At 45.2% G+C, this 57,671-nt stretch carries 48 protein-coding genes, 1 tRNA gene and 1 pseudogene (2 of these 50 running past the window's edge); 31 read left to right on the top strand and 19 right to left on the bottom strand.

Translation table 11 applies throughout. The features are described from left to right. The 4 genes from aroB to NQ546_RS05675 form a co-directional block, all read left to right on the top strand. Window positions 1-33: the 3' portion of a 3-dehydroquinate synthase gene (gene aroB / locus NQ546_RS05690; protein ID WP_004289071.1), read on the top strand. It extends 1,029 nt beyond the left edge of the window; only the last 33 of its 1,062 coding nucleotides appear in the window; the start codon falls outside the window, past its left edge; it ends in the stop codon at window positions 31-33. 108 nt (window positions 34-141) lie between these two features. Continuing rightward, window positions 142-216, top strand: a tRNA-Pro gene (locus tag NQ546_RS05685). Window positions 217-431: 215 nt separating this feature from the next. Beyond that, a complete protein-coding gene (locus NQ546_RS05680; protein WP_004289070.1) occupies window positions 432-1,217 on the top strand; it encodes a TerB family tellurite resistance protein in 786 nt (261 codons plus the stop codon). A gap of 67 nt (window positions 1,218-1,284) precedes the next feature. After that, window positions 1,285-4,554 (top strand): S41 family peptidase, encoded by a 3,270-nt coding sequence (locus NQ546_RS05675; protein WP_004289069.1) that lies wholly within the window; start codon window positions 1,285-1,287, stop codon window positions 4,552-4,554. 121 nt (window positions 4,555-4,675) lie between these two features. On the opposite strand, the gene NQ546_RS05670 is transcribed toward NQ546_RS05675, so the two are convergent. Further along, window positions 4,676-5,065, bottom strand: coding sequence for a DUF2721 domain-containing protein (locus NQ546_RS05670; protein WP_004289068.1), 390 nt, complete (start codon window positions 5,063-5,065; stop codon window positions 4,676-4,678). 109 nt (window positions 5,066-5,174) lie between these two features. Between NQ546_RS05670 and NQ546_RS05665 the strand changes: the two genes are divergently transcribed. The 6 genes from NQ546_RS05665 to NQ546_RS05640 all read left to right on the top strand — a co-directional run bounded on the left by NQ546_RS05665 (window position 5,175) and on the right by NQ546_RS05640 (window position 11,161). Next, window positions 5,175-6,770, top strand: coding sequence for an aspartate:alanine exchanger family transporter (locus tag NQ546_RS05665; protein ID WP_004289067.1), 1,596 nt, complete (start codon window positions 5,175-5,177; stop codon window positions 6,768-6,770). Window positions 6,771-6,774: 4 nt separating this feature from the next. Then, window positions 6,775-7,758 carry an aminodeoxychorismate synthase component I gene (locus NQ546_RS05660; protein WP_004289066.1) on the top strand — a complete coding sequence of 328 codons (984 nt, stop codon included), beginning with the start codon at window positions 6,775-6,777 and terminating at the stop codon, window positions 7,756-7,758. Continuing rightward, window positions 7,742-8,368 carry an aminotransferase class IV family protein gene (locus NQ546_RS05655; protein WP_004289065.1) on the top strand — a complete coding sequence of 209 codons (627 nt, stop codon included), beginning with the start codon at window positions 7,742-7,744 and terminating at the stop codon, window positions 8,366-8,368. The genes NQ546_RS05660 and NQ546_RS05655 overlap by 17 nt, the downstream gene beginning before the upstream one ends. 107 nt (window positions 8,369-8,475) lie before the next feature. Further along, on the top strand, window positions 8,476-9,750 hold the full coding sequence (locus NQ546_RS05650; RefSeq protein ID WP_004289063.1) for a 3-phosphoshikimate 1-carboxyvinyltransferase: 1,275 nt from the start codon (window positions 8,476-8,478) through the stop codon (window positions 9,748-9,750). Window positions 9,751-9,906: 156 nt separating this feature from the next. Further along, window positions 9,907-10,329, top strand: a complete 423-nt coding sequence (locus tag NQ546_RS05645; protein WP_004289062.1) for a hypothetical protein — start codon at window positions 9,907-9,909, stop codon at window positions 10,327-10,329. A 4-nt stretch (window positions 10,330-10,333) separates the two neighbouring features. Beyond that, the gene (locus NQ546_RS05640) at window positions 10,334-11,161 is read left to right on the top strand and encodes a metal ABC transporter permease (protein ID WP_004289061.1); all 828 of its coding nucleotides are present in this window, start codon (window positions 10,334-10,336) and stop codon (window positions 11,159-11,161) included. A 126-nt stretch (window positions 11,162-11,287) separates the two neighbouring features. On the opposite strand, the gene NQ546_RS05635 is transcribed toward NQ546_RS05640, so the two are convergent. The 4 genes from NQ546_RS05635 to NQ546_RS05620 form a co-directional block, all read right to left on the bottom strand. Next, complete coding sequence (locus tag NQ546_RS05635) at window positions 11,288-11,692, bottom strand: HEPN domain-containing protein (protein WP_004289060.1); 405 nt, start codon at window positions 11,690-11,692, stop codon at window positions 11,288-11,290. Further along, a complete protein-coding gene (locus NQ546_RS05630; RefSeq protein ID WP_004293736.1) occupies window positions 11,689-12,003 on the bottom strand; it encodes a nucleotidyltransferase domain-containing protein in 315 nt (104 codons plus the stop codon). The genes NQ546_RS05635 and NQ546_RS05630 overlap by 4 nt, the downstream gene beginning before the upstream one ends. Before the next feature lie 204 nt (window positions 12,004-12,207). Continuing rightward, complete coding sequence (locus NQ546_RS05625; protein WP_004289057.1) at window positions 12,208-12,429, bottom strand: hypothetical protein; 222 nt, start codon at window positions 12,427-12,429, stop codon at window positions 12,208-12,210. 12 nt (window positions 12,430-12,441) lie between these two features. Then, the gene (locus tag NQ546_RS05620; protein WP_004289056.1) at window positions 12,442-13,602 is read right to left on the bottom strand and encodes a PDDEXK-like family protein; all 1,161 of its coding nucleotides are present in this window, start codon (window positions 13,600-13,602) and stop codon (window positions 12,442-12,444) included. A 265-nt stretch (window positions 13,603-13,867) separates the two neighbouring features. On the opposite strand from NQ546_RS05620, the gene tsaE reads away from it, so the two are divergent. Together tsaE and NQ546_RS05610 are read left to right on the top strand one after the other, a co-directional pair. After that, window positions 13,868-14,293, top strand: coding sequence for a tRNA (adenosine(37)-N6)-threonylcarbamoyltransferase complex ATPase subunit type 1 TsaE (gene tsaE / locus NQ546_RS05615; RefSeq protein ID WP_004289054.1), 426 nt, complete (start codon window positions 13,868-13,870; stop codon window positions 14,291-14,293). 38 nt (window positions 14,294-14,331) lie between these two features. After that, window positions 14,332-14,547: an immunity 17 family protein gene (locus NQ546_RS05610; RefSeq protein ID WP_004289052.1), complete on the top strand. Its 216-nt coding sequence runs from the start codon at window positions 14,332-14,334 to the stop codon at window positions 14,545-14,547. 763 nt (window positions 14,548-15,310) lie between these two features. Here NQ546_RS05610 and NQ546_RS05605 read toward each other — a convergent pair. From NQ546_RS05605 to dnaE, 3 genes are all read right to left on the bottom strand, one after another. Continuing rightward, on the bottom strand, window positions 15,311-15,643 hold the full coding sequence (locus tag NQ546_RS05605) for a hypothetical protein (RefSeq protein WP_004289051.1): 333 nt from the start codon (window positions 15,641-15,643) through the stop codon (window positions 15,311-15,313). A gap of 55 nt (window positions 15,644-15,698) precedes the next feature. Then, complete coding sequence (trxA, locus tag NQ546_RS05600) at window positions 15,699-16,013, bottom strand: thioredoxin (RefSeq protein ID WP_004289050.1); 315 nt, start codon at window positions 16,011-16,013, stop codon at window positions 15,699-15,701. 83 nt (window positions 16,014-16,096) lie between these two features. Further along, window positions 16,097-19,894, bottom strand: coding sequence for a DNA polymerase III subunit alpha (gene dnaE / locus NQ546_RS05595; RefSeq protein WP_004289049.1), 3,798 nt, complete (start codon window positions 19,892-19,894; stop codon window positions 16,097-16,099). A gap of 172 nt (window positions 19,895-20,066) precedes the next feature. Here dnaE and NQ546_RS05590 point away from each other — a divergent pair, with 172 nt between their 5' ends. From NQ546_RS05590 to NQ546_RS05580, 3 genes are all read left to right on the top strand, one after another. After that, window positions 20,067-20,756 (top strand): phosphatidylserine decarboxylase family protein, encoded by a 690-nt coding sequence (locus tag NQ546_RS05590; protein WP_004289047.1) that lies wholly within the window; start codon window positions 20,067-20,069, stop codon window positions 20,754-20,756. A gap of 2 nt (window positions 20,757-20,758) precedes the next feature. Then, entirely contained in the window at window positions 20,759-21,466 is a 708-nt protein-coding gene (gene pssA / locus NQ546_RS05585; protein WP_004293733.1) for a CDP-diacylglycerol--serine O-phosphatidyltransferase, read from the top strand. A gap of 67 nt (window positions 21,467-21,533) precedes the next feature. Further along, on the top strand, window positions 21,534-21,842 hold the full coding sequence (locus tag NQ546_RS05580) for a DUF4834 family protein (protein ID WP_004289045.1): 309 nt from the start codon (window positions 21,534-21,536) through the stop codon (window positions 21,840-21,842). Here NQ546_RS05580 and NQ546_RS05575 read toward each other — a convergent pair. Further along, window positions 21,839-22,273 carry a nucleoside deaminase gene (locus NQ546_RS05575; RefSeq protein WP_004293732.1) on the bottom strand — a complete coding sequence of 145 codons (435 nt, stop codon included), beginning with the start codon at window positions 22,271-22,273 and terminating at the stop codon, window positions 21,839-21,841. The two genes, NQ546_RS05580 and NQ546_RS05575, sit on opposite strands and share 4 nt — an antisense overlap. A 48-nt stretch (window positions 22,274-22,321) precedes the next feature. Beyond that, the gene (locus NQ546_RS05570) at window positions 22,322-22,555 is read right to left on the bottom strand and encodes a hypothetical protein (RefSeq protein ID WP_004293731.1); all 234 of its coding nucleotides are present in this window, start codon (window positions 22,553-22,555) and stop codon (window positions 22,322-22,324) included. An 83-nt stretch (window positions 22,556-22,638) separates the two neighbouring features. Here NQ546_RS05570 and NQ546_RS05565 point away from each other — a divergent pair, with 83 nt between their 5' ends. The 4 genes from NQ546_RS05565 (at window position 22,639) to NQ546_RS05550 (ending at window position 25,509) form a co-directional block, all read left to right on the top strand. Then, on the top strand, window positions 22,639-23,004 hold the full coding sequence (locus NQ546_RS05565; RefSeq protein WP_004289042.1) for a YraN family protein: 366 nt from the start codon (window positions 22,639-22,641) through the stop codon (window positions 23,002-23,004). Window positions 23,005-23,026: 22 nt separating this feature from the next. Beyond that, entirely contained in the window at window positions 23,027-23,383 is a 357-nt protein-coding gene (locus NQ546_RS05560) for an MmcQ/YjbR family DNA-binding protein (RefSeq protein ID WP_004289041.1), read from the top strand. Continuing rightward, window positions 23,367-24,140 carry a biotin--[acetyl-CoA-carboxylase] ligase gene (locus NQ546_RS05555; RefSeq protein ID WP_021940857.1) on the top strand — a complete coding sequence of 258 codons (774 nt, stop codon included), beginning with the start codon at window positions 23,367-23,369 and terminating at the stop codon, window positions 24,138-24,140. The genes NQ546_RS05560 and NQ546_RS05555 overlap by 17 nt, the downstream gene beginning before the upstream one ends. A gap of 73 nt (window positions 24,141-24,213) precedes the next feature. Further along, window positions 24,214-25,509, top strand: coding sequence for a zinc-dependent metalloproteinase lipoprotein (locus tag NQ546_RS05550; protein WP_004289039.1), 1,296 nt, complete (start codon window positions 24,214-24,216; stop codon window positions 25,507-25,509). Window positions 25,510-25,543: 34 nt separating this feature from the next. Here the strand turns inward: NQ546_RS05550 and NQ546_RS05545 are convergent, their stop codons facing one another. Beyond that, window positions 25,544-26,224 carry a tetratricopeptide repeat protein gene (locus NQ546_RS05545; RefSeq protein WP_039953191.1) on the bottom strand — a complete coding sequence of 227 codons (681 nt, stop codon included), beginning with the start codon at window positions 26,222-26,224 and terminating at the stop codon, window positions 25,544-25,546. Window positions 26,225-26,398: 174 nt separating this feature from the next. Between NQ546_RS05545 and NQ546_RS05540 the strand changes: the two genes are divergently transcribed. The 9 genes from NQ546_RS05540 (at window position 26,399) to pelA (ending at window position 39,715) form a co-directional block, all read left to right on the top strand. Further along, the gene (locus NQ546_RS05540; protein WP_004289037.1) at window positions 26,399-27,712 is read left to right on the top strand and encodes an MATE family efflux transporter; all 1,314 of its coding nucleotides are present in this window, start codon (window positions 26,399-26,401) and stop codon (window positions 27,710-27,712) included. 180 nt (window positions 27,713-27,892) lie between these two features. Then, window positions 27,893-30,391: a heavy metal translocating P-type ATPase gene (locus NQ546_RS05535; protein ID WP_004289036.1), complete on the top strand. Its 2,499-nt coding sequence runs from the start codon at window positions 27,893-27,895 to the stop codon at window positions 30,389-30,391. 70 nt (window positions 30,392-30,461) lie between these two features. Beyond that, window positions 30,462-31,172 (top strand): UMP kinase, encoded by a 711-nt coding sequence (gene pyrH, locus NQ546_RS05530; RefSeq protein ID WP_004289035.1) that lies wholly within the window; start codon window positions 30,462-30,464, stop codon window positions 31,170-31,172. A 152-nt stretch (window positions 31,173-31,324) separates the two neighbouring features. Next, window positions 31,325-31,885, top strand: coding sequence for a ribosome recycling factor (gene frr / locus NQ546_RS05525; protein WP_004293724.1), 561 nt, complete (start codon window positions 31,325-31,327; stop codon window positions 31,883-31,885). A gap of 67 nt (window positions 31,886-31,952) precedes the next feature. After that, window positions 31,953-32,885 (top strand): ribosome small subunit-dependent GTPase A, encoded by a 933-nt coding sequence (gene rsgA, locus NQ546_RS05520; protein ID WP_004289033.1) that lies wholly within the window; start codon window positions 31,953-31,955, stop codon window positions 32,883-32,885. Between the two features lie 90 nt (window positions 32,886-32,975). Then, complete coding sequence (locus NQ546_RS05515) at window positions 32,976-34,058, top strand: efflux RND transporter periplasmic adaptor subunit (RefSeq protein WP_004289032.1); 1,083 nt, start codon at window positions 32,976-32,978, stop codon at window positions 34,056-34,058. Window positions 34,059-34,142: 84 nt separating this feature from the next. Next, window positions 34,143-37,175: an efflux RND transporter permease subunit gene (locus NQ546_RS05510; RefSeq protein WP_004289031.1), complete on the top strand. Its 3,033-nt coding sequence runs from the start codon at window positions 34,143-34,145 to the stop codon at window positions 37,173-37,175. Then, window positions 37,172-38,497 (top strand): TolC family protein, encoded by a 1,326-nt coding sequence (locus NQ546_RS05505; RefSeq protein ID WP_004293721.1) that lies wholly within the window; start codon window positions 37,172-37,174, stop codon window positions 38,495-38,497. Before NQ546_RS05510 ends, NQ546_RS05505 begins: the two co-directional genes overlap by 4 nt. Window positions 38,498-38,608: 111 nt before the next feature. Then, window positions 38,609-39,715, top strand: coding sequence for a pectate lyase (gene pelA / locus NQ546_RS05500; RefSeq protein ID WP_004289028.1), 1,107 nt, complete (start codon window positions 38,609-38,611; stop codon window positions 39,713-39,715). 263 nt (window positions 39,716-39,978) lie between these two features. Here pelA and NQ546_RS05495 read toward each other — a convergent pair whose 3' ends face one another. The 8 genes and pseudogenes from NQ546_RS05495 to NQ546_RS05460 form a co-directional block, all read right to left on the bottom strand. After that, window positions 39,979-41,619 (bottom strand): fumarate hydratase, encoded by a 1,641-nt coding sequence (locus tag NQ546_RS05495; RefSeq protein WP_004289027.1) that lies wholly within the window; start codon window positions 41,617-41,619, stop codon window positions 39,979-39,981. A gap of 188 nt (window positions 41,620-41,807) precedes the next feature. After that, window positions 41,808-43,793, bottom strand: a complete 1,986-nt coding sequence (locus NQ546_RS05490; protein WP_004289026.1) for a DUF4954 family protein — start codon at window positions 43,791-43,793, stop codon at window positions 41,808-41,810. 44 nt (window positions 43,794-43,837) lie between these two features. Further along, on the bottom strand, window positions 43,838-45,094 hold the full coding sequence (gene hflX, locus NQ546_RS05485) for a GTPase HflX (RefSeq protein ID WP_004289025.1): 1,257 nt from the start codon (window positions 45,092-45,094) through the stop codon (window positions 43,838-43,840). A gap of 113 nt (window positions 45,095-45,207) precedes the next feature. Continuing rightward, entirely contained in the window at window positions 45,208-45,711 is a 504-nt protein-coding gene (locus NQ546_RS05480) for a lipid-binding protein (RefSeq protein WP_004289024.1), read from the bottom strand. Between the two features lie 11 nt (window positions 45,712-45,722). After that, window positions 45,723-46,406 carry a DUF5011 domain-containing protein gene (locus tag NQ546_RS05475; protein ID WP_004289023.1) on the bottom strand — a complete coding sequence of 228 codons (684 nt, stop codon included), beginning with the start codon at window positions 46,404-46,406 and terminating at the stop codon, window positions 45,723-45,725. Window positions 46,407-46,435: 29 nt separating this feature from the next. After that, window positions 46,436-47,911 carry a SusD/RagB family nutrient-binding outer membrane lipoprotein gene (locus tag NQ546_RS05470; RefSeq protein WP_029429313.1) on the bottom strand — a complete coding sequence of 492 codons (1,476 nt, stop codon included), beginning with the start codon at window positions 47,909-47,911 and terminating at the stop codon, window positions 46,436-46,438. Window positions 47,912-47,924: 13 nt separating this feature from the next. Beyond that, window positions 47,925-50,927: pseudogene (locus NQ546_RS05465) on the bottom strand (SusC/RagA family TonB-linked outer membrane protein); the annotation flags it as partial. A gap of 602 nt (window positions 50,928-51,529) precedes the next feature. Beyond that, window positions 51,530-52,687 carry a site-specific integrase gene (locus tag NQ546_RS05460; RefSeq protein WP_004289019.1) on the bottom strand — a complete coding sequence of 386 codons (1,158 nt, stop codon included), beginning with the start codon at window positions 52,685-52,687 and terminating at the stop codon, window positions 51,530-51,532. 453 nt (window positions 52,688-53,140) lie between these two features. On the opposite strand from NQ546_RS05460, the gene NQ546_RS05455 reads away from it, so the two are divergent. The 3 genes from NQ546_RS05455 to NQ546_RS05445 form a co-directional block, all read left to right on the top strand. After that, window positions 53,141-56,194: a SusC/RagA family TonB-linked outer membrane protein gene (locus NQ546_RS05455; protein WP_259812402.1), complete on the top strand. Its 3,054-nt coding sequence runs from the start codon at window positions 53,141-53,143 to the stop codon at window positions 56,192-56,194. An 18-nt stretch (window positions 56,195-56,212) separates the two neighbouring features. Then, complete coding sequence (locus NQ546_RS05450; protein WP_081446751.1) at window positions 56,213-57,421, top strand: RagB/SusD family nutrient uptake outer membrane protein; 1,209 nt, start codon at window positions 56,213-56,215, stop codon at window positions 57,419-57,421. Window positions 57,422-57,572: 151 nt separating this feature from the next. Beyond that, window positions 57,573-57,671, top strand: partial view of an IS256 family transposase gene (locus NQ546_RS05445; RefSeq protein ID WP_004292403.1) — the 5' end (the start) only. Its footprint extends 1,116 nt past the window's final position; only the first 99 of its 1,215 coding nucleotides appear in the window; its start codon is at window positions 57,573-57,575; the stop codon falls past the right edge of the window.

Below are 57,671 nucleotides of genomic sequence, written 5' to 3'. Positions count from 1 at the left end.
TTAGACTTTTATCGGGAATGTATGGGTATATAAGTACCTTGATTAGTGTAAAGAGTATAAAGAAGTTGCAAAATAAAGAAACAAAAAACCACAGAAATATTTGCTATTTAAAAATAAAGCACTACTTTTGCATCCGCAATTCGGGGTGTAGCTCAGCCCGGTTAGAGTACGCGTCTGGGGGGCGTGTGGTCGCTGGTTCGAATCCAGTCACCCCGACTGGTGAATATCAAGGAGTTAAGTCATTGGCTTAACTCCTTTTCATTTATGGCGATTACTTTTCTATCACACTTTTAGCTCTTATTCCCATACCCTTGCCAATAAACAATGGGAAGCGAAAATGAGAAATACAAACCGTTTATCAAACATAAATCCATATATCAGTATCTTATTTAGGTAAGAATAGTTACTTTTGCAAAGTAAAAAACTAAATTATGGGAGCAGGAAAGTGGATTGGTGGTATCATCGGTTTTATGGCAGGTGGACCACTCGGCGCATTAGCCGGATATGCATTGGGTTCGCTGATAGACTTCGGCAGTAACCCTGCAAATGATACGACAGCCTACGGCAACGAACATACAAAAGAAGATGTGTTTGCCGGCCAGCGGAATAGTTTTCTTTTCTCAATGTTGGTAATGGCGTCGTATATCATACGGGCGGACGGACGCATTATGCATAGTGAAATGGAGTACGTCCGCAATTTCTTACGGACAAACTTCGGCGTTGCGGCAGTCGGTGAGGGCGAACGGATACTGCTCAACCTCTTTGAGCAGCGTAAACGCATGGACATGCAGAACCCTCTTACATTCAAGAATACAATCCGCGATTGCGGCATGCAGATTGCAGCTAATCTGACATACGAGGAACGCTTGCAACTACTGGGATTTCTTGCCAACATAGCCCGGAGCGACAACAATGTCTGCCGCGAAGAAATTGAAGCGCTGAAAGAAGTGGCAGCCTATATGGGATTGTCCGAAAAAGAAGTGGAATCGATGCTCAACTTAGGTGGCAACTCATTAGACGCAGCCTACAAAGTACTGGAAATAGACCCCACTGCCACTGATGAAGAAGTGCGTGCCACATATCGCAAATTAGTATTGAAGCACCACCCCGACCGGGTAGCCACATTGGGAGAAGACATCAAGCGTGCTGCCGAAGAGAAATTACAAAGCATCAACAATGCCAAAGAAATTATCTATAAAGCAAGAGGAATGAAATAATTATCATAAAAACTCTTCCAAACAATATCCTAATTATAAACCCAAAGCTCAATAGAACCACACCTTTATGAAGAAGATATTCGTCTACCTCACATTGGGTTTCACCACCCTTACCAGCTATGCGGCAACTCCTCTTTGGATGCGCGACATACAAATCTCTCCTGACGGTACAGAAATAGCTTTCTGTTACAAAGGAGATATCTACAAAGTTCCGGCAAAAGGCGGTGCCGCCACGCAGCTCACGACACAGGATTCCTATGAGTCCAACCCCATCTGGTCACCCGACGGCAGACAGATAGCATTTGCCAGCGACCGATATGGCAATTTCGACGTATTCGTAATGCCCGCTAACGGTGGAGCCGCCCAGCGTCTGACTACCAACTCCACAGGAGAAACCCCGTCCGCATTTACACCGGACGGTAAATATATCCTTTTCTCGGCAGCCATTCAAGATCCTGTTGAAAGCGCTTTATTTCCTCGTTCTGCCATGACCGAACTCTACAAAGTTCCTGTAACCGGCGGCCGCACCGAACAAGTCTTGGGTACACCCGCCGAAGCAATCTGTTTTGACAAATCGGGTAACCTTTTCTTCTACCAAGACCAAAAAGGATTTGAAGACCAATGGAGGAAACACCACACATCATCCATAACCCGCGACATATGGACGTATGACACCCGTACAGGCAAACACAGTAATCTCACCCGGCACGCTGGTGAAGACCGCAACCCCATTCTTGCGCCGGACGGACAAACGTTGTACTTTCTGAGCGAACGTAATGGCGGTTCATTCAATGTATATGCCTTTCCGCTTGCCCAACCGGAATCCGTAAAGGCAGTAACGGATTTCAAAACCCACCCCGTCCGTTTCCTCTCCATGAGCAATAACGGAACCTTATGTTATGGCTATGACGGCGAAATATATACGCAGCAAGGTGGTTCGGCTCCACAAAAAGTTCAAATTGAAATCACTCGTGATGATCCGTCGCAAGTGGAATATCTGAATTATACCAACGGAGCAACCTCAGCCACCGTTTCACCGGATGGCAAACAGATAGGATTCATCATACGTGGCGAGGTATTCGTTACCTCTGCAGACTATGCCACTACCAAGCAAATCACCCGTACCCCCGCCAACGAAAGCGGCTTGTCTTTTGCTCCGGACAACCGTACTCTGGCTTATGCCAGCGAGCGTAACGGTAACTGGCAGTTGTACCTTGCCAAAATAGCCCGCAAGGAAGATCCCAATTTTCCCAACGCCACTATCATTAAAGAAGAGGTGCTGCTGCCTTCTACCACCGTTGAGCGCGCCTGCCCCCAGTTCTCACCGGACGGCAAGGAACTTGCCTTCATCGAAGACCGCATCCGGCTGATGGTACTCAATCTCGAAACAAAGAAAGTACGCCAAATAACCGACGGCTCCACCTGGTACAGTACAAATGGCGAGTTCAGCTATGCGTGGTCGCCGGACAGCAAATGGTTCACTCTCGAATTTATCGGCAACAAACATGACCCTTACTCCGACATAGGACTTGTCAGCGCACAAGGCAACAGTCCCATCATTAACCTGACCAACAGCGGTTACATGAGTGGTTCGCCTCGCTTTGCGCTTGACGGCAATGCAATCCTGTTCAAAACAGAGCGTTACGGTATGCGTGCCCATGCCTCATGGGGATCACAAGACGATGCTATGCTTATTTTCCTCAATCAAGATGCTTACGACAAATATTGCTTGAGTAAAGAAGACTATGAGCTACGCAAGGAATTGGAAGCCGAACAGAAAAAAGCACAAGGTAAGGATGCCGGAAAAGACAAGAAAAAGAGTCAGAAAGATACAGGAAAAGATAAAGCCGATGATGATTCTCCTCAAGTGAAAGATATCATTGTGGAACTGAAAAACCTTGAAGACCGCATCGTACGCCTCACCCCTAACTCTTCGGATATGGGAAGCGTCATTATCTCCAAAGATGGTGAAACCCTCTATTACCTTGCCGCCTTTGAAGACGGATACGACCTTTGGAAAATGGACCTTCGCAAGAAAGAAACCCGGTTGCTCCACAAAATGGATGCCGGTTGGGCTTCTATGGAAATGGACAAAAGCGGCAAGAATCTCTTCCTGTTAGGCGGCAAAGCCATGCAGAAAATGGATGTGGCGTCCAATGAATTAAAGCCGGTCAACTATCAGGCACAAGTAAAAATGGATCTGGCAGCAGAGCGTGAATACATGTTCGACCATGTATATAAACAGCAACAGAAACGTTTCTACAACACCAATATGCACAACGTGGATTGGGACTCCATGAGTGCCGCTTACCGTAAATTCCTGCCTCACATCAACAACAATTACGATTTTGCCGAATTACTGAGCGAGTGGCTGGGCGAATTGAACGTATCACATACCGGCGGCCGCTACTACCCGACGGGACAAAGCGAACCGACAGCCAGTCTGGGACTGCTTTTTGACTGGAACTACCGGGGCAAAGGCATGCGCATCGCCGAGGTTCTCGAAAAAGGCCCGTTCGATAATGCCAATACAAAAGCGGCAACAGGCATTGTCATCGAAAAGATTGACGGTACGGAAATTACTCCAGAAATGGATTACTACACATTGTTGAACGACAAGGCCAAGAAGAAAACCCTCGTTTCACTGTACAATCCGCAGACCAAAGAACGCTGGGAAGAAGTTGTAATCCCGATAAGCAACAGCATGCTCAGCACCCTGCTCTATACCCGCTGGGTGAAACAGCGTGCGGCCGATGTAGATAAATGGTCCAACGGCCGTCTCGGATATGTCCACATAGAGTCGATGGGCGACGATAGTTTCCGTTCCGTCTACTCGGACATATTGGGCAAATACAACAATCGCGAGGGAATTATCATCGACACCCGCTTCAACGGGGGTGGCCGCCTGCACGAAGATATTGAGATTTTATTCAGCGGCAAGAAATACTTTACACAAGTAATCCGCGGTCGCGAGGCTTGCGATATGCCCAGCCGCCGCTGGAACAAGCCATCTATCATGCTGACATGCGAAGCCAACTATTCCAATGCACATGGCACACCATGGGTATATCGCCACCGGAATATCGGCAAACTGGTAGGCATGCCGGTTCCGGGCACGATGACCAGCGTATCATGGGAACGTCTGCAAGATCCCTCCCTCGTTTTCGGTATCCCTGTTGTAGGCTACCGTTTGCCAGACAACAGCTATTTGGAAAACAGCCAGTTAGAGCCAGACATCAAAGTTGCCAATTCACCCGAAACGATTGTAAAAGGTGAAGACACCCAACTAAAGGTTGCTGTGGAGGAACTGCTGAAAGAGCTGGAATCTGTTTTGTGAGAGCAAAGCCTTCCCCCTACGCAGAACAAAAAATCATCTCACGAGAGGAAATAAAGAATCTCGTGAGATGAAATAATTCGTTCCGCAAATTCATTCCGTAAAAAGGAGAAAAGTATTCCTGTTAATCGTCCATATCATTCAGATGTATCTCTAACGCTTTCACCGAGATATAAATCTCATACACCGAAATAGCAAGCGAAATGATCAGCAATATCAGTGCAAAGCCGAAAATATAGACCGATGCAAGATAAAGCTGAATATAGATGAAGAACATGCTGACTACACACAGCAACAAGCTTGCTATGCCCGTCACCTGCATGGCACGCGTCAAATACAGCCGTTTACGCAAGTTGGCGATCTGTGCGGCGGTCACAGACGAATGGCTTTTCTGGTGCTGTTCCTTCAAAGCACGCACAAGGCCTGCATACGACAGGAAGCGATTGGTATACGCCAACATAATCAAAGATATTGCCGAAAACAGCAAAGCGGGGGTAGTCAAATCTATTTCCATAAGGCTAATTCCTTTAAATCTTTAGTAACTGCAAAGATAAATAATACTTTCTCTATCTAACTTTTTTCCATTACCTTTGTTCCCTCAAAAAGACTAATTCATCAAGCTTATGTTTACTGACCTTCTTAATTCCTCCTATTTCGCCCTTTTCCTTATCGTGGCATTGGGCTTCATGCTGGGAAGAATCAAAATCAAAGGACTATCCCTCGATGTTTCCGCAGTAATCTTCATCGCCCTGCTTTTCGGGCATTTCGGTGTAATCATCCCTAAGGAGCTGGGCAACTTCGGACTCGTATTATTCATATTCACCATCGGCATACAAGCAGGTCCCGGTTTCTTCGACTCTTTCCGGAGCAAAGGGAAAACACTCATAATCATTACCCTGCTGATAATCTGTTCCGCCTCTTTGACGGCAATAGGGCTGAAATATGCTTTCGACATTGATACGCCGAGCGTGGTAGGGCTGATAGCCGGCGCTCTCACCAGTACGCCGGGACTCGCTGTTGCCATCGACAGCACCCATTCACCGCTGGCATCCATAGCCTACGGCATCGCTTACCCATTCGGAGTGATCGGCGTCATCTTGTTTGTAAAGCTGTTGCCCCGCATCATGCACATCGACCTTGAACAGGAAGCCCGCCGTCTGGAAAAAGAACGCCGCGGGCAGTACCCCGAACTGACCACCTGTATCTATCGTGTCACCAACCCCGTCGTCTTCGGCCGCACTTTAATGCAAATCAATGCCCGGGCCATGACCGGTGCAGTAATCTCCCGCCACAAACACGAAGGGCAAATCTCCATCCCAACTGCACATACCGTACTCCACGAAAACGACTATATACAGGCTGTCGGCAGTGACGAAGCCCTGACCCAGCTTGCCACTCTGGTTGGCGAACGCGAAGAAGGCGAACTTCCACTGAGCCATACTCAAGAGATAGAATCTTTGCTCCTAACCAAGAAAGATATGATAAACAAGCAGTTGGGCGATCTGAATCTGATGAAGAACTTCGGCTGTACCGTAACCCGCATCCGCCGAAGCGGCATCGACCTTTCGCCCTCACCCGACCTCGCACTGAAATTCGGAGACAAGTTAATGGTGGTCGGTGAGAAAGAAGGCCTGAAAGGCCTTGCACGCCTGTTGGGCAACAATGCCAAGAAGCTATCCGATACAGATTTCTTCCCGATTGCAATGGGCATTGTGCTTGGGGTATTGTTCGGCAAACTGAATATATCTTTCCCCGGCGGTTTGTCGTTCTCGCCGGGCCTAACGGGCGGCATACTGATAGTCGCCTTGTTTCTCAGCGCCGTTGGCAAAACAGGGCCTGTCATCTGGTCTATGTCAGGGCCCGCCAACCAACTGCTGCGGCAACTGGGACTCCTGCTTTTCCTTGCCGAAGTGGGTACATCCGCCGGAAAGAATCTGGTAGCCACTTTTCAGGAGAGCGGTTGGCTCTTGTTTGGAGTAGGCGCAGCCATTACATTGCTCCCCATGTTGATAGCAGTGGTCGTGGGCAGGTTGGTCTTCAAAATCAGTATTCTCGACTTGCTGGGAACCATTACCGGTGGCATGACGAGTACTCCCGGCTTGGCAGCCGCAGACTCCATGACAGACAGCAATATTCCAAGCGTGGCCTATGCAACGGTCTACCCCATTGCAATGGTCTTCCTCATACTGTCCATTCAAATTATTGCAACGGTGATTTAGGGCGATGAAAGCGTTGGACAAAGAAACAGCCATCGCCCGGATGAACACATTCGGGCGTAAAGACATTCCTTTTTTGTTTATCATTGACTATACGCAAGAATGTTCCTACGTTGAAGCTCTTGACAAGATAGACGCCTCCGCCTGCCTTTACCAATTCAGAGGTACGGGCAATGCCCCCATTGCGGACACCCGATATGCCGGGCCGACGAACTGGGAATTCACTCCCCCGTCACCTGCCGCTTACCGCCATTCTTTCGACATCGTAAAGCAGAACTTGCTGGCCGGCAACAGCTACCTGACCAATCTGACATGCAAAGTGCCTCTCCGTACCAACCTTGCGCTAAAGGACATTTTCCTATATTCCCATGCCCTGTACAAACTATGGCTGAAAGACAGCTTCGTCTGCTTCTCACCCGAAATATTCGTCCGCATGGAAGAAGGGAAAATCAAGTCCTTCCCCATGAAAGGGACAATTGACGCCACACTGCCGCATGCCGAAGCAATACTGCTGGACGATGCCAAAGAAGCCGCCGAACACGCTACGATCGTCGACCTGATACGCAACGACCTCAGCATGGTTTCCGAACATGTCACCGTTACGTCCTATCGCTACATAGACCGTCTGCAAACCAACAAGGGGCCTATTCTGCAAACAAGTTCCGAAATCTGCGGTAACCTTCCCCATGATTATACAAAGCGGCTCGGCGACATCCTTTTCAAGCTATTGCCGGCCGGCTCCATAACCGGCGCTCCCAAACCGCGCACCATGCAAATCATTGCCGAAGCGGAAGGCTACGAACGAGGTTTCTACACCGGGGTCATGGGCTGCTATGCCGGCGGACGGCTGGACAGCGCCGTTATGATACGCTTCATCGAACAGGAGAACGGTCAACTCTATTTCAAAGCCGGCGGCGGTATCACCGCCCAAAGCCGTTGGGAAAGCGAATACAATGAAGTAAAACAGAAAATATATGTGCCAATTTATTGAAACAATACGCATAGACAGCGGTGAAGCCCGTAATCTGACCTACCACGAACAAAGGCTGAATGACACCCGCAACCACTTCTGGCCCGGCAGCCATGCGCTGCAACTGGCGGACTTCCTGCCCCCCGTTCCCGAAAGCGGCATACACAAGTTACGTATCGTCTACGGTCAAGACGGCATCGAAGATGTGACCTGCACGCCCTATCTCCTCCGCCCCATCCGTTCACTGGCATTGATACAGGCAGACGACATCAGCTACACCTACAAAAGCACCGACCGCCAAGTCCTCGACCGATTGTTTGCACAGCGCGGCTCTTGCGACGACATACTGATTGTCCGCCGGCATCTGCTCACCGACACCAGCATTGCCAACATCGCCCTTTTTGACGGCAAACACTGGCACACTCCCCAATCTCCCCTGCTGAAAGGGACTAAACGTGCAGAACTGTTAGACAAAGGAATCCTCTCTGAAAGGAAAATACACGTAGAAGACATCCCGTCCTACTCCACCGTCCGTCTCTTCAATGCGATGATAGATTGGGGTGAACTGGAGCTTCCTGCCGTTTGCCTTCATTCAGCATTCCGGACACCCCATTCCCCGTTGCAGAAATAGGTTGCCGGGGGAAATGTAGGACGAACAACTTCCATTTCCCAAAGATTTGTTTTACTTTTGCACCGGAATATGAAATTCCTTACCACCATAATTTAACGAATACAACTATGCGTTACACCGTTTCCGCTCCCGATGCCCCGCTGCATGCCGGTATCCAACTCCCGGCATCCAAAAGTATCAGTAACCGCGCACTTATCCTGCACGCTCTTGCCCATGGCAAACAAACGCTCCACAACCTGAGCGATTGCGACGACACCCGCGTCATGGTACGTGCACTGCAAGGCAGTCCGGAGCATATAGACATTATGGCAGCCGGGACAGCCATGCGCTTCCTCACCGCCTATCTTAGTGTAACCCCCGGCGCTCGTGTCATCACCGGCACGCAACGTATGCAGCAACGCCCCATCCGCATTTTGGTAGATGCCCTGCGCCAACTCGGCGCAGACATCAAATACACAGCCAATGAAGGTTTCCCGCCTCTGCACATCACAGGCTCGGAATTGCAAGGCAATGAAATATCCCTCGCCGGAAACGTCAGTTCACAATATATCTCCGCCCTGCTGATGATAGGTGCAGTCCTTCCCAAAGGCCTGCACCTGCATCTTACAGGCAACATCATTTCACGCCCCTATATCAACCTCACCCTCCAACTGATACATGACTTTGGAGGAGATGCCCAATGGAGCGCCGAAAACACCATTACTGTCCATCCGGGCGGCTACCAAGATGTTCCTTTTACCGTAGAGAGTGATTGGAGCGCCGCATCTTACTGGTACCAGATACTGGCGCTGAGGGGAAATGAAAAACGAAGAATGAAGAATGAAGAATCTCTGAAGAGTTATGAAGAGGAAACGATAGAGCTGTCCGGGCTGTTCCCACACAGTTATCAGGGTGACAGCCGCGGTGCGGAGATTTTCTCCCGGCTCGGTGTGCATACCGAATATACGGAGAGAGGCGTACGGCTGACTCTCACAGGCACCCCCGTTACCCGTCTCGAAGAAGATATGGTAGACATTCCCGACCTTGCACAAACCTTTGTCGTGACCTGCTGCCTGATGAATATCCCTTTCCGTTTCACCGGTTTGCAAAGTCTCAAAATAAAGGAGACCGACCGTATCACCGCCCTCATCACCGAACTGCACAAATTAGGCTATGCGGTGCGTTCCGAACAGGACAGCATCCTGCTATGGAATGGAGAACGCTGTCCGGCAGAGAGCGCTCCCCTTATCGCTACCTACGAAGACCACCGCATGGCAATGGCGTTTGCTCCTGCCTGCATCACATTGCCGCAGCTAATGATTGATGAACCTCAGGTGGTATCCAAATCCTATCCGGGCTATTGGGAAGATTTAAAGAAAGCGGGCTTTACTGTCTGTCATTAGTATCGTCCAAAACGCCTCTTTATTTCTTTCATTAAGACATGGCCAAAGGACACCGCGCCAAAGAATCTCCTTTCTGCATGACGGCAGATACGAAAACAATATGTATCTTTGTCCGTTCTATTTTATAAGGACAGTTTTTTCAAGGAAAGAGAACATATGTGGATACTGATTATTAGCCTGATTGCCCTTGCCGTCATAGCCGCCATAGCGGGAATAGTACGCAACCGCAAACTTCAAAAGAAGATTGATAATGGCGAACTGGACGCCATGCCCGAAGTGCAGGAAGTAGACATTGAATGTTGCGGCCAGCACGAAGTATGCGAGAAAGAAAGCCTGCTCGCCGCTGTCAGCAAGAAAATAGAATATTATGACGACGAGGAACTTGACAAGTACATCGGAACCGCTGCCGACCGGTACACTCCCGAACAAGAAGAAGAATTCCGCGATGTCTTCTACACCATGCAGTCCGAAGATGTAGCGGGCTGGGTACGCAGCCTGCAACTGCGCGGCATCGCACTGCCGGACAACATAAAGGATGAAGTATTCCTGATAGTAGGAGAAAGACGGGAAAATCACTAAACACATGGAACTTTTACAATATACTTTCTTTCAACATGCCCTGATCGGCAGCCTGCTGGCAAGCATTGTCTGTGGAATTATCGGTACATACATCGTTACCCGGCGTTTGGTATTTATCAGCGGCGGGCTGACACATGCTTCTTTTGGCGGCATAGGAATGGGATTGTATATGGGAATCTCACCGATTCTTTCAGCCGCTGTCTTTTCGGTATTGTCGGCCTTCGGCGTAGAATGGCTCAGCAGGCGGAAGGACATGCGCGAGGACTCTGCCATTGCAGTCTTCTGGACGTTGGGCATGGCATTGGGCATCATTTTCACTTTCTTATCTCCAGGATTCGCTCCCGACCTTTCCGCTTATCTGTTTGGAAACATCCTGACTATTACATTGAGCGACATCGCCTTGCTGGGCGGACTGGCAATACTGCTTATCTTATTTTTCTCGCTTTTTTTGCACCCGATAATATACGTAGCGTTCGACCGCGAGTTTGCCCGTTCGCAAGGAATTCCGACACAGGCTTTTGAGTACATACTGATGATGTTCATCGCACTGACGATTGTAGCCTGCTTACGAATGGTGGGCATCGTGCTGGTAATCTCATTACTGACGATTCCGCAAATGACCGCCAATCTCTTCTCACACAGGTTCCACCGCATCATTTGGCTGTCCATTGGCATAGGCTACCTTAGCTGTCTGGGCGGGTTGCTCATTTCCTATTATCTCAATGTCCCTTCGGGAGCAGCTATAATCTTCTTCTCCATTATCATTTATGCAATCTGCAAAGGAGGAAAAAGTGTTTGGAGCAGCAAAATAAAGATGCTGCCCTTCTTTTGATTTGTGTCTGATAACTTTGCCTTTCCTGTAAGATTGCCCCAATATCATTCTTTTGGAAAAGATACTCGGGGAGCGGCGGATGACAAATCTGCCGGGACGGGAATAACTATCATCAATGTACTGTCCTTACTCTTTCAGCAAAACTCCGACCGCCTCAATAAAATCCGTCGCTTTAGGCAGCAATTCATCTATTTCTTCTTCACTTGAATAAGCGAAATCATCATAATCGCTGCTATGCCGACGTTCGAAAAGGAGAGAGAAACATCGTCCTAACTCGCGCGACAAACGACCGGTAGCTACAAAATGCAATCCTAACATCTGCTTGACACCTGCATGGGTGCCCGGATTTAACTCATGCTTGATGAGCAGAGCGACTGCGGCATAATAGCAGGCATAATAAAGACGGTTGACCGCCGTATTATAATATCCCTGTTGCTTCAGATAAGGTATTTCTTTCAGTGTTTCTTCTGCACGCTGAAAACGGTAAGCAGCCAATGCCTCAATATTTTCACGATCCAACCGCTCTTTCATAGCACAATCCCTTCCTTCATTACATTGAAAATAAAAGGGGTCTGGAAAGGACGGTTCTCCCAAATCTTCTTCAGTAGGACACGTGCGTTTATCTGCACGCCGGTTTCTATTTCGATGTCGTAAAGCGGAGCAATAATGCGATCCTCTTCCTTAACGGTCAATTCATTTCCATCAACCAATATCAACAAATCAATATCGCTGTCGGGACGGGCTTCCCCACGTGCTTCACTTCCATACAGAATGGCTTGTGCGTCCGGAACTACCTGAGCCAAAGCCTTGCGTATCTGTTCTACAATTTGCGGACGTTTCATATTCTTTGCTTTTTTATTTGCGAACAAAGTTAAGCAAAAGAACCGGAAAGTCAAGAAATAGAGTTACTTATTCCCGTATTATTTTCCAGTACGTCAAAGAACGTTTTTATTTATTTTCAATCGGATTTGCAATCCTTATACTCGAAAGCGGCGGATGACACATCCGCCGGGACGGGAAAAAAAGGGGGGGGGATGAAGGAGGATTTATCTGAGGTACTTCCGGTTTACATCTTCCAGCACTTGCATCTGCCCGATGGCTATCCGGTTGAGCCGCACGAGGCGTTCGTGCTGCAGGGTGACTTCATATTCTTTCACGCTGATTTTGAAACTGTTCAATCCTGCCTGGTTTCTAATTGTGGCGAATTCGCCATAATTAAAATCCGGATTATATAAACGCTCCCAAATATATTTTTCTAACGCAGTCATAGGACTTTCTTTTTACATTGAAATGTGCTTTTCTTCTACCTCTGCCAGAATGGTTTGTACTTTCTTCTTTATCCAATTGGCTATTTCTTCATTTTTAATACGTAAATAGTTGGATGGTAAGTTCCAATTGTCATAACCAGTCGGGAGCCATTCAGAACCAAATGCCCAATAGGCATTGGAGTTTAAATTTAGACAATCCAATTTCTTTTGTAAAAGTTCCTCTTCCCCGGAATCAATGCCTATATACAAATTTTGCCAATTAGTTCTGTCGGATGTCACTGAAATCCTATGTCGTTTCCATGACGACGGTTTAAATCGAATACATCCATCATGTTCTGTATCAAAATTATAATTGTTCTCCTCAGCAAACAGCTTTAGTGGACGGATAATATATTGCTCACGTAAAAGAGTACTGATTTCCGCGCCAGCTTCCATTAATGCAGAAGTAGCTTCCAAGTAATCTACCGCCAATTTTGCAATGTCCTTCTTGTCTTCTGTTTCCATATCTTGATTTGTCAATTGTTTGATAAGATAAATATATTGTTTGATAGTTTCACGCACAAGTGGTTTGTCGTAAGCCAATTGGGCACATTTATACAGCCAATTCCGTATATCCTGATTATACGACACACGAACATATTTTAAAGGTTGATTGCCCGTAGAAATTTCACTTGCCTCATGACCATCCAAAGTCAAATACACCAAATAGTAATTATCCGAATATCGAAAATGTTTTTTACCATAATTGTCATATCTCAAAAGCTGACGCTTTTGATCAACTGCGTAAATCTTGTTTTCTATAATGATCGCATGGTTTCCGTCTTCAATAATGATGTCTAACCTTCCTCCCTCATCTTCTGTATTCGGACCAATATAACGCTCTACAATTTCCGGACTAACCTTGTTTGATTGAATATAATTCGACCGTTCCTCTATAACCAATTGTAGAAACTGACCAAGGAAAGCATCTCCCATGCCATGATTTCCATTCGGATTAAGTAATTCTGCCAGAAAAGAAGAATGTAAGCGTACTTCTTCAGACCATAGCCCAAGAATGTTGAATACATTGAAGTATTCACCACGTTTTCGCTTCTCTTCATCTACCTGCTTCACCTTAGCATATATAGAGTTGATTTTGGAAAGTAATGTTTTGATATTTTCTATATTGTTCATATTAATATCTTAATATATCTGCTGTAAAATTAGTGATTATTCTCCCGCTTCTATCATATTATCAGGTAAAATTAAGTCTACATTCTCTATAAAATGCGGTGTCAATGCGAAGTTCTTCACCAAGACAGTTATCTGTTATTTACTTCTCTGATTTATTGATTTTATTAAGATAAGATATGTTCCGAACAGGATTCTCAATGGTTATCTTTGATTTCTGATAGATTTTCCAGAGATAATTCCTATCTTTGTACACAAATACAAGATAATGGAAATCAAGATTCAGTCATTAGACCAGATTCACGAAGCCGCCCGCCGGTTCATCGAAGCAATGGGCGACAATACCGTATTTGCTCTTTACGGCAAAATGGGAGCAGGCAAGACAACCTTTATCAAAGCCGTTTGCGAGGAGCTTGGCGTATCCGATGTCATCACCTCCCCCACCTTCGCTATTGTAAACGAATATCGTTCCGACATTGCCGGAGAACTGATTTACCACTTCGACTTCTACCGCATTAAAAAGCTGGAAGAAGTGTACGATATGGGATATGAAGACTATCTGTACAGCGGCGCGCTCTGCTTTATCGAATGGCCGGAACTGATAGAGGAGCTTCTGCCGGGAAATACCGTAAAGGTTACCATTGAGGAAATAGAAAACGGTGAACGGAAAGTGACATTAGAGCAGTTGGATTAATACAAAATACGGATCATCATTCACCAACCAACTCATATATGAGCCAATATATCATTCAAGGCATCTTCGTCGTAGCAGGAATCATCGCCTTGCTGGCAGCCATTCTGGACTGGGACTGGTTCTTCACAGCCCAAAACACACAGTTTGTCGTGCGAAATGTAGGACGCAGACAGGCACGCTGGTTTTATGGCATATTAGGAATGATACTCATCGGCATGTCCGTATTCTTTTTCCTGAATACACCGCCAACATGACGGCAGAAATAAACAGAAAGTTGGTCGTCACTCGTCACTTTTCATCGCTATCCCTTTGTACAAAGGCGATGCAGGAGTGATGATAAGGGTGAGAAGAAGTGACGAGAAGTTGTTGGTCGTCACTGTTTTTTTCGTATTTTCAGCCTTTATCCCTAATTAATTTCCTCATAATATGATGTTTAATCAGTGATTACTCGTTTTTCATATTTTTGCTGAATTTTACTCACTTCAGGGAGTAAAAGCTACTTAATTCATGATTTCCTAATCAAAATGCACAAGAGGGAATATACTTCATGAAAGTGAGACGATTGCCAACGGAGTCTCGTGTTGCCGGTGTAACAAACTGACTACTGAAGCAGAATGCCACTTGTCAAACTGTCTACCCAGACAGGAACTGATAATGAAACCGTCTACTGAGGTAGTTTATAAAGGGGAAAAAACGTCTGGTTAAATTAAGAAAAGTCAGTTTCCTATGTCGGTATTTAAAGTACCAATAGTTGGTACTCTTAATACCAACCGTTGAAACTCTTAGTACCAACCGTTGGTACTTCCAATACCAATGATTGGTACTCGGAATTCCAACCATTGGTATTATTAAATGCCAATAGGCGAAAAGAAATGAAACAATAGGACTTTTCTTGCTTTCAACGAAAGAAAAATAAACTAACAGTAAGATAATACTTTTTACCGAAATAAACAATAGCAAAAGAAGGTGTGTCAAAATGGCACACCTTCTTTTGCTATTGTTTATTTCCAAAACTTGTTACTCCTCACCCAGAGACTCGGTATACTCCATTTCTCCCTGTACGATGAAAAGAATTTCATCCGGATCATAATCGCCCATTTCATCTTTATGAGCTTCTTTAATGATGTAATCTACGATTTTTCCCAGATCGACTTCGATATATCCGTCACCATCGGGCTGCACATCAAGGATGCCGCTCTCTGAATAATACTCGTCAATCAAATCGAGAAAATAATAGAACTCGTCGTCAGAGAACTTCTCTTTCAACTCCTGCGGCAAATAGTTTTTGATGTACTCAATGGTCTTTTCATCATCGAGATCATTCTTCAAAAAATCGTCTTCCAGTCCCATAACTTTATATTTTAAAAAGGATTAATAGATTTAGAGCCTATGTTCAAACAGCGCCTTACAGCAGTGCCTCAATCTTCGCTGCATAAGTCGGTTTGGGAGCAGAGCCCACTTGCTTGTCCACCAGTTCTCCGTTCTTAAAGAAGAGTACGGTGGGAATGTTGCGGATACCGTACTCGGCAGCCACATCGCCATTCTCATCAACATCGCACTTGCCGATAAGAACTTTACCTTCATATTCACCTGCCAACTCTTCGATAATAGGGCCTACCATTTTGCAAGGTCCGCACCAAGGCGCCCAAAAGTCAATTACCACAGGTTTACCCTCTGCCAGAATTTCCTTGAAATTGTTGTCTGTAATTTCCAATGCCATTTTTTCTAAATATTAAGTTTAAATATTAATTCAATAATACAAAAAGCATTATCTGCCTGTTTTCATCAGGCAAGCAAAGATAATTAATTTATCCGAAATTCAAGCTCCGGACGCTCTTTTAAATAAGAGATAAGTTCACGACCTACGGACAGCTTCACAGGACGGGACACCAGGTCGACCGTCATCCTGCTATCAGGATCGGTTACCCTGAAATAAAGTTCCGTAGTTCCGGGGCGGGCTTTCGTCAGCTCCGACAGCTCCGTTATCAATGCCTTATTCAGCACACTGAGCGGAATAAGTATCGTTATCTTTTCTATCAGTTTCTCCTTTACGTCGGGAAGCAGCTCCATAGAGGTTATCTTCAATTCCAGCTCATCCTGCCTCCACTGTTTGGGCTGGCAGCGTGCTTTGATATAGAGGAAAGTACGTTCGCCCAGATAGCCCTGATAGGTCACCCAGTCATTACCAAAGAAAGGCAGTTCCGCCGAACCGGAATAGTCTTCTATCTTGGCAATGCCGTAAGGATTGCCGTTCTTACTGATTCCTCTGCGAACGGAGGTAACGATGCCGCCCATGGTGATTTCACGCCCCACAAGGGCAGCCTTATCTTCCAGCTCTGCCATGTGTGTGTTGCATACATGCTCCAACACAACGGAATATTCGTCCAGCGGATGGGCGGAAAGATAAATACCCACCAAATCACGTTCCCTGTTCAGACGGTCGAGGTCACTCCAACGTTCTGCCGGAAGAATCTCAGGAGTAGCGATGTCCACCACATTCTCACCGCCGAACAAAGAGTTGACCGCTGCCGCTTTGTCTGCCTGATAACGGTTTCCATAACGCACCAGTGTCTCGATAAACACTTCATTCTTGGCATTTACGGCGAAATACTGTTCACGCTTCAATTCGGGAAAACTGTCAAAACCTCCCGCCAGGGCAAGGCATTCCAAGTTCTTTTTGTTACAAGAGTTCAGATTGACACGCTGCACAAAATCAAAGATGCCCGTATACGGACCGTTCTTTTCGCGCTCCTCCATGATGCTGTGTACAGCTCCTTCACCCACTCCCTTTACCGCTCCCAGTCCGAAACGGATATTGCCTTCGGGGTTGACGGTGAACTTCAGGTTCGACTCGTTCACATCCGGGCCAAGCACTTTGATGCCCATCGACTTACACTCGTCCATGAGTTTGGTGATAGTCGTTATGTCGGACAAACTCCGGCTCATTACGGCAGCCATGTACTCTGCCGGATAATTGGCTTTCAAGAAAGCAGTCTGATAGGCCACCCAGGAATAGCAAGTGGCATGCGACTTATTGAAGGCATAGGATGCAAACTTCTCCCAGTCCGCCCAAATCTTTTCGAGCACCTTCGGATCATGCCCGTTCTTCTGTCCGCCAGCAATAAATTTCGGCTTCATGTGATCCAGCTTGTCACGCAGCTTCTTACCCATTGCCTTACGCAAGGCATCGGACTCACCGCGGGTGAAGTCCGCCAGCAAACGGGACAGAAGCATGACCTGCTCCTGATAGACGGTGATGCCGTATGTATCTTTCAGGTATTTCTCCATTATGGGAATATCATACTCGATAGGCTTGCGTCCCCACTTACGGTCGATGAAGTCAGGGATATAGTCCATAGGGCCCGGACGATAGAGGGCGTTCATGGCTATCAGGTCCTCGAAAGTACTCGGCTGCAACTCACGCAGGTATTTCTGCATGCCTGCGGACTCGAACTGGAACGTACCGATAGTCCGCCCGTCGCAGTATAATTTATAGGTAGCAGGGTCTTTAATGGAAATCTTGTCGATGTCCAACTTCACCCCCCGGTGTAAACGTACGTTTTCAACGGCCTCTTTGATAATCGAAAGGGTCTTAAGACCCAGGAAGTCCATCTTAATCAGGCCCGTATCTTCAATAACCGAACCTTCATACTGGGTTACAAGCATTTTTTCGCCTGTCTCCTTGTCATCCGCCGTACTTACGGGAACCCAATCAGTGATGTCATCACGACAGATAATCGTACCGCAGGCGTGCACACCCGTACCGCGCACATTGCCTTCCAACATCTTGGCGTACTTCAATGTATCGCGCACCAAAGGGTCGGGCGACGCTTCCGCCACCTGCAACTCAGGCACATAAGCTATGGCGTTGGGCAGGTTCAGCTTCTTATCGGGGATTTTATCGGGAACCAGTTTTGCCAGACGGTCGGACTCCGACAAAGGCAACTTCTGCACGCGGGCAACATCTTTTATGGCCAGCTTGGTTGCCATAGTGCCGTAGGTAATGATATGCGCCACCTTCTCCTGCCCATACTTTTCAGTCACCCAACGTAACACCTCACCACGCCCGTCATCATCGAAATCCACATCTATATCAGGCAGAGAGATACGGTCGGGATTAAGGAAACGCTCAAACAGCAAGTCATATTGAATGGGGTCTATCTTGGTGATGCCCAAGCAGTAGGCCACTGCCGAACCGGCAGCAGAACCACGTCCCGGTCCCACCGAAACGCCCAACTGCGTACGGGCAGCATTGATGAAGTCCTGCACAATCAAGAAGTAACCCGGGAAACCCATTGTCTTCATGATGTACAACTCAAAGACCAGACGCTCTTTCACTTCATCCGACAGCGGATCGCCGTACAGCCGTTTAGCCCCGTCGAACGCCAACTTGGCAAGATAGTCGGCCTCCAGTTTGATACGGTAAAGCTTGTCGTACCCTCCCAGACGCTTAATCTTAGCTTTGGCGGCATCTTCATCCAAAACAACATTCCCGTTTTCATCCTGCGTAAACTCATCAAACAAGTCTTTCTCCGTATATTTCTTCCGGTATCCTTCTTCAGTTCCAAAATCCTCGGGAATGGCAAAAGTAGGCATGATAGGAGCATGGTCTATGGAGTAATATTCCACCTTGTCTAAAATCTCCAACGTATTGGAAAGCGCTTCGGGAACATCCGCAAAGAGTTCGTTCATCTCAGCCTTGGTTTTCATCCATTCCTGCTTGGTATAGAGCATACGGCTCGGATCGTCCAAATCCTTGCCCGTACTCAGACAGATAAGGCGGTCGTGCGCCTCGGCATTCTCCTCATCCACAAAATGGACGTCATTGGAACAAATCACCTTTATGCCATACTTCTTGGCATATTCCAGCAGTTTGGCATTGGCCTTCTGCTGCAAAGGATAAGCCTCGTGGTTGGCGCGGGGGACGGTTGCCTTGTGGCGCTGCAACTCCAGATAGAAATCATCTCCAAAAAGATTCTTATACCAGCGGACAGCCTCTTCGGCCTCATCCAATTGGTCGTTGATAATCTTTTTAGGGATCTCGCCGCCGATACAGGCAGAGCAGACAATCAGTCCTTCGTGGTACTTCTCCAGTTCATTGCGGTCGGTACGCGGACGCATATAGTAGCCCATAGTCCATGCGCGGGACACCAGCTTTATAAGGTTGTGATACCCCTTTTCGTTCTTAGCCAGCACAATCAGGTGATAACCGCTTTGATCGGGTTTGCCTTCTTTCTTGTCCATCGTGCGGCGCGCCACATACATCTCGCAGCCGATAATGGGCTTGAACAGCTTATTCTCGGCCTCCGCTATTTTCTCCTTGCAAGCCGCTATCTCCGCTTCCTTGTCTTCACATGCTATCTCACCGCTCTCTATGCCTGCAATACGCTTCTTCAGGTCTTTTATTTCCCCTTTCGGACCACCGTTCTTTTTGTTAACATAGTTGGTGAACTCTTTGATGCCAAACATGTTGCCATGGTCGGTTACGGCAATCCCCTTCATTCCATCCTTCATCGCTTTGTCCACCAAGCGGCTCACGCTGGCCTGACCATCGAGAAGAGAATATTGGGTATGGACGTGTAAATGAACAAAATCCTGCATAAATATATCCTTTCTATAAGTGAGCATAAAGGTACGACCTATGCGATATCTAACAAAAATATTCCTCAAAAAGTTATCAACACCTGTAATTCTATGACTAAATTCTTGTTAGATTTTCAAAATAAGCCTATTTTTGCAGATAATTTGCATCAGAAAGAATAAAACAAGATACATGGGTCGACTTAAAAAATTAAAAAAAATACGCATTCACCGCGAAGGGACACATACATTGGCCGGCAGTCTATTGTTGATACTCGCCGTAAACGCCGGACTCTACTTCGGCTTGGAGTGCAAGATTCCTTTCTACGTAGCGGCAGTTATCAGCCTTGTAGTTTATGGCATCTTAGTGAACTTCTTCCGTTGCCCTATACGTTTGTTCGGCCAGGAAGACACCGAGAAAATTGTAGTTGCTCCCGCTGACGGGAAAATTGTGGTGGTAGAGGAAGTTGAAGAAACCGAATATTTCCATGACCGGCGCATCATGGTTTCCATATTTATGAGTTTGGTTAATGTGCACGCCAATTGGTATCCCGTAGACGGGACCGTTAAGCTGGTGTCTCACCAGAACGGTAAGTTCATGAAAGCCTGGTTACCTAAAGCAAGCACTGACAACGAACGCTCCACCGTAGTTATCGAAACTCCCGAAGGAGTGGAAATCATGGCACGCCAGATTGCCGGAGCCATGGCACGCCGCATCGTCACCTACGCCGAACCGGGTGAAGAATGTTATATCGACGAACACATGGGATTCATCAAGTTCGGTTCCCGCGTGGATGTATTCCTCCCACTGGGTACGGAAGTTCTCGTAAAACTCGGACAACTGACCACCGGTAATCAAACCGTCATAGCAAAACTTAAATAACAATGGCAAATTGCATCACCCGTTCTATTCCTAACACCTTAACCTGTCTGAACTTATTCTCCGGGTGTATCGCTTGTATCATGGCTTTTGAAGCCAATTATAACCTGGCCCTTCTGTTCATCATCCTCAGCGCCGTATTCGACTTTTTCGACGGCATGATGGCACGTCTGCTGGATGCTCACTCTCCCATCGGAAAGGATTTGGACTCTTTGGCCGATGATGTCAGCTTCGGCGTAGCGCCTTCATTAGTGGTATTTTCTTTGTTCAAGGAGATGCATTATCCGGCATCTATGGAGTTCATGGCTGCTTATATGCCCTATGCCTCATTTCTCATTTCCGTATTCTCGGCACTGCGTCTGGCAAAGTTCAATAACGACACCCGCCAGACAAGCTCTTTCATTGGAGTTCCGGTTCCTGCCAATGCTCTTTTTTGGGCATCATTGGCTGCCGGGATGCACCCTATGCTTATATCCGACAGTTTCAATCCTCTTTACCTGTTAATGTTGGTTTGCCTGTTTTCATGGCTGCTGGTGTCGGAAATACCCATGTTCTCATTGAAGTTCAAGAATCTCTCATGGAAAGACAACAAAATAAGTTTCATTTTCCTGATTGTCTGCATCCCACTTCTTGTTTTTTTAAAGGTCAGCGGCTTTGCAGCGGTGATCGTATGGTACATCGTGCTTTCACTTTTAACGGGAAAAAGTAAGTAAACATTTTCTTGGCACAGTTGTTGTACTATCGTTCGATGAAAACGAACACATAAAAAGACATTAGCCCATGTTTCATTTTTTAGGTTTCTTATTTATCATCCTCATAGCTATCCTGTTCATCGGGCTTAGCATCATAGGTACTGTCATCCGGAGTGTCTTCGGACTGGGCGGACGCCGTTCATCAAACACATACCGTAATGAAAACGGGAACTATCAATCTGGAAAGGGATATTCGTTCAATGACAAGCAGCAATCCGCCTCCTCCCATGAAGAGGCTGCACACAAAGAAAAGACCTCCCCACACTCCAACCCACGCAAAAAGCTCTTCTCGCAAGATGAAGGAGAATACGTGGAATTTGAAGAAATCAAAGATTAACGGCGTTTGCCGGCAAAGAAATTTTTCATTAATGCAGCGCACTCATCTCCCAGCACGCCTTTTACGACTACGGTTTTAGGATGCAGAGCGTGCGGCGCATAACGTTGGTATCCCCGTTTTTCATCTTCCGCGCCAAACACCAGACGCCCCGTTTGCGCCCAGGCAATGGCACCGGCACACATCACACAAGGTTCTACGGTGACATAAAGGGTACACTCGTTCAAATACTTGCCGCCAAGAGTAGAGGCAGCGGCAGTAATGGCCTGCATTTCAGCATGGGCAGTGACATCAGTCAGAGTTTCCGTCAAGTTATGGGCGCGGGCAATAACGCGGTCCTTACAAACAACCACCGCCCCTACGGGTACTTCACCGCGGTCTCCCGCCTTTTGAGCCTCAAGAAGCGCCTGCTTCATATAATAATTATCGTCCACTCCGATTTCCGTCTTTGCAATTCGTAATTTATAATTAATTCTCCTTCCTCACCTTCGCATGTCATGTTCGCCGAACAAGGTAGGATAGTCTTCCTCCATATTCTTATGGATAAACATGAGAATAGTCTCCCTCAGCCAGCGTGATTTGTTCGTTATCTTGTACTTCTCCAGATAACGGTCCACGATCCGCAGCTCTTCTTCGCTCATCAGGCATACCATGCGCTGCTCGCGTTTTGGCTCTTCGGGTGTTGCTTTCGCACACGTTTTGTCTCTCTTTCTCATATTTCTTTGCAAATTTAGTTTTACTTCTGTAAAAACAAAGCAGAAAAAACGTATTTTTGTACTGAAAGAAAGAAAATCGTACAATGGCAACACACAATGCGCTGGGCAAAGCAGGAGAAGATGCGGCAGCAGCCTATCTGGAACGCAACGGATATGCGATACGACACCGGAACTGGCGGAAAAACCATCTGGAACTGGACATCGTTGCCACTAAAGACAACGAAGTGGTCATCGTAGAAGTAAAGACCCGGAGCAATACGCAGTACATCGAGCCCCAAGACGCCGTCGACCGGCAGAAAATACGCCGGACCGTCATAGCCGCCGATGCCTACATGAAGCATTTCTGTATTGATGCCCCCGTACGTTTCGACATCATTACAGTAGTGGGTGGCACAGGCACCTTCAAGATAGGTCATATCAAAGAAGCCTTTTACCCACCTGTTTTTTAAGAACCCTAATACTTGAAATACAATGGATATAGAAGCAGCCCGCGAATATTGCCTCAGCAAAAAAGCAACAACCGAAGACACTCCTTTCGGTGAGGATGTTCTCGTCATCCGGGTAATGGGAAAGATGTTCTTATGCATCAACCTCAACACCCCGGACCGCATCACCATGAAATGCGACCCCGAATATGCACTGGAACTGCGTGAACGTTACAATGCCATTGAAGGAGCCTGGCATTTCAACAAGAAGTATTGGAATCAGGTATTCCTTGACGGAGACGCAGATGACAGACTGATAAAGCACCTGATGGACCATTCTTATGAAGAAGTAATAAAGAAATTCACCAAAAAAATGCGCAATGAATATGAAGCCCTGCCCTGAAACATTTCCTTATCCGCTGATTGTGCTGGACGAAACAGACTCGACCAACCGGTATATCAGCCAACTATGCAACAACCCGCAAAAGGCTGTTGCCGAACTTACTACGGTTTCGGCCGAATTCCAGACAGCAGGTAAAGGCCAGCGCGGCAACAGCTGGGAAGCGGAAAAAGAAAAGAACCTGCTTTTCAGCTTTGTGCTCTACCCTACCTTTCTGGAGGCACGCTGCCAGTTCATTCTATCACAGATCATTTCTTTATCCATCAAAGAGGAGCTGGACAGGTGGTCGGACGAAATCACGATAAAGTGGCCCAACGATATTTATTGGAGGGACAAGAAGATATGCGGCATACTGATAGAGAATGACCTTTCCGGACATTTCATCGGACGCTGCATCTCAGGCGTCGGAATCAATATCAATCAGAAAGAATTCCACAGCGATGCTCCAAATCCTGTATCCCTGAAACAAATTACCGGAAAAGAGCATAACCGCCATGAAATACTGGCACACATACTGAAGCGGGTGCAAATCTACTACAACGGTCTGCAAACAGAAGAGCGCAACACCTATGCCGCCGAAATATCAGCCCGCTATGCCCGCGCCCTTTTCCGCCGCCGGGGATTCCATCTTTACGAAGATGCCAACGGCAAGTTTTCCGCCCGCCTGCTGCGCGTGGAACAAGACGGACGTTTTGTCCTGGAAGACGAGAACGGGAAAGAAAGGGAGTATTTATTTAAAGAGGTGCAATACATACTTTAAAAGTAGAAAACCTGATGAACTGAAATAAAACAATATCTTTGCCAAAGATGTTTTAGACAAGAAAGATTCAGCTATGAAAAGACAATTATTATTTTTAATCTCCACATTCTGCCTCATCCTCTATAGTTGTGACGATTCTGAAAATGATTCTTTAAAAGTATCACAATCATCGTTCAACAATATCAGTTGTGACGGAACGACGTTGGAAGTAGATGTTATCAGTAGCTCGGATTGGACCGTATCCAAAACTGCAAAATGGTGCAATGTCACTCCGGCAAAAGGTTCGGGCAATCAAAAGCTCACATTAGAAATAGAGGCAAACTTAGAGGAAACCACGAGGAATGCAACAATCACAATAACTCCTTCGAACGGCGGCATAAGTCAGGCTATCAAAATTACCCAGAATGGTATTACCGCTTCTTTCAATCCCGAAACATATCATTATAAACTCCCGGTTATTTTCCATGTGCTCTATCACGACAAAAACGATAAGAACCAATATGTCGAGGTTGGGAGATTATCCGAAATTCTAAAGAGAGTGAACGAACTTTACCGGAATGCAGGAGCCAACAGTGCAAATATGAACCTGGAATTTGTACTTGCCACAGAAGACCCTAAGGGGAAAACATTGCCTGAACCGGGTGTGGAACGCATCGAATGGAATACTGCCGCCATTGATATCAATGATTTCATGTTCAGCAACAACCGAACTTACAACTACCTGATTTGGGAACCAAACGACTATATCAATATAATGGTATACAAATTTACGGATGCTGACGTAATGGGAGTGTCTCATTTTCCATATTCTCCTACAAAAAATCCTTTACCGGGTACCGAAACCGATTCTCGATTCCTGACTGGAGATAATCTCAAGTACGCTTATTGCGTATCCATCAACAATTCTTATATTTACGAGAAGTCCACTACCGCAATACCCAATCAGAACGACATGGCTATTACGTTAGCTCACGAACTGGGACATTATTTAGGTTTATACCACGTATTCTCCGAATCGGATGAGGATGATGTCGATGCTTGCGCGGATACAGATTATTGTACAGACACCTATACTTACGACCGAAAAGCCTACGAGACATGGGTAAAAGCACTGGTTGAACAAAACAGACCTATCTCTTTTGAAGATCTTGCCCGCCGCCATGACTGTGTACAGAATATAGACTTTACTTCACGAAATATCATGGATTACGCTTACAGTTATCTGAATGAGTTCACCGCCCAACAGAAAGCGAGAGTACGCCATATCCTTACTTACAGTCCACTTATACCGGGACCGAAGAAAGGGTTGACAAGCACACGTGCAACCTATGACGGCCCACTGGATTTACCTATCCGCGTGATGGAATAAGATATGAAGCAATAATAGAAAAAAATGGAACCGGTTATTTCAGTTCCAGTTCCATTTTTTTAATCTTGTCCAGCGTCTTCCCTGCCTCTGTGGACGGGAAAAGTTGGAGAACTTTCTGCAAATAGCCCTTGGCTTTGCCATACCCGTTGGAAAACACGTCCGACAATCCGTTGCGGTAATGGGCATATTGCATTCGGGTGGGAGATACGATTTTCTTATAATTCTCTTCCAGCGTTTTCTTCTTTTGTTCGGCCTGCAAATAGTAATAGTTGCCCAAAAAGATGTTCGCCTGAAGATTATCCGCATCCAATGTCAACACCTTCTCATAGAGTTTCAGGGCATCTTTCGTCTCTCCGCGCATCATCTGCATCTCCGCACAGACTACAAGACCTGAAACATCTTCCGGATTGTATTGCAACCATTCCTTATAAAAAAGATACGCTTTGTCATAATTCCGCTTGTCCTTGTAATAAGCAGCCAGTTCCCGCACAAAACGGGGAGCCACCGCACTGTTCTTCTCAACATTCGTCCAATAATACATCTCCGTCTGTTCCGTTCCGGCTCCCGCCGCCTGACGGAACAGGCTGACGGCATAGTCATCCTTACCTGCAGACAGGGCTTCGGACACCTTCTGCAACAAGACATCCACCGATTGTGCCGAAAGTGACATCGGGAACAACAAGAACCCAAAGATAAGTAAAGTTAAGGTCTTCATTTTTTTTAGTATATATAGTTCAACAGCCTGAAATACCCCCATAGGATATCACCCACAAATTTACCAAATTCCTCCTCAATCATCAATAGTCGAAAGTAGAAATATAGTTAATCTTTCCCACAGTTTTTTTCTTTTTCTGCGTACCTTTGTTCCCTCTTAAATAAGATATTACAAATGAAGCATATAGACAGACAGATATTGCAGATAGCCCTGCCTTCCATCGTATCGAATATAACCGTACCTTTGCTTGGTCTAATCGATGTGGCTATCGTAGGCCACCTCGGATCTCCCGCCTATATAGGAGCCCTTGCGGTAGGCGGCATGCTGTTCAATATCATCTATTGGATATTCGGCTTTTTGCGCATGGGAACCAGCGGTATGACATCACAGGCTTATGGTAAACGGGATTTACCGGAAATTGTTCGGTTGCTGATGCGTTCCGTAGGCATAGGACTGGCCGTAGCGCTTTGCCTCATCCTGCTGCAAGTCCCTATCAGGCAAGCCGCTTTCCTTATTATCCACCCCACAGCAGAGGTCAGGGAAATGGCCACGCTCTATTTTCATATCTGCATTTGGGGAGCTCCGGCCATGCTGGGACTATACGGGCTCTCCGGATGGTTTATCGGTATGCAGAACTCGCGTATTCCCATGTACATAGCCATTACACAGAACATTGTGAATATCATAGCCAGCCTCAGCTTTGTCTGTTTTTTCAAGATGAAAGTGGAAGGTGTGGCTTTCGGAACGCTGATAGCCCAGTATGCAGGCTTCATCATGGGACTTGTACTGTGGATGAGCCGTTACGGGAAACTCAAAAAATATATCCTTTGGAAAGGCGTACTGCAAAAGGAGGCGATGATGCGCTTTTTCCAAGTGAACCGCGACATATTCTTACGGACATTGTGCCTGGTCACCGTTACGCTGTTCTTCACCTCGGCAGGCGCTTCACAAGGCGAAATTATCCTTGCGGTAAACACATTGCTGATGCAGCTCTTCACCCTGTTCTCCTATGTCATGGACGGCTTTGCTTATGCGGGAGAGGCACTGAGCGGACGATATATAGGTGCCCGTAACCGGAAAGCATTTACCAACACCACCCGGCACCTGTTCATCTGGGGCGGCTGGCTGGCAGCGTTTTTCACACTGGTCTACGCATTGGGCGGCAACGCCTTTTTGGGACTGCTGACCGACAACAAGGATGTGGTGTCCGCCGCCGGCACCTATTTCTATTGGGCGCTCGCCATTCCTGTTGCCGGAATAGCTGCCTTTATCTGGGACGGCATTTTCATCGGCGCTACGGCAACACGCGGCATGTTGGCATCCATGGCAATAGCGGCAATCTGTTTCTTTGTTGTATATTACGGACTCCGCCCGGTTTTAGGCAACCATGCTTTGTGGCTCGCTTTTCTTGTTTATCTCGCCATGCGGGGAGTTGTGCAGACCCTGCTCAGCCCCAAAATCATAAAGGAGAACTTCACTCAGCCATGAGCCGCTTGCGCTTATTGACTTAAATATCCTAAATATCCAAACCGCCGACAACTTCCTTGACGTATCTTTGTTCCATGAAAAGTTTAACCCAGCTAAACTGCCGGTTTATTCCTATTAAACTTCAAGTTTATCCCTATTAAACCGACAGTTTATCCGGAGCAAATAATTATATACAACCTTATGGCAAATAAAGACATTGTTCAAGAAACTTTTCCCGTATTAGGGATGAGTTGCGCTTCATGTTCCGCACGAGTGGAAAAGACGCTGAATCATCAGCCCGGCGTCCGAAAAGCGGTCGTAAACTACGCTTCGGCAATGGCAACTGTGGAATACGACCTTCAAAACTGTTCACCCGAAACCTTGCAGCAGGCCGTACAGGCTGCCGGATACGACTTACTGATAAAGCAGGATGAAAATATGCCGGACGAAGTGGAACAGGCGCACGACAAAAAGTATCGCGCACTGAAATTCCGTACCACATGGGCCATCGCCCTGTCCGTACCGGTCATGCTCATCGGCATGTTCTTCATGGATATGCCGTATGCCAATCCCGTCATGTGGCTGCTTTCCACTCCCATCGTCTTTTGGCAGGGAAGAGGCTTCTTCGCCAGTGCATGGAAACAACTGAAACATGGCAGCGCCAACATGGACACACTGGTGGCCAACAGTACCGGGATAGCCTACCTGTTCAGCCTGTTCAACATGCTTTTCCCCGAATTCTGGCTGGAAAGGGGCATTCACCCGCACGTTTACTTCGAAGCTGCAAGCGTCATCATCGCCTTTATCCTGCTGGGACGCCTGCTGGAGGAAAAGGCCAAAGGAAACACTTCCTCCGCAATCAGGAAACTCATGGGACTGCAACCCAAAACAGTTACAGTCATCACCGGTTCTTCGTCGGAAAGGATTGTCCCGATTGAACAAATCCGTCCCGGCGACATCATCTTAGTGAAACCGGGAGAAAGGATTGCCGTAGACGGCATAGTTACGGAAGGCAGCTCGTATGTGGACGAAAGCATGCTGAGTGGCGAACCGGTAGCGGTAGCCAAACAAAAGGATGCCAAAGTCTTTGCCGGAACAATCAACCAGAAAGGAAGTTTCCGGTTCAGCGCGGAAAAGGTGGGAACGGATACGCTGCTGGCTAAAATCATCCACATGGTACAAGATGCACAAGGCAGCAAAGCCCCCGTTCAGCAGTTGGTGGACAGGATTGCCGCCATCTTCGTGCCGGTCATCATCGGAATTGCCGTATTATCATTCGTAGCTTGGATACTGCTGGACGGACAGAACGGATTTACGCATGGACTGCTGGCACTGGTTACGGTACTCATCATTGCCTGCCCATGCGCACTGGGACTTGCCACCCCTACCGCCATTATGGTAGGCATCGGTAAAGGTGCGGAAAGAGGCATCCTGATAAAAGACGCCGAAAGTCTGGAAATCGCCAAAAAGATTGATACGGTGGTACTGGACAAAACCGGAACAGTGACCGAAGGAAAACCGGTGGTCGGTGATTGGATACAAGCTGCGCAGGCGGCGGACACAGAAGACATTTTTTACAGCTTGGAGAAATTGTCGGAACATCCGCTTGCCGAAGCGGTAGTCCGCCACTTTAGAAATGCCCGGACTGTGAAGATCGATAACTTTGAGAGTATCACCGGCAGAGGCGTACGAGGCGAATGGAACGGAAAAACCTATTATGCCGGTAACCGTAAATTGCTGGAAGAACACCGGATTAGCATCAGTCAATCACTGTGTGAGGGCGCTGCCCGCCTGACGGCGGATGCACAAACCGTCATCTGGTTTGCCGACCATGAAAAAGCATTGGCAATAGCAGGCATTACAGACCGCATCAAACCGACATCCATACAGGCCGTCAGCGAATTGCAGTCAGCCGGCATCGAAGTCTATATGCTGACGGGCGACAATGAAGCCACCGCCCAGGAAATTGCCCGCAAAGCCGGTATCCTCCATTATAAGGCAGGAGTCTTGCCGCAAGAAAAAGCAGCCTTTATCGGCAACTTGCAGAAGAACGGCAAGAAAGTGGCAATGGTGGGCGACGGCATCAACGACAGCGCAGCCCTGGCACAAGCCGACCTCAGTATCGCCATGGGCGGAGGAAGCGACATCGCAATGGATGTAGCCAAAATGACTATCATATCTTCCGACCTGACCAAAATACCGGAAGCGCTGAAACTCTCCAAGCTGACCGTACGCACCATTCGTCAAAATCTGTTTTGGGCATTTATCTATAACATAATAGGTGTACCCGTCGCAGCCGGCGTGCTCTACCCTGTCAACGGTTTCCTGCTGAATCCCATGATAGCAGGCGCTGCCATGGCATTCAGCAGTGTCAGCGTAGTTACCAACAGCCTGCGGCTGAAGAGGAAAAAGATAGAAATAGCAGAAAGCCCCGCCATCGGCAACGCGGCAAAGCCTGACAATGAAGTGAAACCATTGACAAAGAAAGTCATGAAGAAAGAATTCAAAGTGGAAGGCATGATGTGCAACCACTGCCGCATGCATGTGGAAAAAGCATTGAACGGCATGGACGGCGTACATGCCACTGTGAGCCTTAATCCCCCGGTGGCAACCGTAGAGTTTTCGGAAGGAGAAAAAACACTGGATGAATTGCAAGCCGCAGTAAGCGCGGAAGCCGGTGACTATACGCTGAAAGAATAACTGAAAATTATTTATAGTGATTGGCATTATTTTCCTATCTTTGCCGCTAAGCGAAATAAATTAATAAACTATGGCAACATACAAAAGAATCTTATTGAAACTCAGCGGTGAAAGCCTGATGGGAGAAAAGCAATACGGCATTGATGAAAAACGTCTTGCCGAATATGCGGCACAGATTAAGGAAATTCATGAACTGGGCGTACAAATCGGTATCGTCATCGGCGGCGGAAACATTTTCCGCGGGCTGAGTGGCGCCAACAAAGGCTTCGATCGCGTAAAAGGCGACCAGATGGGCATGCTGGCAACCGTTATCAACAGCCTTGCCTTGAGTTCGGCATTGGTAGCGACAGGCGTAAAGGCACGCGTACTGACGGCGGTCCGCATGGAACCTATCGGCGAATTCTACAACAAATGGAAAGCCATCGAGTGCATGGAAGCAGGCGAGGTGGTCATCATGTCTGCCGGAACGGGCAATCCGTTCTTCACGACTGACACCGGCTCCAGCCTCCGCGGTATTGAAATCGAAGCGGATGTCATGCTGAAAGGGACACGCGTTGACGGCATCTATACCGCCGATCCGGAAAAAGACCCTACGGCCAAGAAGTTCCACGACATTACCTACGACGAAGTGCTGAAACGCGGTCTGAAAGTCATGGACCTTACAGCTACCTGCATGTGCAAGGAGAACAACCTGCCCATTATTGTCTTTGACATGGACACCGTAGGCAATCTGAAGAAAGTGATGCAAGGCGAAGAAATAGGAACGCTGGTGCACAACTAAACTTCACGACAGAGGACACAGAGTCGAATTATTCTTTTAATCAACATAATTGCGGTACAAAAGAAAAAAACTCTGTGGAACTCTGTGCCCTCTGTCGTGAATTAATTATATTTGCAAAGTTCAAATTAAAAGCTACTTCAAACAATAGAAATATGAAAGACGTAAAAGACATCTTAGACGAAGCACAAGAGAAAATGGATATGGCCGTAATGTATCTGGAAGAATCATTAGCCCACATTCGTGCCGGGAAAGCCGATGTTCGTTTGCTGGACGGTATCCGCGTTGACTCTTACGGAAGCATGGTTCCCATCAACAACGTAGCAGCCGTAACCACTCCGGACGCCCGCAGTATCGCTATCAAGCCATGGGACAAAAGCATGTTTCGCGTCATTGAAAAGGCAATCATAGACTCCGACCTCGGTATCATGCCCGAAAACAACGGTGAGATTATCCGTATCGGCATTCCTCCGTTGACGGAAGAGCGTCGTAAGCAACTTGCCAAACAATGTAAGAACGAAAGCGAAACAGCTAAAGTCAGCGTACGCAACGCACGCCGCGATGCTATCGATGCCTTGAAGAAATCCGTAAAGGAAGGACTGGCTGAAGATGCACAAAAAGGCGGTGAGGAAAAGCTGCAAAAGATACACGACAAGTATATCAAGCAGATTGACGATATGCTGGCCGCAAAGGACAAAGAGATTATGACAGTATAAATCCAGTTGAGAGTTGAGAGAGTGCCGACAAATACTCTCAACTCTCAATGTTCAACTTTTAACAGATTTGAGGGGACTCGTTATTAAAAACACAGGAAGTTGGTATTTAGTAAAGACCGACGAAGGAACATACGTTGAGTGTAAAATCAAAGGCAACTTCCGTCTGAAAGGCATCCGAAGCACCAACCCGGTGGCAGTAGGCGACTACGTACAAATCATACTGAATCAAGAAGGTACGGCTTTCATCAATGAAATTGAAGACCGGAAGAACTACATCATCCGTCGCTCATCCAACTTATCCAAACAATCCCATATCCTCGCTGCCAACCTCGACCAATGCATGCTGGTGGTAACGGTGAATTATCCGGAAACGTCCACTACATTCATAGACCGCTTCCTTGCCTCGGCCGAAGCATACCGCGTCCCGGTCAACATCATATTCAATAAAACAGACGCCTACAACGAAGATGAGCTTCGCTATCTGGACGGGCTTATCCGCCTTTATACCACCATCGGCTACCCTTGCTTCAAGGTATCTGCCAAAACCGGCGAAGGCGTCGACACGATAAAGGAAGAACTCAAAGGAAGAATAACCCTCTTCTCCGGACACTCCGGAGTAGGAAAATCCACCCTCATCAACACCATTCTGCCGGAGCTGGACATCAAAACCGGCAAAATCTCCGCCTACCACAATAAAGGTATGCACACCACTACCTTCTCTGAAATGTTTCCCGTACCGGGCAACGGCTACATCATCGACACACCGGGCATAAAAGGCTTTGGCACATTCGACATGGAAGAGGAAGAGATAGGACATTATTTCCCGGAAATATTTAAAGTCTCCGCCAACTGCCGCTATAATAACTGTACCCACCGCCATGAACCGGGATGCGCCGTACGCGATGCGGTGGAGCAGCATTACATCAGCGAATCCCGCTACGCCTCCTATCTGAACATGCTGGAAGACAAAGAAGAAGGGAAATACAGGGCAGCGTATTAATAAATTACTTTTATTAACTTTTCTTGTTTTAAACTTTTTTCTTTCCTTTCAGTCTAAATCTAAGGCTAAATATACTACTAATACTGCAACATGAATAAAAAAGTGAAATGGGGCATCATAATATCCATTGGTGCCGGACTGATAGGCGGGGGTATTTATTCCCAACTTCCCAAAGAAAATGAAGAACTGGCAGCTGCCGACAAAGTAATGACCGGCAAACGCGGAGAAAAGAAAATTCTAAATGTGAACGCTCAAATAATAAAACCGCAACTGCTAAAGGATGAAATACAAATCAGCGGCAGCCTGCTGCCCGACGAAGAAGTAGACCTTTCATTCGAGACATCCGGCAAGATTATCGAGATAAACTTTGAAGAAGGCAGCTTCGTAAAAAAAGGTCAATTGCTTGCTAAGGTAAACGACCGTCCCCTCCAAGCGCAACTGCAAAGATTAGTATCGCAACTGAAACTGGCTGAAGACCGCGTGTTCCGTCAAAATGCATTGTTGGAAAGAGACGCAGTCAGTAAAGAAGCCTATGAACAGGTGAAAACCGAACTTGCCACTCTGAATGCCGACATCGACCTGATAGAGTCCAACATTGCACAAACCGAACTTCGGGCACCTTTCGACGGCGTCATCGGTCTGCGGCAGGTCAGCGTAGGAACATACGCTTCTCCCTCGACCATTGTAGCCAAACTCACAAAACTCTCCCCCCTGAAAGTAGAATTCGCAGTACCCGAACGATATGCCAATGACGTAAAAATCGGTGCAGGTCTGGACTTCATCCTTGAAGGAAAACTGAACACGTTCCATGCCACCGTCTATGCCCGCGAATCAAAGATAGACCCTGTTACCCACACATTAACCATCCGCGCACTCTATCCTAATACCAACAGTGCCGTACTTCCGGGCCGTTATGCCAGCATCAAACTGAATAAGGACGAAATACAAGACGCGCTTGCCGTACCTTCCGAAGCCATCGTTCCGGAAATGGGCAAAGACAAGATTTTCCTCTATAAAGCAGGAAAAGCGCAACCGGTAGAGATAACCACCGGCATCCGTACGGAAGCCGAAGTACAAGTATTGCAAGGCTTGAGCGTAGGCGATACGGTCATCACTTCAGGAACCTTACAACTGCGCACAGGGTTACCGGTTACATTAGACAATATAAATTAATGACCCACTATGAATGATGAATTGCTATGCCGCATGGCAGCCCGGCTGTTCATAACTCATAATTTATAATTCATAATTCACACCATGAATATATCCGAATTAAGCATACGGCGACCGGTACTCTCCACTGTATTGACACTGATTATCCTGCTCTTCGGTTTCATCGGGTACAACTACCTCGGTGTCCGCGAGTATCCGTCAGTGGATAACCCCATCATTTCCGTATCCTGCTCTTATCCCGGAGCAAATGCCGACGTTATCGAGAATCAGATTACAGAGCCGCTGGAACAGAACATTAACGGTATTCCGGGAATCCGTTCCCTCTCCAGTGTCAGCCAGCAAGGTTCATCGCGCATTACGGTGGAGTTCGAGCTCTCCGTAGACCTGGAGACAGCCGCCAATGACGTGCGCGACAAAGTTTCACGCGCACAACGTTATCTGCCCCGCGACTGCGACCCTCCCACCGTATCCAAAGCCGATGCGGACGCTATGCCTATCCTCATGGTAGCCTTGCAGAGTGACAAACGTTCCCTGCTGGAACTCAGCGAAATAGCCGACCTCACCGTAAAGGAGCAGTTACAGACCATTTCCGACGTAAGTAGTGTGAGCATTTGGGGAGAGAAACGTTATTCCATGCGCCTATGGCTCGACCCTATCAAGATGTCCGGTTACGGTATTACCCCCATCGACGTAAAGAATGCGGTGGACAATGAAAACGTGGAACTTCCTTCGGGCAGTATCGAAGGAAACACCGTTGAGCTCACCATACGTACCCTCGGACTGATGCACACAGCAGAAGAATTCAACAATCTCATCCTGAAGGAAGACGGCAACCGCATTGTCCGGTTCAGTGACATCGGCCGCGCCGAACTTGGTCCGGCGGACATCAAAAGCTATATGAAAATGAACGGAGTGCCCATGGTGGGTATCGTAGTAATCCCGCAACCGGGCGCCAACCATATCCAGATTGCCGATGCCGTATACGAACGTATGGAGAAGATGAAGAAAGACCTCCCGGAAGACGTGCACTACTCATACGGTTTCGATAATACCAAATTCATACGCGCCTCTATCAATGAGGTTAAACAAACGGTGTATGAGGCATTCATACTCGTTATCATCATTATCTTTTTGTTCCTCCGCGACTGGCGCGTCACACTGGTTCCCTGCATCGTAATCCCCGTTTCACTCATCGGCGCCTTTTTCGTCATGTACCTGGCAGGATTCTCCATCAACGTGCTTTCCATGCTTGCCATTGTGCTTGCCGTAGGACTTGTGGTGGATGATGCCATTGTAATGACTGAGAACATCTATGTCCGTATCGAAAGAGGAATGCCTCCGAAAGAAGCCGGTATCGAAGGAGCCAAAGAGATCTTCTTTGCCGTAATCTCCACCACAATCACGCTGGTAGCAGTATTCTTCCCCATCGTATTTATGGACGGTATGACGGGACGCCTGTTCCGCGAGTTCAGCATCGTGGTGTCCGGTTCTGTCATAATCTCTTCCTTCGCCGCACTGACATTTACGCCGATGCTGGCCACCAAGCTACTAATAAAAAGAGAAAAGCAAAGCTGGCTCTATCGCAAGACAGAGCCGTTCTTTGAAGGCATGAACCGCATTTACAGCCGTTCTTTAGCAGCTTTCCTACGCAAACGCTGGATTGCACTGCCCTTTACGGCAGCAACCATTCTGATCATTGGCTTTCTATGGAACTACATTCCCGCGGAAATGGCGCCGCTGGAAGACCGTTCGCAAATCAGCATCAACACACGCGGCGCCGAAGGTGTCACCTACGAATATATTCGTGACTATACGGAAGACATCAACCTGCTTGTAGACTCAATTACGCCTGATGCCGAAGCAGTAACCGCCCGCGTATCCAGCGGCAGCGGTAACATACGCATCACCCTGAAAGATATGCAAGACCGCGATTACACCCAAATGGAAGTAGCAGAGAAGCTGTCGAAAGCAGTACAGAAAAAGACTATGGCCCGTTCCTTCGTCCAGCAGTCTTCTTCATTCGGCGGACGACGCGGCGGCATGCCTGTGCAATATGTGTTGCAAGCCACCAATATTGAAAGGCTGCAGGAAGTACTGCCTAAGTTCATGGCAAAAGTGTACGAGAACCCTGTGTTCCAAATGGCAGACGTAGATTTGAAATTCAGCAAACCGGAAGCACGCATCAACATCAACCGCGATAAGGCAAGCATCATGGGTGTCAGCACCCGCAACATCGCCCAAACCCTGCAATACGGATTAAGCGGCCAGCGCATGGGCTACTTCTACATGAACGGAAAGCAATACGAGATATTAGGAGAAATCAACCGTCAGCAACGCAACAAGCCCGCCGACCTGAAAGGTATCTACATCCGCAGCTCTCAGGGAGATATGGTACAACTTGACAACCTGATAGAACTGACAGACGGTATCGCTCCGCCCAAGCTATACCGTTACAACCGTTTTGTGTCCGCCACTATCTCTGCCGGACTTGCCGATGGCAAGACTATCGGACAAGGATTGGACGAAATGGACAAGATAGCCAAAGAAACGCTGGACGACACCTTCCGCACCGCCCTCACCGGCGACTCCAAAGAGTATCGCGAGAGTTCTTCCAGCTTGATGTTTGCCTTCATCCTGGCAATCCTGCTTATCTACCTCATCCTTGCCGCCCAATTTGAAAGCTTCAAGGATCCGTTGATTATCATGCTGACAGTACCCCTTGCCATTGCCGGAGCATTGGTATTCATGTATTTCGGAGACATCACGATGAATATATTCAGCCAAATCGGCATCATCATGCTGATTGGTCTGGTAGCAAAGAACGGAATCCTGATTGTAGAGTTCGCCAATCAGAAACAGGAAGCCGGCGAGGACAAGATGCAAGCCATCAAAGATGCCGCCCTGCAACGTCTGCGTCCTATCCTGATGACAAGCGCTTCTACCGTACTGGGATTGATACCGCTGGCTTTCGCAACAGGCGAAGGCTGCAACCAACGCATCGCCATGGGTACGGCCGTAGTAGGCGGTATGCTCGTATCCACTCTGCTCACGATGTACATCGTCCCCGCCATTTATAGTTATGTATCCACCAACCGAAGTAAACTAAAGAACGAATGAGACGTACGATTTTATCTTTCTTAATCATTCTGTGCACCGCGCTTGCCGCTCAAGCGCAACCTGCACCCATCTATACCCTGAAATCTTGTTTGGAACAGGGACTGCTGAACAACTACTCCCTGCGCATAACCCGCAACGAGCAGCAAGTCAGCAAAAACAACGCCACCCTTGCCAATGCCGGATACCTGCCCACGCTCGACCTCTCTGCCGGCTACCGGGGGACATTGGACAATACCGAAACCAAGCTGCGTGCCACAGGCGAAACCACCAAAGAGAACGGCGTGTTCGACCAGACCATTGATGCCGGTATCAACCTGAGCTGGACCATCTTCGATGGTTTCAACATCACTGCCAACTACCAAAAGCTCAAAGAGCTGGAACGACAAGGCGAGACCAACACCCGCATCGCCATCGAAGACCTGATAGCCAACATCGCCGCCGAATATTACAATTATGTACAGCACAAAATCCGTCTGAACAACTTCCGCTATGCCGTATCGCTCTCCAAGGAGCGCCTGCGCATCGTAGAAGAACGCTATCACATAGGTAACTTCTCCCGTCTGGACTACCAACAGGCCAAAGTGGACTTCAACGCCGACAGTGCGCAATACATGAAGCAGCAGGAATTGCTCCACACCTCGCGTATCCAGCTGAACGAACTCATGGCAAGCGAGAATGTGGACCAGCCTTTCATTATCCGGGACAGCCTCATCGACGTCAGTGACAAACTGAACTTCGAGGAACTCTGGAATGCCACCTTGCAGGCCAATGCCTCTTTGCTGAAAGCGGAACAGAACAACACCCTGGCACGTCTGGACTATAAAAAGGTAAGCTCACGAGACTACCCATACGTGAAGATGAACGGCGGTTACGGCTATACTCTCAACAAATATGACATCTCCGCCAACAGCCGCCGCAGCAATCTCGGACTCAATGTCGGCGTCACTGTCGGCTTCAACCTCTTCGACGGCAACCGCCGTCGTGAGCGCCGCAACGCACGCATCGCTGTGCAGAACGCCCGCTTGGAACGAGAGCAACTGGAACAAGCCCTGCGTGCCGACCTGAGTAATCTGTGGCAAGCCTATCAGAATAACCTCCAGATGCTGAACCTTGAACGCCAGAACCTTGTCGCAGCCAAAGAGAACCATGAGATTGCCATGGAACGCTACATGCTCGGTAATCTTTCCGGTATTGAGATGCGCGAAGCGCAAAAGAGTCTGCTGGATGCCGAAGAGCGTATCCTCTCGGCAGAGTACGATACCAAGCTATGCGAAATATCCTTGCTGCAAATCAGCGGAAAAGTGGAACAGTATTTAGAGTAGGCATATCCAATAAATCACAATATTTACCCCCTTAAAAAACAAATATTACCATCTTCTCTTCAGAGTTTTCCCTATTTTTGCTCTCAAAGAACCTAAAAAAGCAATAATAGTATGAAACGAGCAATCCTCTTCTGTGCATTGCTCGCCCTCCTCATGGGAACCAATGCACAGGAAACAACCAATTACAAAGAGAAACATCCCTATAAGGACTGGGTAAAAATAGCTCCTAAGCTGGATGATGCTTTCTTCACCACTCCCGAAGCCATCCGCATTGCCGACAACGTATTACTCTATCAGCACACTACCGGAGGCTGGCCTAAGAATGTCTATATGCCGGCCGAACTGACAGCCGATGAGTATAAAAAAGTCCTTGCCGCCAAGAACAACGTCAATGAAAGCACCATTGACAACAGCGCCACCAGTACGGAAATCCGCTATCTCTCCCGCATCTACCTGGCCACCCGCATAGAAAAGTACAAGGATGCCGCCTTAGAGGGAATACGTTACCTGCTGAAAGCCCAATATCCCAATGGCGGCTGGCCCCAATTCTGGCCACGATCCAAGGGTTATTACACCCACATCACCTACAACGACAATGCAATGGTGAACGTGATGAACTTACTGCGCGATGTTTACAGCAGGAAAGCGCCGTACACTTACGTACCGGACAGCCTTTGCCAACGCGCCCGCACCGCCTTCGACAAAGGCGTGGAATGTATCCTCAAGACTCAAGTGAAACAAAATGGAAAGCTAACTGTGTGGTGCGCCCAGCATGACGAACACACACTCGCTCCCGCCAAAGCCCGCGCCTACGAACTTCCCTCACTCAGCGGCGCCGAGTCGGACAACATCGTTCTGCTACTGATGTCCATTCCAGACCCCTCGGCCGAGATTATCGCTTCCGTAGAGGCTGCCATTGCGTGGTTCAAGGCAAGTAAGATTATCGGTATCATGCGTAAGAACTTCACCGACAGCGAAGGCCGGACAGACTACCGGATGATTCCCTGTCCGCAGGATGATTATCCCTGCCCCGTACTTTGGGCGCGTTTCTACACCCTTGAAGACAACCGTCCTTTCTTTTGCGACCGCGACGGAGTGAAGAAGTACGACATTTCCGAAATAGGCTATGAGCGCCGTAACGGTTATAGCTGGTACAACAATACCGGATTGAAAGTATTGAAAAAGTACGAACAGTGGAAAAAACGGATAGGGAACTAAGCTGTTATTTATCAAGAGCATACATATACCAACAAGTTTCAACGTTTGGTACGACAAATACCAATGATTGGTACCGACTATACCAACGATTGGTAGGGAACCTACCAAACAGTGGTACAGCTTGTACCAAACGTCGGTACTAAAAGAAACAAGCAGCAGAAATTCCGTCACTTTCCCATGCAGCCCGCTTGTCATAATACGAAAAGCCGCTCACAGAACTATTTCCGGAGCGGCTTTCATTATCTATATTCGGAGCACCCGAATTATTTACTGCAATTCCATGGCTTCAACTGCTTGAAGAAGTCATTCCCCTTGTCATCCACCAGGATAAATGCCGGGAAGTCCTCCACTTCAATCTTCCAGATAGCCTCCATACCGAGTTCGGGATATTCCACACACTCGATGCTCTTGATATTGTTCTGCGCCAGAATAGCTGCAGGACCACCGATAGAACCGAGATAGAAACCGCCGTACTTCTTGCAGGCGTCTGTGACTTGCTGGCTGCGGTTACCTTTGGCAAGCATAATCATGCTGCCGCCATGACTTTGGAAGAGGTCTACGTAGGGGTCCATACGTCCGGCAGTTGTCGGGCCCATTGAACCGCAAGCCATACCCTGCGGAGTCTTGGCAGGACCGGCATAGTAGATGGGATGATCTTTGATGTACTGCGGCAAGTCCTCACCACGATCCAAACGTTCTTTCAGCTTGGCATGAGCAATGTCGCGACCCACGATGATAGTACCGTTCAGAGACAGGCGGGTGGAAACCGGATACTTGGTCAGCTCCTTCAGGATATTCTCCATCGGCTGGTTCAGATTGATCTTCACCACATCACCCTCGCCGGCCTTACGGAGTTCGGCAGGGATAAGTTCTCCCGGATTGCTGTCGAGCTTTTCAATCCAGATACCTTCTTTATTGATTTTACACTTGATGTTACGGTCTGCAGAGCAGGAAACGCCCAAACCGACAGGACAGGAAGCACCATGACGCGGCAAACGGATGATACGCACATCGTGAGCCAAATACTTGCCGCCGAACTGTGCGCCAAGACCAATCTTATGAGCCTCTGCCAATACCTGCTTCTCCAATTCCACGTCGCGGAAAGCACGACCGAACTCATTACCGGTAGTAGGCAGGTTGTCATAGAAGTGAGTGGACGCCAGTTTCACCGTCAGCAGGTTCTTCTCTGCCGAAGTGCCGCCGATGACGAATGCAATGTGATAGGGCGGACAAGCAGCCGTACCCAGCGTCTTTATCTTTTCGATGAGGAACGGAACCAGTGTTTCGGGGTTCAGTATAGCCTTGGTCTCCTGATAAAGGTAGGTCTTGTTGGCAGAACCTCCACCCTTAGTCACACAAAGGAACTCATACTCCATGCCTTCGGTGGCTTCAATGTCGATCTGTGCCGGAAGATTGCACTTCGTATTCACTTCATCGTACATATTGAGAGGCGCATTCTGGGAATAACGCAGGTTCTCTTCCGTATATGTCTTGTAGACACCGAGTGAGAGGGCCTCTTCATCGCAGTAACCCGTCCACACCTGCTGTCCTTTTTCACCATGAATGATGGCCGTACCCGTATCCTGACAGAAAGGCAGCACGCCCTTAGAGGCAACTTCGGCGTTGCGCAGGAAAGTCAAAGCCACATACTTGTCATTGTCGCTTGCTTCGGGATCGCTCAAAATCTTAGCAACCTGTTCGTTGTGCGAACGGCGCAACATAAACGAAACGTCCCGGAAAGCCGCATTGGCCATTGCAGTCAAACCTTCTTTTTCAATCTTCAGGATAGGTTTTCCTTCAAACTCGCTTACAGACACGTAGTCTTTCGTAAGCAGATAATACTCAGTTGTATCCTTACCCTTCTCGAACATGGGCTGATACTTGAACGGAGGTGTTGTTGCCATAATTACTTGTTCATTTAATGTTTAAAAGTGATTCGTGACACAAAGACAGTGCAAACCGAAAGCAGAAACAAATTTATTTGCATCATGCTGAGGTGCAGCCTGTCTTCGCACAGCAAAGGTAGCAACTATTATCGAAATATTTCTTTAATCAAGGTGAAAACTTGCAAGTGCAACTGCCTTGCCGCCACTTAGCGGACGTGCTGCATACGCCCTATCAGCTCATCACCCAATGCAGTCTTTACCTCAATGTGTTTCAAAACGGCAGTCACGAAAGGATTACTCTCGAAGTCGCCGCGTACCTGTTCAAAGTCAAGTTCCTTCTCAAGGCGCGAACCATCGGCTCCAAATCCGGTCATGGAGGCCAGGGAGAATTCTTTCTTTGCATCTTCATAGACCATACGGTCCAAACCGACAACGGCTTCTTTCCACTTCTCGACGATGTGAATAATATCTTCCGCCGTTATCTTTTCGGGATTGATACCGTAGAACTCCTCCAGTTTGTCGTATGCCCATGTCCACTCATATGTGTAATAGTTCTGATGCATCCGTTCAAACTCGGCATTGATGTATTTCAAGCGGTTCACCGTACCGGATTCAATCCCGTCTATCAAGGCGTCAATCTCACTTTTCGGAGCTATCAGTCCGGAAATGTCAACCCACTCACCGCTACCGATAGAGGTATCGGGCTTGAGACGGGCACGTATTTCTTCATTAGTCCGGAAATCAATGCCTTCCAGACGCTTGATGACAGAGTTGCCGAGGAACTTATGGATGGCGGTTTCGTAGAAACCGATGCCTTTCACCAATGCTGAATTGCGTATCTTGGCACTATGGAAGGAATAGATGTCGGATAGTTCGCCCGAAGCATAACGCAGGTTTTTCAACGTTTCCCTCCCTTTGAACATCTTCTGTACGGTGTAAGGACTCAGCAGGTTGTAGTTGATAAAATCCAGCTTGTTGGTATCGGTACGCTGGTCGCGCTTAGGCCATTTCTGGGCATCGCGGATAGTACCTACACTGCGCAGGTTGACACCCGGCACAAGATAAGTCGTGTTATTCTGCTCTATCAAGTAGGAGAACGGCAGATTGGAAGTGTCGGAATGATTAACGTGACGCCCCATGACAAGGGAGAATGCCCCTACCCTCGCAGGCCACAGGATGTAAGAATCCGAAGTGGTTTTGGCGCCACGTTCCAATGTCCCCTGGTGAATAGGACCAAGCTTATACATGTGGTTGCTTTGATTGGAACCGGAACCGGCATTCATAAAAGAGAACATACCGGCTATAAGCAAAGTGGACTTATGGTGCGTCACCGTATAAGGCCCGGCAAAAATGGCACACGCCTCACCGTTTTCCCCCTGGCAGTTACTGAAAAACAGGGAATCCGAAGCAGAATAGTTATGTCCCAGCTTGCAGGCTTGCCCCACAAAACAACGGGTCAGCATAGCCCCGTCGTCCACATGCGAACCGGACGATATGATAAAATTATCGCAAATAACGCCATGACCGATATGCACAGGCGCTATCTCGTTACTGTTAATGCTTCCGTTATACAAACGGCACGTACCACAGATGTGACAATAATCACCGATACGCACGTTCTTGATAGAACCCGTATTGAGTATCATCACGTGGCTGCCGATGGAACCGACAGCGGATGCATGCTTATTGGAATAGAAATCGGTGATCTCCTTCATCCGCGCAATCAACTCCGGACGATGGCGGTAAAGCGCCATGATGTATGCTTGATGCGCAGAGAGCTTATCACTGATAAGCACCTCGCGGCCACCGGTCTCATTCAGGACAGACACCTCCACACCATTACCGAACTTGGACAAACCGTCTACAAGGATAATATCCACATTCTCAATGAATGTGTCGTGCCCGATTTCATAATTGGCAATGTAGTTCTGGATATTCTCAATGCAACAGTTGTCACCCACCGTTACATTATGAAGCGTCACATGCCGCAAACCGGAATGTTTCCTTATTCCGCCCGGCAAAGTAAACTCTAATTGGAATACTCCCAAACGCACTTCACCCGAAAAGCGGGTGTGATGCACAAACTCCGTTGAAAACTCTTCTGCAACGGTTATTTTCCCCCAATCATCCGCCAGACACGACTGGCTCTTCAACCGGAGAACTTCGTCTTCGGTCAAGTTTCTGTAAGTCATAACACTTAAATTAAGAATGAAGAATCTTCTTAATTCTTCATTGATTAAACTTCTTCTTCGTAAGTCTGATAAAGGAAATCGTTATAGGGATACTTCTGCACGTGCAGTTCTTTTACACGCTGATAAACCACACTCTTCAGTTCTTCTACATTGATCCGTTCGCGGGCAGAAATAAAAAGACAATTGTCTTCCATCTTTGCCATCCACGTCTTCATCAGTTCTTCAAGTGTCAAGTTTTCCTTGGTTCTGGGGGTAAGGTCGTCTTCCGCTTTCGCGATATAGGTGTAAGCGTCTATTTTATTGAATACAAGTATCATAGGCTTACCGGATGCACCGATGTCCGCCAATGTTTTGTTTACCACTTCTATCTGTTCCTCAAAATCAGGATGAGAGATATCTACGATGTGCAGCAACAGGTCGGCCTCGCGTACCTCATCCAGGGTAGATTTAAAAGAGTCTACCAAATCAGTGGGCAACTTGCGTATGAACCCAACCGTATCAGACAAAAGGAACGGCAGATTCTCAATGATGACCTTGCGCACCGTAGTGTCCAACGTAGCGAACAACTTGTTCTCCGCAAAGACTTCACTTTTGGAAAGCAACGTCATCAAAGTGGATTTTCCGACATTGGTATATCCCACCAATGCCACACGTATCAAACGACCGCGATTCTTACGCTGGGTGGCCTTCTGCTTGTCAATCTCTGCCAAACGTTCTTTTAGCAATGACATACGGTTCAGAATGATACGGCGGTCCATTTCCAACTGTGTTTCACCCGGACCACGCAGACCTACCGATCCTTTACCTCCACCGGCTCCCGAACCGCCGCCCTGACGTTCCAAGTGAGTCCACAAGCGTTGCAAGCGGGGAAGCATATATTTATATTGCGCCAACTCAACTTGTGTCTTTGCGTTGGCTGTCTGCGCACGCATTGCAAAGATGTCAAGGATAAGCGAAGTACGGTCCAATATCTTGATTTTCAGCTCTGCTTCAATATTACGTATCTGCTTTGCCGAAAGTTCATCATCGAAAATCACCATACCGATCTCACGCTCGGCTTCTTCTTCGTTACGGATATATTCTTTTATCTCTTCCAGCTTACCCTTACCGACATACGTCACAGAGTTTGCCTGATCCAACTTCTGAGTAAATCTTTTCACTACTTCCGCCCCGGCTGTCTCAGCCAAGAATTCCAGCTCGTCGAGGTATTCATTTGTCTTACGCTCATCCTGAGTTTTTGTGACAAGACCTACCAATACCGCGGTTTCAACCTGTGCTTCGGAAATTACAAATTCTTTCATTCTATTTTATACCTTACTTATATATGTATACTTTTGTTATATGGCGGCAAATATAACAAAAAAAAAGAGGACAATGTTGCGTTGCCCTCCTTTTCGTATTCTCAAATCTAAAATTACTCGTCAGCAGGAAATCCTGTACGGCGAAAACCTGCAATTTTATAAGTATCATCACCTTGCACATTTACAAAGAAAACAATACTATCTGCCGGCATACCACTTGGAGTAGTAGCTGCACCAGCCAAGACTTTCCCATCAGTAACATCTACAACGATCTTAGAATCTCCCCAAATTTCAGGAGCTACAGCAATCGTTTGCCCAGTTGCACTGAACGTACGTGCGTTATAATCCGTAGACACCTTAATAGCAGAATTCAAAAGATAGCCCTCTTTCACCCACATTTCTGTCGGAACATTAGCAGCCGTATTATAGGTGTTTAATTCAACGGTACCACCCAAAATATCTTCCCACTTTCCTGCCTCATTCTTTGCTTCCCAAGTTACAATCCAAGTGCCTGCCATTTTTTCAACGGCAGTTCCACCTGGTTCTGTTTCATCGTCACATGCAGTAAACGCGAATGAGACTGTTACTAATAACAATAATGCTATATATTTTTTCATAATTCAATTATTTATTTGGTCAATGTAACCGAAAGCTGGTTATTTGCACCATATTTAACATTCAATTCTATCACACCTGTTACCGGATCATAGCTACCGCTATTCAATCCAAGAGTAAGCTTAAGTTCCGGCGCCCAAGAGCCTAAACTGACTAGTGATATACTATTATCAGCTTCTAACTTAATAACGGCCTCTGCATGGAGATCGTAGGCCGGTTCCAAACCGGCATTCAGGCCATGGAATTGAAATCCACCCATAATATCATCGATTCCATAAGTACCGTCGCCATTATCTACAATATGAATTGGAGCATTTACATAGTGGCGGCTGCCAAGTTCTGATTCTCCATAATAGGCACTGGCAAAAGTAGGTGCAGCAACCAAAACATTACGCTTCTTTGAAACTGAAAACCCATCAACATTAGCAACAGAATATGTTAATGTATAGATATCACTCTTCGCACTATTTACAGCTCCTGCAATCTTTACTTTAGATGTAATATCCTCATCACCTTCCAATGCAATGAAGCCCGGTTCTACATATGTATCGTTCAGTTTCATCTTCATAGCCGTCTCACCTTTCAACTCTAAAGATGCAAAATGCGTCACTTTGGAAATATCTTCCGAAGTATCTTCACACGAAGATAAAACTACAGTTCCAAAGCATATCAATATACTATATATAATTTTTTTCATATTCTTACTTATATTATACTATTTACTTTTTATTTCACATCCCACCAAATGGGCGTACTTGCAGGTACTGCCGCAGGTGTATTAGCATTATATTGGCGAGCAGACAGAGGATAAAACATCCGCTTAATCAGTCCACCGGATTCCAAACCACTGATCCAAGGAGTGATCAGTTCACCCGGAGTATAAAGCAAAGAGTTCTTGGATATTTCTTCCGCTGTATGTGATGACAGTTTAGGACAGTCTGTACGGCGAATCTCGCTCCATGCTTCTATATGATCCATGTAGAAAAGAGCAACCCATTTTTGCATATAAATGAGTTCAAGCTTGTCCTCATTTGAAGTTGCATTGCCCCAAGCAACAGCTCCTCCAGTACCGAACATTGCAGTTTCCTGACCTGCCATATCACGAGCCGCAAAGTCAGCTGTAATAGCTGCCTCATAAGCTATCTTCGCTGCGGCATCATCATTCAGAAAACGCAACTTCACTTCTGCTATCAAAAATTGAAGTTCACTCTGTGTAAAAAAATAAACAGGCTTTATCTTTGCAATTGTCACATTGATTGCGCTAACATCCGCATTCTTATTTTTAGCAACATCATGACTCCCCGGAATAGCTCCTACAAAATCTTTTGCGCCAGTAGCCTTATTCATACCATAAGCAATACGAGGGTCATTAGTAGATTTCAAATAAGAAACAAGAGGATAAGCAGCACAATGGTTACCTGTATTAGATGTACTAGTGGTGTACCAAGGGTTACGATAATTCTCGTCATCCTTAAACGCATCAAACTTAATATCTCCTGTAAAGAAATTACCTGCTTGCACTAAAGCCTTCACTTTTTCTGTATATGCAGCAGCATCAATACCAGCATCTATAAAGCGCAGATACATGCGCAAACGTAAAGCATTGGCAAAACCGACCCATTGATCCATATCCTGATCACAAACCAAATCAGGTGATTCCATTTTCGAATTGTCCAACTCCTGCTCTGCCGCATCCAATTCTGCTAAAATTCCTTTATACACAGTCTCGCCATCATCCCATTTCGGAGTAGCATTTGCATTTCCTTGCAAAGCCTCTGTATAAGGACATGCCCCCATATTATCCACCAATACTTGGAAAATATAAGCACGCAACACTGTTGTAGCAAAACGATCCGCTGTATTTTTACTCTTATTCAATACCTGCTGAGCATCTTCCAAAGCTCCTGCATATATAATACGATAAGAATAATCCATTTCTTGCGAACTCTCCGTAAAAGTATAAGTAGCTAACTGATTATACTGATTTGCCTCAGGCATCTGTTCAAAATACTGAGAAAAGAAACCGGCATAATTGTAGATTTCACCACCCACAGTTGCAGCAATACTCCCCTGAATAGCAGGAAATATAAGGTCTGGAGTTACCTGATCATCTTGTGGATAGTTCGGATTATCATTAATATCCAAATCGCAGCCAACAAACATAAACGCTGCTGTAGAAATAGTTAATAGTATTTTTTTCATCTTCATTCCTCTATTAAAATTTAACCATTACGTTGAAACCAAATCGACGAGAACTTGGGTTCGCTGTATATTCACCATACTGTCCTTCCAAATCATTACCAAATGAAGACATTTCCGGATCTACGAATGTATTGTCTGATGGTGTCCACAAGAATAGGTTATTACCAAAAGCTGATAATCTAACAGCCTGGAAAGGAGTATTTGCTAACCATTTATTCGGAAGTTCCCAACTCAAGGCTATTGAACGTAATTTTATATAAGACTTGTCGATCAAACTGTAACTACCCATATCGAATCCGCCATTTCCCCAGAAAGTGCCAGGATTACCAGCCTGCATATTAGCACTAGAAATAGGAGTAGTATTTTCCACATAGCTAATAGTACCGTCTGCATTAATAATTTCATTCACTGAATTTGGGACAATCATCGTATTACGATCATTATATGCTGTCTGAATAGCATTACCTGTAAAATAGTTAATATCCTTAGTACGAGAATACATCACACCACCTTGACGGATATCCAAATCTGCACTCAGACTTACTCCTTTATACTTCAGCGTAGTTGATACTCCCATTTGATAATCATAGTTCATGTTTCCGCAAATGGCAAACTCTTTGGCTGCAACAGGAAGACCATTAGCCGCATTAACTACAATGTGCCCTTCCGGATCGCGCTTAGGAACTTCCGCTTTGAAAACTCCTACCGGCTCACCTGTGATTGCATACATACTTGTTCCACCATTCAAACCATATATAACAGTCTGTCCTCCTAGTTCTTCCGGCAAACTGATCACCTTGCTCCAGTTCTTCGTAAAGTTCCAACTTACCATCCAGCTGAAATCACGTGTTTGTATCGGAGTAGCACTTACCAATAATTCAACGCCACGATTTCTTACTTTACCCAAGTTCATATTCTGTGCTGTATAACCAGAAGATGGATCCATTGATAATGAGAAAATCTGCTTATCTGAATTTCTATTATAATAAGCTGCATCAAAAGAAATACGGTTATGGAAAAATGCCATATTCAAACCAACCTCAAATTCCGTTGTCATTTCAGGGCTCAATGAATTACTCCCCAAGATATTTCCAGCAGAAAAAGCATTTACTCCACCCAGTGGAAAGTTCAAAGATCCAAAAGGTATTCTGTTTGAAGATTGTCCATAAACAGGCTTCGTCATATATACATTCGCATCATTACCTGTTTTACCCCAAGCCATACGAACTTTACCAAATGACAAAATATCTTTCATATCTTCATCCAACAACTCTGTAAAGATAAAGCTACCGGTAACTCCTGGATAGAAGAAACTACGGTTTTCTTTAGGAAGAGTAGACGACCAGTCATTGCGGGCAGTCAACGTAACATACAGCATATTTCTCCAAGAAAGATCTACTTGCCCAAACACACCCATCAAACGTCTCAATGAAAGATATTGCTCAACCGTTGGAGTAGCAGCAGAATTACTCAAATTATACCAAGTAGGAATCGTTAACTTGCTTACACTGGAATATAAATAACTATATTTCCTTTCATTCCCATTGAAACCAGCCAATGCATTGATTTGAAAATCATTGATCGGCATACTGAAACTTAACAAAAGATCCTGATTGATTTCGCGGCGACGGCTTATCTGCTGACTATAGCTACCTTCTTTACCATAGAACGGACTATTGGAGCCCATTCCTTCACCATTCGGAGTACCTTCGTAGAACAAAGCATATAAATTAGGCTCACCTCTATTGCTTTGCCCAGTTGTTGTATCCAGACCCATACGATATGTAAACTTGAAGTATTTCAAGAAGTCATAATCAACCTGGAATTTTCCATAAAAGCGTTCAGCATCATACTCATTCAAGTAGTTCTCCAATATATAATATGGATTCATTACACCATAAGGAGTATAAAAATATCCAGGTGAATTAAATATATCATTCTGATCCTGCAAACTAATGATGCTAACATCACGTGGAGTCTGATACAAAGAGTTCAGCATAGTAAGTCCCTGACCAGTAGTTGCAAATTTATTCTTCTGATAAGAATAGTTCAATGAAGAAGAAAAAGTTAGAGCTTTCACTTTATGACTACCGCGAGCAGAGAATGTATATTTGTCATAACTGTCTGCATCAGTAGGAATCATACCATCATCGCTAATCTGAGAAAAAGACACATAATATTCACTCTTATCAGTAGCCCCATTAAATGAAACACTATTATTATAGCGAAAACCAGCATCAAAAAAATCTTTTATATTATTTTTTATCGGAGAATAGGGTTTCAGCTTTTGAGAGTTTTCATATTTGTTACCCCAAAGTTGCATAGAACCGTCAAAACGAGGTCCCCATGAACCATTCTCAAGTTCTGTATGATCTCCATTCCAGCCCATACCAAATTCGTTCTGAAATTCGGGCAAACGTAAGATAGTAGACCACTGTAAACCACCATTATACTCAATACCCAAACCCTTATTTTTTTTCCCGGTTTTAGTAGTAATCATGACAACTCCACTAGCAGCACGACTACCATAAAGAGCTGTTGCCGCAGCACCTTTCAAGATCGTCATGCTTTCCACATCATCCGGATTTACAGCATTTGCACCGTTACCAAAGTCATAGCCACTATTCAAACCATCCGTAGAATATACAGCAGAATTATTCAAAGGCACTCCATCTACTACATACAACGGTTGGTTGCTTCCAGACAAAGAACTAACACCACGAATAATTACAGAATTAGAAGCTCCCGGATCGGAAGAAGTATTAGAAATTTGTACACCCGCAATTTTGCCAGATAAACTAGACATAATATCAGAAGTACGTGTCTCTGTTATACGTTCACTATTTACAGAAGTTGCAGAATAGCCCAATGCCTTTTCTGCACGTTTGATCCCCATTGCCGTCACAACAACTTCATCAAGCACCTCTGCATCAGACTTTAACACCACTCGCAGATTAGGTTTTATTGCCACTTCCTGTGTTTGCATACCAACGAACGAAACACGCAAAGTCTTCGCAGAACTCACTCAGATGCAAATAATTTAAAATAAACAATTTACAATCGGTAATAAAGTATTTGTTCAGAATAAAGGTATCGATAGATATTGTTTTAGTCGTATCTGATAATGTAACTATATTACTAAAATGCTACTTATAGCTTGTAATTTCCATTGATAATTAGTGTTTTACATAAATGGTTGCTGAAAAACAATCACATTATAAGTATACTCATCACTTTTTTGAAATATTTTTGTAAGTAAAAAGCATTGATACTCATGAAGTCTCTCTTTTATAATTGAATCCAAACGGACTTCTTCTATTAGTTCAAAAACGAAAAACATCTGTCATGCTATCACATTGCAGGGGCTATAAATCTGATTATAAATACATTAAAGCGTGATAGATAGACGTGGTAGATAAATATCTTTACAAATATCTATCACGCTGTGTATCGTGTGACTAAACAGATACAGTATCTTATTTTATTTACAAAATAAGATAAAGTATTAGTTCACAGTAATGAACAGTTTGTTTTAATATGGGAAGCTCATCGTTTCGACCGATGAAACTATTGGTTTCAATGCTACATATCCACCTTTTTCCCAGCGATAGTAGTTGCTTACTTCATTTTCTCCAAATCATGAATAATAGTCATATCCATTACATTGGTATATACCTGCGTAGTCTTTACGCTTTTGTGTCCGAGTAGTTTTTGCACTGTAGTAATATTTATACCATTATATATGAGTAAAGTAGCATTGGTATGGCGCGCGGTATGAAAGGATATCCTTTTTGACAATCCTGCCAATCTTGTGATAATTATCAAATCCTTATTGACATTTGAGTTATCTCTTAAATGAAAAAAATCTTCCAAATTATCTCGATATTTATTAAGAATCGCAATTCCTTTTCCTGAGAAGAGCAGATAAAGAGGAAGGCGCACTTCCGTTCCTGTCTTCACAGACTTGTATATAAGCCATGTTTCCTGATTGATATCTACGAAATTTTCAGAAGACAAATTAATAAAATCGGAATATCTCATTCCAGCATAACAACAGAACAAGAAAGCATCCAAGGACTTTTGTAACTTGACATATCTGCCTGATAAAATCAGATTTTCCAGTCTTTCCAACTCTTCCGGCACCAAATGGGTGTGTTTGTTTTCTATTGTTTTTATTTTATACTTTCTAAAAGCATACTTCTGTATTTCAATATATTCTTTGTTTATAGCTATATTTACATGCCGTTTCAGATGTTTCATGTGTTTGGCAATAGTGTTGGTATGATACCCTTTCAATTGTAGGAAGTATTCGAAAGACGAAATTAACTCAAATGTCAAATCTGAAAATGTTATGTTCTTTTTGAATTCTTGCAACAGCATAAGTGTAGAAAGATGATTGCGTTTAGTACTATCTTTCAAAGATGAGTTCATAACCTCTTGCCTGAAAAAGGATATAAACGAAGAGTTATTTTCCTGTGTAGTTAAGGCGTTTTTTAATAGCTCTAGAGAGATTCGCTTACCTTGCTGCCATAATTCCAGTTCCTTTTTTTCTATTGTTGCAACAAATTCATAAATCAACCTGTTCAGAGCGTCTGCATTAGGATGATTTTTAACAATCAACTTTTTGTTATCCCACTGTTCCGGTTTCAAATAGACCTTGGTTGAGAAATACTTTTTCTTTCTGCCTAAATAAGCTTCGACTTGTACTAATGCCATTCCTTTTTTATTCAGGCATTTCTTTCTGTTGTACACAAGATTGTAAATAATTTTATTCATTTCAAACTGTTTAAATTAATACTATAAACAAATAAGACAATATTCTGTGCAAAACCAGAGTTGAACAAGGATTAATATCTGTGAAAAGTCGCATTTCTTTTTTTGTAATCTAGCTTTAGAGGCTGCAAAAAAGACACAAGATGTCTTTGATTATTCTGTAAAACCGCATCAATACCGGCGATTTTTTAACCATTTTGTTTTAAAATACATGTATTCAGATTAATAATTAGCTAAAACAGCAGAAACATAGTGATAGCGAATAATACTATTTTGAGCTTCTTTAATTATACAAAAACTGTTATTCAGCATAAAATCGCTATTTTCATTAACAGATTGATAGATTTACAAGTTTTTTTCAATAAAATAGTTGCCCGTTTCATATTTATTAATATATTTGCATTTTGTTAGAGTAAAGAAACAATTAATGTAAAGTTAAACTTTAAGAGAGAATTTATGAAAAGAAAATTAATGCTGTTATTGGCCTGCCTTTTTGTAGGAATAGGCCTAGTAACTGCCCAAACACAGAAGGTTACAGGTGTTGTGATTTCTGAAGAAGATGGGCAGCCAGTTATTGGAGCCTCTGTATTGGTAAAAGGTACACAAATTGGTGCTATTACCAATGTAGATGGTGATTTTACTTTACTGAACGTACCAAGTTCTGCGAAGACTTTGCAAATTTCGTATATTGGTATGCAAACACAGGAAGTTGCAATAAAACCTAATTTGCGAGTCGTATTAAAAACAGACTCTGAAGTTCTTGATGAAGTAATGGTGGTGGGATATGGTACTGTAAAAAAGTCTGAATTGACCGGAGCTATATCTTCTGTGAAAGCTGATGAAATTGTTAAAATACCAGCTGTCAACATAAGCCAAGCACTTCAGGGCAAAGTAAGTGGTTTGCAAGTTGTAAGTACATCAGGACGTGCTGGTGATGAAACGCAAATCAGTTTACGTGGAAATGGCTCATTAAGTGCGTCAAATGACGTATTGTATGTCATTGATGGAGTTCCGGGAGTTTCTTTTGCCTCCATCTCTCCCAGTGATATAGAAAGCGTGGAAATTTTAAAGGATGCAGCATCAACCGCCATCTATGGTTCTAGAGCTTCCAATGGTGTCATTTTGATTACAACGAAATCCGGTTCTTTTGCGCAGAAGACTCAAGTAACCTTAAACGTTAGTGTTGGAATCCAAAATCCTGTAAAAACACCTAAAATGCTAAATGCCAAGGAATATGCTGAAATATTAAATGAGGCACGTCAAAACTATTTAGATGATATTGCCAATGGGTATTTAAGCAAACCTAAAGATGAATCTGTATTAACTCCTTTTGAGCCATTGACGGCAGAAGGTACGGACTGGTTTGGTGAAATCAGAAATAAAAATGCTTTAATGCAAAATTATCAGTTAGGTATATCTGGTGGTGGACAGAAAACCAAGTTTTATGTAGGAGCTTCACATTTCAACCAAGAAGGTGTAGTAAAAAAAGATGAGTTCAAACGCTCAACAATAAAATTAAACTTGGACCATAAGGTTTTCGACAATTTTAAGATTGGTATTAAATCATATTTCTCGTCTTCAGTATCTACACCTTTAGTAGAGGATAATGATATATACCAGCCTTGGGCTGCCTCATTTAATGCACGTCCCGATGCACCAGCTTTGGATGAAGACGGAAAACCTTATATTGGTACATTTACAAATCCTTTGCATGCATTTGAAAGGGATGTTACTGATAAACGCTATCGCTTGGGTGGTACGGCATATTTTGACTGGACTATTATTAAGGGCCTGGTTTGGCATGCTTCTATAGGTGGAAACATAAATTCAAGAAGATACAACAGATATGATTCGGCGGATACTAAAAGAGGAGAAAGCTTGAATGGTAGCGGATATTATGGAACAGAAATGTTCTCTGACTATATTATAGAGAATACATTAACTTATTCAAATAATATATTAGACAAACTCTTTTATACTGTTCTAATCGGACATTCATTCCAAAAGTTTGAGGAAGAAGAGTCAAGTGTATATGGCCAGGATTTCCCCTCTACTTCACTTAAATGGTTAGATTCTGCAGGAAAGATTACTGACGGTGGTTCATTATACACTGCCAATGCTTTGGAATCATATTTTGGACGTATTCAACTTAACTGGGATGATAAATACAATTTAATGTTCTCTATCCGTAGAGATGGTTCATCTAAATTTCTTAAAGATAACAGATGGGGAACATTTTTTGCTGTTTCCGGAGGATGGACTATCTCCAATGAAGCTTTCTGGAATAAAAGTGTTATGAACTTATTGAAGATAAGAGCTTCATATGGTCAAACGGGCAACCAAAGTGGCATTGGAAATGCTTCCGGTCAAAACTTACTCAATTCTGGTTCAAACTATAATTACAATGGTCTACCGGGATTAGCGGCCGCATCTCTTTTTAATAAAAACTTGACTTGGGAAAAAGGATTGGCAACCAACTTCGGTATAGATATGGCTTTTTTCAATAATCGAATTAACTTCTCAGCCAACTATTATAACAAAAAAACGCAAGACTTACTATATGCCACTCCTGTAGCAACAGAATCAGGATTCAGAACTATGACAGCCAATATGGGTAGCATCAGAAATAGTGGTATAGAATTGGATCTTAGTGCTGATATTATCAGAAACAAAGATATAACCTGGAGTTTCAATGCTAACTTCTCTTACAATAAGAACAAAGTTCTCGATTTGGGTGACCCGACAAAAGATTATTATAATACAGGTTTTGTCTCTATCGTGAAAGAAGGAGAAGCGCTTGGCTCTTATCAGTTAATCAAAGCATTAGGTGTTGCACAGGAAAAAACAGAATACAAAAATGCCGAAGGTAAGGTAACAAAAGTTGTACAACCTGGTGACATGCTATATGAAGATATTAATGGCGACGGACTTATCAACTCTGCTGATGCACAGATTTTCTCAGGCGGTATTGCCCCCATCTATGGCGGCCTCGGTACAACAGTTAACTATAAAGGATTTGACTTGAATATTCAAGCACAATATTCTATAGGCAAAAAGATATATACCATGTATAAAGAAGGCGGTAACGGTCAAATGAATGGTGGCGGTGGCGGTTATCCTTCTTATTCAAACAACATGGTAACTGAAATCCTTGACAGATGGACGCCGGAGCATACCAATACAGATGTCCCGCGCTTGAATCTGAATTCTTCGATTACGACTTGGAATACACAACGTTCTTCACGTTTCTTGGAAGATGCGGATTATCTCCGTATCTCAGATATTACGTTGGGATACAATTTCCAACATCTGAATATCCCATTCATGGAAACAGTAAGAGCATATATCCAAATAAGAAATCCCTTCACCTTCACCAAATATTCAGGGCTTGATCCGGAACTTCAATATGTTGATCCAGATAGAACAAATAATAAGGTGGTTGCTGGTACTGATAATGCCGGAATACCCAATATGAGAAGTTTTATTTTTGGTGTGAATATTGCATTTTAATTTATAACAGACATTGATATGAAAAAATACATATATATACTTTTAAGCATGTGGTGCCTATCCGGTTGTAGCAACATGCTTGATATAGATTCCCAGATGTCTTTGGACGCCAATCAGGAATTAAAGACTGAAGATGTTGACAAATTATTGAATGGTTTATATGCTGCTATAGTCAACTCCAACAATTATAGTTATTGTACAAACATGTACCCTGAATATTTGTCGGATAATCTTAAATTAGTTAATCCGCAATTCTTTCAAATTCAGGATGCTTATAATCATGAAATTTTGGAAGATGATATTTTGAACTATTACAATTATCCGGACTTGTACAAAGGTATTTACAGGGCCAACACTATTTTGGGAGTTCCTTCAGCTTCAGAGTCACAGAAAGCAATTGCGAAATATTGTCGTGCTTATAATTATATTCGCTTAATTGATTTATATGGTGCCGTTCCCATTATTGACGAAAACTATGACAAGCAACCGATTCAACGTTCTTCAGAGAAAAAGGTAATGGAATTTATAGTCTCAGACTTATTGGACGCTAAAGCGCATGCCCCGGAATTCAACACTAATACTCCGGAAGCGAATACTAAACCGACCAAAGAAGCGGCTCAGGCTTTGTTAGCCAGAGTATATAGAATGCAGGGACGTTTAGACCTTGCAGGACAGGAAGCTGAGAGTTTGATTACAAGCGGAAAGTTTAGTCTTTCTGACAATCCCGCAGAGAAAGATAAAGAAGTTATTATGTACTTTGCAACTTTAACAAGTGCCACATCTAATGCAGGTTGGGGATACATTATGAGCTGGGAAGCCCGAAACTGGAACTGTTTGGCTGTTGCCGATGAGGTTGTTGCCTTATTAAAAGGCAATGACACACGTAAGATTCTGTATGAGTTGGACGAAGCAGCAGATCGTAAAGGTTATGTTTTTCCTAGTAGCGCCAAGTATAAAAATACGGAAAACTGGGATTCTGAATTTTATGTATCCAGATTACCGGAAATGTATCTGATTTCTGCCGAAGCTGGAAACTCAAATCGTTTAACGGAATTCCAAGCAAAAAGAAAATCATCATTAACTTTAAAAGAAGAAAGACGTTTGGAGCTTGCTTTGGAGTTTGTTAGATGGAGAGATCAGAAAATGGAAGGAGAAACCTATTTGATGCCTTTCCCAAAAGAATCAATAGCAGCCAATCCTTTACTTAGAGGAGATATTTTAGAATAAAATATTCCATCCTTAAATAAACTAAGCCAACTAATTCACTTATTTGAATTAGTTGGCTATTTATTCACCCAGCATAGGTGGAGTCCGTAATTTGAACTGTGTCAGCTAAGGAAAAGAATAAAATATTAACTTTGCTAACACAGTTTATTTTATGAGTGAAGAATTTGATTTTGAAAGTATCAAGAACAAGGCTCTTGAACAGTTGAAGTCTGGTAAACCCTTGTTAGGTAAGGACGGTGCTTTTGCTCCG

The sequence above is a fragment of the Bacteroides eggerthii genome (assembly GCF_025146565.1).
In the GTDB taxonomy this organism is placed as follows: Bacteria; Bacteroidota; Bacteroidia; order Bacteroidales; family Bacteroidaceae; genus Bacteroides; species Bacteroides eggerthii.
This window is presented reverse-complemented; position numbering and strand designations above follow the sequence as displayed.

Excerpts from the sequence above, each read along its gene's own strand:
- NQ546_RS05680 (WP_004289070.1), top strand. The coding sequence starts at position 432 with ATGGGAGCAGGAAAGTGGATTGGTGGTATCATCGGTTTTATGGCAGGT.
- NQ546_RS05675 (WP_004289069.1), top strand. The coding sequence starts at position 1,285 with ATGAAGAAGATATTCGTCTACCTCACATTGGGTTTCACCACCCTTACC.
- NQ546_RS05670 (WP_004289068.1), bottom strand. The coding sequence starts at position 5,065 with ATGGAAATAGATTTGACTACCCCCGCTTTGCTGTTTTCGGCAATATCT.
- NQ546_RS05665 (WP_004289067.1), top strand. The coding sequence starts at position 5,175 with ATGTTTACTGACCTTCTTAATTCCTCCTATTTCGCCCTTTTCCTTATC.
- NQ546_RS05660 (WP_004289066.1), top strand. The coding sequence starts at position 6,775 with ATGAAAGCGTTGGACAAAGAAACAGCCATCGCCCGGATGAACACATTC.
- NQ546_RS05655 (WP_004289065.1), top strand. The coding sequence starts at position 7,742 with ATGTGCCAATTTATTGAAACAATACGCATAGACAGCGGTGAAGCCCGT.
- NQ546_RS05650 (WP_004289063.1), top strand. The coding sequence starts at position 8,476 with ATGCGTTACACCGTTTCCGCTCCCGATGCCCCGCTGCATGCCGGTATC.
- NQ546_RS05645 (WP_004289062.1), top strand. The coding sequence starts at position 9,907 with ATGTGGATACTGATTATTAGCCTGATTGCCCTTGCCGTCATAGCCGCC.
- NQ546_RS05640 (WP_004289061.1), top strand. The coding sequence starts at position 10,334 with ATGGAACTTTTACAATATACTTTCTTTCAACATGCCCTGATCGGCAGC.
- NQ546_RS05635 (WP_004289060.1), bottom strand. The coding sequence starts at position 11,692 with ATGAAAGAGCGGTTGGATCGTGAAAATATTGAGGCATTGGCTGCTTAC.
- NQ546_RS05630 (WP_004293736.1), bottom strand. The coding sequence starts at position 12,003 with ATGAAACGTCCGCAAATTGTAGAACAGATACGCAAGGCTTTGGCTCAG.
- NQ546_RS05625 (WP_004289057.1), bottom strand. The coding sequence starts at position 12,429 with ATGACTGCGTTAGAAAAATATATTTGGGAGCGTTTATATAATCCGGAT.
- NQ546_RS05620 (WP_004289056.1), bottom strand. The coding sequence starts at position 13,602 with ATGAACAATATAGAAAATATCAAAACATTACTTTCCAAAATCAACTCT.
- tsaE (WP_004289054.1), top strand. The coding sequence starts at position 13,868 with ATGGAAATCAAGATTCAGTCATTAGACCAGATTCACGAAGCCGCCCGC.
- NQ546_RS05610 (WP_004289052.1), top strand. The coding sequence starts at position 14,332 with ATGAGCCAATATATCATTCAAGGCATCTTCGTCGTAGCAGGAATCATC.
- NQ546_RS05605 (WP_004289051.1), bottom strand. The coding sequence starts at position 15,643 with ATGGGACTGGAAGACGATTTTTTGAAGAATGATCTCGATGATGAAAAG.
- trxA (WP_004289050.1), bottom strand. The coding sequence starts at position 16,013 with ATGGCATTGGAAATTACAGACAACAATTTCAAGGAAATTCTGGCAGAG.
- dnaE (WP_004289049.1), bottom strand. The coding sequence starts at position 19,894 with ATGCAGGATTTTGTTCATTTACACGTCCATACCCAATATTCTCTTCTC.
- NQ546_RS05590 (WP_004289047.1), top strand. The coding sequence starts at position 20,067 with ATGGGTCGACTTAAAAAATTAAAAAAAATACGCATTCACCGCGAAGGG.
- pssA (WP_004293733.1), top strand. The coding sequence starts at position 20,759 with ATGGCAAATTGCATCACCCGTTCTATTCCTAACACCTTAACCTGTCTG.
- NQ546_RS05580 (WP_004289045.1), top strand. The coding sequence starts at position 21,534 with ATGTTTCATTTTTTAGGTTTCTTATTTATCATCCTCATAGCTATCCTG.
- NQ546_RS05570 (WP_004293731.1), bottom strand. The coding sequence starts at position 22,555 with ATGAGAAAGAGAGACAAAACGTGTGCGAAAGCAACACCCGAAGAGCCA.
- NQ546_RS05565 (WP_004289042.1), top strand. The coding sequence starts at position 22,639 with ATGGCAACACACAATGCGCTGGGCAAAGCAGGAGAAGATGCGGCAGCA.
- NQ546_RS05560 (WP_004289041.1), top strand. The coding sequence starts at position 23,027 with ATGGATATAGAAGCAGCCCGCGAATATTGCCTCAGCAAAAAAGCAACA.
- NQ546_RS05555 (WP_021940857.1), top strand. The coding sequence starts at position 23,367 with ATGAAGCCCTGCCCTGAAACATTTCCTTATCCGCTGATTGTGCTGGAC.
- NQ546_RS05550 (WP_004289039.1), top strand. The coding sequence starts at position 24,214 with ATGAAAAGACAATTATTATTTTTAATCTCCACATTCTGCCTCATCCTC.
- NQ546_RS05545 (WP_039953191.1), bottom strand. The coding sequence starts at position 26,224 with ATGAAGACCTTAACTTTACTTATCTTTGGGTTCTTGTTGTTCCCGATG.
- NQ546_RS05540 (WP_004289037.1), top strand. The coding sequence starts at position 26,399 with ATGAAGCATATAGACAGACAGATATTGCAGATAGCCCTGCCTTCCATC.
- NQ546_RS05535 (WP_004289036.1), top strand. The coding sequence starts at position 27,893 with ATGGCAAATAAAGACATTGTTCAAGAAACTTTTCCCGTATTAGGGATG.
- pyrH (WP_004289035.1), top strand. The coding sequence starts at position 30,462 with ATGGCAACATACAAAAGAATCTTATTGAAACTCAGCGGTGAAAGCCTG.
- frr (WP_004293724.1), top strand. The coding sequence starts at position 31,325 with ATGAAAGACGTAAAAGACATCTTAGACGAAGCACAAGAGAAAATGGAT.
- NQ546_RS05515 (WP_004289032.1), top strand. The coding sequence starts at position 32,976 with ATGAATAAAAAAGTGAAATGGGGCATCATAATATCCATTGGTGCCGGA.
- NQ546_RS05510 (WP_004289031.1), top strand. The coding sequence starts at position 34,143 with ATGAATATATCCGAATTAAGCATACGGCGACCGGTACTCTCCACTGTA.
- NQ546_RS05505 (WP_004293721.1), top strand. The coding sequence starts at position 37,172 with ATGAGACGTACGATTTTATCTTTCTTAATCATTCTGTGCACCGCGCTT.
- pelA (WP_004289028.1), top strand. The coding sequence starts at position 38,609 with ATGAAACGAGCAATCCTCTTCTGTGCATTGCTCGCCCTCCTCATGGGA.
- NQ546_RS05495 (WP_004289027.1), bottom strand. The coding sequence starts at position 41,619 with ATGGCAACAACACCTCCGTTCAAGTATCAGCCCATGTTCGAGAAGGGT.
- NQ546_RS05490 (WP_004289026.1), bottom strand. The coding sequence starts at position 43,793 with ATGACTTACAGAAACTTGACCGAAGACGAAGTTCTCCGGTTGAAGAGC.
- hflX (WP_004289025.1), bottom strand. The coding sequence starts at position 45,094 with ATGAAAGAATTTGTAATTTCCGAAGCACAGGTTGAAACCGCGGTATTG.
- NQ546_RS05480 (WP_004289024.1), bottom strand. The coding sequence starts at position 45,711 with ATGAAAAAATATATAGCATTATTGTTATTAGTAACAGTCTCATTCGCG.
- NQ546_RS05475 (WP_004289023.1), bottom strand. The coding sequence starts at position 46,406 with ATGAAAAAAATTATATATAGTATATTGATATGCTTTGGAACTGTAGTT.
- NQ546_RS05470 (WP_029429313.1), bottom strand. The coding sequence starts at position 47,911 with ATGAAAAAAATACTATTAACTATTTCTACAGCAGCGTTTATGTTTGTT.
- NQ546_RS05460 (WP_004289019.1), bottom strand. The coding sequence starts at position 52,687 with ATGAATAAAATTATTTACAATCTTGTGTACAACAGAAAGAAATGCCTG.
- NQ546_RS05455 (WP_259812402.1), top strand. The coding sequence starts at position 53,141 with ATGAAAAGAAAATTAATGCTGTTATTGGCCTGCCTTTTTGTAGGAATA.
- NQ546_RS05450 (WP_081446751.1), top strand. The coding sequence starts at position 56,213 with ATGAAAAAATACATATATATACTTTTAAGCATGTGGTGCCTATCCGGT.